Annotated in this window: 48 protein-coding genes; 20 read left to right on the forward strand and 28 right to left on the reverse strand. The window is 64.7% G+C overall.

The genetic code is table 11. From position 1 onward, the window contains the following. Positions 1-3,657 (forward strand): Ig-like domain-containing protein (locus RB623_RS25540; protein ID WP_308059935.1); only part of this gene is annotated, 3,657 nt, incomplete at its 5' end. Positions 3,658-4,935: 1,278 nt separating this feature from the next. Here the strand turns inward: RB623_RS25540 and RB623_RS25545 are convergent. Further along, complete coding sequence (locus RB623_RS25545) at positions 4,936-5,586, reverse strand: TenA family protein (protein WP_308059936.1); 651 nt, start codon at positions 5,584-5,586, stop codon at positions 4,936-4,938. 1 nt (position 5,587) lies between these two features. Then, the gene (locus tag RB623_RS25550) at positions 5,588-6,430 is read right to left on the reverse strand and encodes a BtpA/SgcQ family protein (protein ID WP_308059937.1); all 843 of its coding nucleotides are present in this window, start codon (positions 6,428-6,430) and stop codon (positions 5,588-5,590) included. A gap of 26 nt (positions 6,431-6,456) precedes the next feature. On the opposite strand from RB623_RS25550, the gene RB623_RS25555 reads away from it, so the two are divergent. Beyond that, positions 6,457-7,353, forward strand: coding sequence for a ribokinase (locus RB623_RS25555; RefSeq protein ID WP_308059938.1), 897 nt, complete (start codon positions 6,457-6,459; stop codon positions 7,351-7,353). A 9-nt stretch (positions 7,354-7,362) separates the two neighbouring features. On the opposite strand, the gene RB623_RS25560 is transcribed toward RB623_RS25555, so the two are convergent. The 14 genes from RB623_RS25560 to RB623_RS25625 form a co-directional block, all read right to left on the reverse strand. Then, positions 7,363-8,133: a glutamine amidotransferase gene (locus RB623_RS25560; protein WP_308059939.1), complete on the reverse strand. Its 771-nt coding sequence runs from the start codon at positions 8,131-8,133 to the stop codon at positions 7,363-7,365. Positions 8,134-8,173: 40 nt separating this feature from the next. Continuing rightward, entirely contained in the window at positions 8,174-9,241 is a 1,068-nt protein-coding gene (locus RB623_RS25565) for a phosphotriesterase (RefSeq protein WP_308059940.1), read from the reverse strand. 2 nt (positions 9,242-9,243) lie between these two features. Further along, the gene (locus tag RB623_RS25570) at positions 9,244-10,245 is read right to left on the reverse strand and encodes an ABC transporter permease (protein WP_308059941.1); all 1,002 of its coding nucleotides are present in this window, start codon (positions 10,243-10,245) and stop codon (positions 9,244-9,246) included. Continuing rightward, on the reverse strand, positions 10,242-11,042 hold the full coding sequence (locus RB623_RS25575) for an ATP-binding cassette domain-containing protein (RefSeq protein ID WP_308059942.1): 801 nt from the start codon (positions 11,040-11,042) through the stop codon (positions 10,242-10,244). The genes RB623_RS25570 and RB623_RS25575 overlap by 4 nt, the downstream gene beginning before the upstream one ends. Then, entirely contained in the window at positions 11,042-11,992 is a 951-nt protein-coding gene (locus RB623_RS25580) for a substrate-binding domain-containing protein (RefSeq protein ID WP_308059943.1), read from the reverse strand. The genes RB623_RS25575 and RB623_RS25580 overlap by 1 nt, the downstream gene beginning before the upstream one ends. A gap of 39 nt (positions 11,993-12,031) precedes the next feature. Next, a complete protein-coding gene (locus RB623_RS25585) occupies positions 12,032-13,057 on the reverse strand; it encodes a LacI family DNA-binding transcriptional regulator (protein ID WP_308059944.1) in 1,026 nt (341 codons plus the stop codon). 185 nt (positions 13,058-13,242) lie between these two features. Beyond that, positions 13,243-14,121 (reverse strand): SMP-30/gluconolactonase/LRE family protein, encoded by an 879-nt coding sequence (locus RB623_RS25590; protein WP_308059945.1) that lies wholly within the window; start codon positions 14,119-14,121, stop codon positions 13,243-13,245. 26 nt (positions 14,122-14,147) lie between these two features. Beyond that, positions 14,148-15,020, reverse strand: a complete 873-nt coding sequence (locus RB623_RS25595) for an SMP-30/gluconolactonase/LRE family protein (protein ID WP_308059946.1) — start codon at positions 15,018-15,020, stop codon at positions 14,148-14,150. Between the two features lie 17 nt (positions 15,021-15,037). Continuing rightward, entirely contained in the window at positions 15,038-16,000 is a 963-nt protein-coding gene (locus RB623_RS25600; protein ID WP_308059947.1) for a 3-keto-5-aminohexanoate cleavage protein, read from the reverse strand. Beyond that, positions 15,997-16,944 carry a 3-hydroxyacyl-CoA dehydrogenase gene (locus tag RB623_RS25605; RefSeq protein WP_308059948.1) on the reverse strand — a complete coding sequence of 316 codons (948 nt, stop codon included), beginning with the start codon at positions 16,942-16,944 and terminating at the stop codon, positions 15,997-15,999. The genes RB623_RS25600 and RB623_RS25605 overlap by 4 nt, the downstream gene beginning before the upstream one ends. 9 nt (positions 16,945-16,953) lie before the next feature. After that, on the reverse strand, positions 16,954-17,760 hold the full coding sequence (locus RB623_RS25610) for an SDR family oxidoreductase (protein WP_308059949.1): 807 nt from the start codon (positions 17,758-17,760) through the stop codon (positions 16,954-16,956). 13 nt (positions 17,761-17,773) lie between these two features. After that, positions 17,774-19,849, reverse strand: coding sequence for an ABC transporter permease (locus RB623_RS25615; RefSeq protein ID WP_308059950.1), 2,076 nt, complete (start codon positions 19,847-19,849; stop codon positions 17,774-17,776). Next, complete coding sequence (locus RB623_RS25620) at positions 19,846-21,387, reverse strand: sugar ABC transporter ATP-binding protein (protein ID WP_308059951.1); 1,542 nt, start codon at positions 21,385-21,387, stop codon at positions 19,846-19,848. Before RB623_RS25620 ends, RB623_RS25615 begins: the two co-directional genes overlap by 4 nt. Before the next feature lie 79 nt (positions 21,388-21,466). Further along, positions 21,467-22,597, reverse strand: a complete 1,131-nt coding sequence (locus RB623_RS25625) for a sugar ABC transporter substrate-binding protein (protein WP_308059952.1) — start codon at positions 22,595-22,597, stop codon at positions 21,467-21,469. 189 nt (positions 22,598-22,786) lie between these two features. Between RB623_RS25625 and RB623_RS25630 the strand changes: the two genes are divergently transcribed. After that, positions 22,787-23,464: a GntR family transcriptional regulator gene (locus RB623_RS25630; RefSeq protein WP_308059953.1), complete on the forward strand. Its 678-nt coding sequence runs from the start codon at positions 22,787-22,789 to the stop codon at positions 23,462-23,464. A 32-nt stretch (positions 23,465-23,496) separates the two neighbouring features. Here the strand turns inward: RB623_RS25630 and RB623_RS25635 are convergent, their stop codons facing one another. From RB623_RS25635 to RB623_RS25670, 8 genes are all read right to left on the reverse strand, one after another. Then, positions 23,497-24,237, reverse strand: coding sequence for a glucose 1-dehydrogenase (locus RB623_RS25635; RefSeq protein ID WP_308059954.1), 741 nt, complete (start codon positions 24,235-24,237; stop codon positions 23,497-23,499). 10 nt (positions 24,238-24,247) lie between these two features. After that, positions 24,248-24,967, reverse strand: a complete 720-nt coding sequence (locus RB623_RS25640; protein ID WP_308059955.1) for an NAD(P)H-dependent oxidoreductase — start codon at positions 24,965-24,967, stop codon at positions 24,248-24,250. A 7-nt stretch (positions 24,968-24,974) separates the two neighbouring features. Beyond that, positions 24,975-25,904, reverse strand: a complete 930-nt coding sequence (locus tag RB623_RS25645; RefSeq protein WP_308059956.1) for a 3-keto-5-aminohexanoate cleavage protein — start codon at positions 25,902-25,904, stop codon at positions 24,975-24,977. Between the two features lie 28 nt (positions 25,905-25,932). Continuing rightward, complete coding sequence (locus tag RB623_RS25650) at positions 25,933-26,877, reverse strand: DUF6282 family protein (RefSeq protein ID WP_308059957.1); 945 nt, start codon at positions 26,875-26,877, stop codon at positions 25,933-25,935. 25 nt (positions 26,878-26,902) lie between these two features. Then, positions 26,903-27,691: an aldolase/citrate lyase family protein gene (locus RB623_RS25655; protein ID WP_308059958.1), complete on the reverse strand. Its 789-nt coding sequence runs from the start codon at positions 27,689-27,691 to the stop codon at positions 26,903-26,905. A gap of 25 nt (positions 27,692-27,716) precedes the next feature. Next, positions 27,717-28,997, reverse strand: a complete 1,281-nt coding sequence (locus tag RB623_RS25660; RefSeq protein WP_308059959.1) for a TRAP transporter large permease — start codon at positions 28,995-28,997, stop codon at positions 27,717-27,719. Continuing rightward, entirely contained in the window at positions 28,994-29,557 is a 564-nt protein-coding gene (locus RB623_RS25665) for a TRAP transporter small permease subunit (protein WP_308059960.1), read from the reverse strand. The genes RB623_RS25660 and RB623_RS25665 overlap by 4 nt, the downstream gene beginning before the upstream one ends. A gap of 137 nt (positions 29,558-29,694) precedes the next feature. After that, a complete protein-coding gene (locus tag RB623_RS25670; RefSeq protein WP_308059961.1) occupies positions 29,695-30,693 on the reverse strand; it encodes a TRAP transporter substrate-binding protein in 999 nt (332 codons plus the stop codon). A gap of 195 nt (positions 30,694-30,888) precedes the next feature. Between RB623_RS25670 and RB623_RS25675 the strand changes: the two genes are divergently transcribed. The 4 genes from RB623_RS25675 (at position 30,889) to RB623_RS25690 (ending at position 34,785) form a co-directional block, all read left to right on the forward strand. Continuing rightward, positions 30,889-31,803, forward strand: coding sequence for a hypothetical protein (locus RB623_RS25675; protein WP_308059962.1), 915 nt, complete (start codon positions 30,889-30,891; stop codon positions 31,801-31,803). Between the two features lie 111 nt (positions 31,804-31,914). Next, positions 31,915-32,694 carry an IclR family transcriptional regulator gene (locus RB623_RS25680; protein WP_308059963.1) on the forward strand — a complete coding sequence of 260 codons (780 nt, stop codon included), beginning with the start codon at positions 31,915-31,917 and terminating at the stop codon, positions 32,692-32,694. Positions 32,695-33,003: 309 nt separating this feature from the next. Continuing rightward, the gene (locus tag RB623_RS25685) at positions 33,004-33,645 is read left to right on the forward strand and encodes a ThuA domain-containing protein (protein WP_308059964.1); all 642 of its coding nucleotides are present in this window, start codon (positions 33,004-33,006) and stop codon (positions 33,643-33,645) included. A 93-nt stretch (positions 33,646-33,738) separates the two neighbouring features. Continuing rightward, positions 33,739-34,785: an NAD(P)-dependent alcohol dehydrogenase gene (locus RB623_RS25690; protein ID WP_308059965.1), complete on the forward strand. Its 1,047-nt coding sequence runs from the start codon at positions 33,739-33,741 to the stop codon at positions 34,783-34,785. A 40-nt stretch (positions 34,786-34,825) separates the two neighbouring features. Here the strand turns inward: RB623_RS25690 and RB623_RS25695 are convergent, their stop codons facing one another. After that, positions 34,826-35,212 (reverse strand): hypothetical protein, encoded by a 387-nt coding sequence (locus tag RB623_RS25695; protein ID WP_308059966.1) that lies wholly within the window; start codon positions 35,210-35,212, stop codon positions 34,826-34,828. Positions 35,213-35,351: 139 nt separating this feature from the next. Here RB623_RS25695 and RB623_RS25700 point away from each other — a divergent pair, with 139 nt between their 5' ends. The 4 genes from RB623_RS25700 (at position 35,352) to RB623_RS25715 (ending at position 40,695) form a co-directional block, all read left to right on the forward strand. Further along, on the forward strand, positions 35,352-35,936 hold the full coding sequence (locus RB623_RS25700) for a DUF4956 domain-containing protein (RefSeq protein WP_308059967.1): 585 nt from the start codon (positions 35,352-35,354) through the stop codon (positions 35,934-35,936). A 77-nt stretch (positions 35,937-36,013) separates the two neighbouring features. Further along, on the forward strand, positions 36,014-37,030 hold the full coding sequence (locus RB623_RS25705) for a polyphosphate polymerase domain-containing protein (protein WP_308059968.1): 1,017 nt from the start codon (positions 36,014-36,016) through the stop codon (positions 37,028-37,030). Between the two features lie 329 nt (positions 37,031-37,359). Beyond that, entirely contained in the window at positions 37,360-38,703 is a 1,344-nt protein-coding gene (locus tag RB623_RS25710) for a sigma-54 dependent transcriptional regulator (protein WP_308059969.1), read from the forward strand. A gap of 78 nt (positions 38,704-38,781) precedes the next feature. Next, positions 38,782-40,695: an ATP-binding protein gene (locus RB623_RS25715; RefSeq protein WP_308059970.1), complete on the forward strand. Its 1,914-nt coding sequence runs from the start codon at positions 38,782-38,784 to the stop codon at positions 40,693-40,695. Positions 40,696-40,821: 126 nt separating this feature from the next. On the opposite strand, the gene RB623_RS25720 is transcribed toward RB623_RS25715, so the two are convergent. Continuing rightward, complete coding sequence (locus RB623_RS25720; protein ID WP_308059971.1) at positions 40,822-42,315, reverse strand: FGGY-family carbohydrate kinase; 1,494 nt, start codon at positions 42,313-42,315, stop codon at positions 40,822-40,824. A 94-nt stretch (positions 42,316-42,409) separates the two neighbouring features. Continuing rightward, entirely contained in the window at positions 42,410-43,396 is a 987-nt protein-coding gene (locus tag RB623_RS25725; protein WP_308059972.1) for a sugar-binding transcriptional regulator, read from the reverse strand. A gap of 112 nt (positions 43,397-43,508) precedes the next feature. Here RB623_RS25725 and RB623_RS25730 point away from each other — a divergent pair, with 112 nt between their 5' ends. From RB623_RS25730 to RB623_RS25770, 9 genes are all read left to right on the forward strand, one after another. After that, entirely contained in the window at positions 43,509-44,864 is a 1,356-nt protein-coding gene (locus RB623_RS25730) for an iron-containing alcohol dehydrogenase (RefSeq protein ID WP_308059973.1), read from the forward strand. Positions 44,865-44,868: 4 nt separating this feature from the next. Next, entirely contained in the window at positions 44,869-45,684 is an 816-nt protein-coding gene (locus tag RB623_RS25735) for an HAD-IIB family hydrolase (RefSeq protein ID WP_308059974.1), read from the forward strand. Beyond that, complete coding sequence (gene glpD / locus RB623_RS25740) at positions 45,681-47,219, forward strand: glycerol-3-phosphate dehydrogenase (protein ID WP_308059975.1); 1,539 nt, start codon at positions 45,681-45,683, stop codon at positions 47,217-47,219. Before RB623_RS25735 ends, glpD begins: the two co-directional genes overlap by 4 nt. 100 nt (positions 47,220-47,319) lie before the next feature. Continuing rightward, positions 47,320-48,207: a sugar ABC transporter permease gene (locus RB623_RS25745; RefSeq protein ID WP_308059976.1), complete on the forward strand. Its 888-nt coding sequence runs from the start codon at positions 47,320-47,322 to the stop codon at positions 48,205-48,207. Between the two features lies 1 nt (position 48,208). Then, a complete protein-coding gene (locus tag RB623_RS25750) occupies positions 48,209-49,090 on the forward strand; it encodes a carbohydrate ABC transporter permease (protein WP_308059977.1) in 882 nt (293 codons plus the stop codon). A gap of 89 nt (positions 49,091-49,179) precedes the next feature. Then, positions 49,180-50,679, forward strand: a complete 1,500-nt coding sequence (locus RB623_RS25755) for an extracellular solute-binding protein (protein ID WP_308059978.1) — start codon at positions 49,180-49,182, stop codon at positions 50,677-50,679. Between the two features lie 70 nt (positions 50,680-50,749). Beyond that, a complete protein-coding gene (locus RB623_RS25760) occupies positions 50,750-51,475 on the forward strand; it encodes an SDR family oxidoreductase (protein ID WP_308059979.1) in 726 nt (241 codons plus the stop codon). Between the two features lie 47 nt (positions 51,476-51,522). Next, positions 51,523-52,587 (forward strand): sn-glycerol-3-phosphate ABC transporter ATP-binding protein UgpC, encoded by a 1,065-nt coding sequence (locus tag RB623_RS25765; RefSeq protein WP_308059980.1) that lies wholly within the window; start codon positions 51,523-51,525, stop codon positions 52,585-52,587. 337 nt (positions 52,588-52,924) lie between these two features. Beyond that, positions 52,925-53,968 carry a glycerol-3-phosphate dehydrogenase gene (locus RB623_RS25770; protein WP_308059981.1) on the forward strand — a complete coding sequence of 348 codons (1,044 nt, stop codon included), beginning with the start codon at positions 52,925-52,927 and terminating at the stop codon, positions 53,966-53,968. Between the two features lie 53 nt (positions 53,969-54,021). Here RB623_RS25770 and RB623_RS25775 read toward each other — a convergent pair whose 3' ends face one another. Beyond that, the gene (locus RB623_RS25775; RefSeq protein ID WP_308059982.1) at positions 54,022-55,038 is read right to left on the reverse strand and encodes a phosphotransferase family protein; all 1,017 of its coding nucleotides are present in this window, start codon (positions 55,036-55,038) and stop codon (positions 54,022-54,024) included. Between the last annotated feature and the right edge of the window lie 129 nt (positions 55,039-55,167).

Genomic DNA, 55,167 nt, shown 5'->3' on the forward strand with positions numbered 1-55,167 from the left:
GGCTCGGCCGATCTGACCGGGCTTGCCGACGGCAACGTCACCGTCACCATCTCGGCCACCGACGCCGCCGGCAACAGCGCCAACGGCGCATCCGGCGCAACCGTGCTCGACACCACGGCCGACGAGGGCGGCGACCTCGCCGTCTCGGTCAGCGACAACCTGGTCGGCAACGCCGAGAAGACCAATGTCGCCTACACCGTGGCCGGCCTCGACGCCGGCGCCACGGCGACGATCACCTTCACCTCCAGCGGCGGCGGCGCGCCGGTCGTGCTGACCGGCGTCACCGGCAATGGCTCGGCCGATCTGACCGGGCTTGCCGACGGCAACGTCACCGTCACCATCTCGGCCACCGACGCCGCCGGCAACAGCGCCAACGGCGCATCCGGCGCAACCGTGCTCGACACCACGGCCAGCGCGACTATCACCATAGACCCGGTCACGGCAGACAATACACTCAGCGGAACTGAAGCGGCAGTCATGGTCTCGATCACGGGCACAGTCGGCGGTGACGTGGAGAATGGCGATGCCATCACGTTGACGGTGAACGGCCAGACCTACAACGGGCAGGCTCTCAACGGCGGCTTCAGCATCGACGTGAAGGGAAGCGACCTCGCAAAAGATGCCGACAGCAAGATCGAAGCCAGCGTGTCCGCCACCGACGCGGCAGGGAACACGGCTGTCGGGCAGGACACGCAAACCTACCTGCTCGAGCTCGACGAGGCTCCGGTCATCACGTCCGATGGGGGCGGCGCCACGGCGGCAATCTCGGTGCCCGAGAACGGGACCGCGGTGACGACAGTCGTCGCTACGGATGCCAATGCGGGAACGACCTTGCTCTACTCGCTCTCCGGCGCGGACGCAGGCAAGTTCCAGATCAGCTCGACAGGCGTGCTCAGCTTTGTCACAGCACCGGATTTCGAGTTGCCGGGCGATGCCGGCGCCGACAACGTCTACGATGTCGTGGTGACGGTTTCCGACGGCGCGCTGACGGACAGCCAGGCGATCGCTGTCACCGTCACCAATGTGTCCGGCAACTTCCCCGGCAACGGCGACGACGAGGTGCTGATCGGGACGGATGAAGAGGACACGATCGACGGAGCGGGTGGGAACGACCTGCTAAGAGGAAAGCTAGGCAAGGACATCCTCGACGGCGGAGACGGTTCCGACACGGTCGACTACAGCGACAAGACTGCATCTGTCGTGCTCACGCTTAACGGCAGCACGAATGCGACAGCCTTTGTGGGCGGCGTCGAGGAAGACACGGTCAGGAACATCGAGAACATAATCGGCGGATCCGCCAACGATACCCTGACCGGCGACAGCAAGGCGAACGCGCTCAACGGTGGCAACGGCAGCGACCTGCTGACGGGCGGGGCAGGGGCCGATACGCTGGACGGCGGCGCAGGCAGTGACCGGGCATCCTATCATACGGCGGCAGCGGCGGTGATCGCCAGCCTGGCGAACTCGGCGAGCAATACCGGCGATGCCGCGGGCGACACCTACAGCTCGATCGAAAATATGACGGGTTCGAATTTCAACGACACGCTCACCGGTACGGATGCGACCAACAGCATCATCGGTGGAGGCGGACATGACACCGTCTTCGGACTGGGCGGAAACGACAGCCTGTTCGGCCAGGACGGCAGCGACGTTCTGGTCGGCGGGGCCGGCGCCGATGCATTGAGCGGCGGCGAGGGCAGCGACCGTGCGTCTTACGAAACTGCGACGGCGGCCGTGGTTGCCAGCCTGACGAACGCTGGCGCCAACACGGGCGATGCCGCAGGCGACAGCTACAACTCGATCGAGAACCTGACCGGCTCGGCCTTTGCCGACACCCTGACAGGCAATGCCAGCAAGAACAGCATCATTGGTGGCCTCGGCGACGACAAGGTCTTCGGCTTGGCCGGTGCTGACAACCTGTTCGGCCAGGACGGCAACGACGTCCTGGTCGGCGGGGCCGGCGCGGACGCCTTCAGCGGCGGCACCGGATCGGACACCGCATCTTACGAGGATGCGGCAGCCGCGGTCATCGCAAGTCTGGCCGCTCCGGCGGCAAACACCGGCGACGCGGCGGGCGACACCTACAACTCGATCGAGAACCTGACCGGCTCGGCCTTTGCCGACACGCTCACCGGCAACAACGGGGCGAACGTGCTCAACGGCGGCGACGGCAGCGACCTGCTGACCGGCGGAGCGGGTGCCGATACGCTGGACGGTGGCGCAGGCAGTGGCGACCGGGCATCCTATCATACGGCAGCAGCGGCGGTGATCGCCAGCCTGGCGAACGCGGCGAGCAATACCGGCGATGCGGCGGGCGACACCTACAATTCGGTCGAGAATCTGACCGGTTCGAATTTCAATGACACCCTCACCGGTACGGATGCGACCAACAGCATCATCGGCGGAAGCGGACATGACACCGTCTTCGGACTGGGCGGAAACGACAGCCTGTTCGGCCAGGACGGCAGCGACGTTCTGGTTGGCGGTTCCGGCGCGGATTCCCTGAGCGGCGGCGAGGGAAGCGATCGTGCGTCTTACGACACGGCAGCGGCTGCTGTAGTTGCCAGCCTGACGGCCCCGGCGGCAAATACCGGCGATGCGGCAGGCGACACCTACAATTCGATCGAGAACCTGACCGGTTCGGCCTTTGCCGACACCCTGACAGGCAGTGCCGGCACGAACAGCATCATTGCCGGTCTCGGCGACGACACCGTCTTCGGCCTGGCCGGCGCAGACAACCTGTTCGGCCAGGACGGCAACGACGTCCTGGTCGGCGGAGCCGGCGCCGATGCCCTGAGTGGCGGCAGTGGCAGCGACCGTGCGTCCTATGACACGGCGACGGCTGCGGTAGTTGCCAGCCTGACGAACCCCGGCGTCAATACCGGCGATGCGGCGGGCGACACCTACAACTCGATCGAGAACCTGACCGGTTCGGCTTTTGCCGACACCCTGACAGGCAGTGCCGGCACGAACAGCATCATTGGCGGCCTTGGCGATGACAAGGTGTTTGGCCTTGCAGGTGCCGACAACCTGTTCGGCCAGGACGGTAACGACGTTCTGGTCGGCGGAGCCGGCGCCGATGCCCTCAGCGGCGGTTCCGGATCGGACACCGCCTCTTACGAGGGTGCCATTTCCGCGGTCATCGCAAGTCTGGTCGCTCCGGCGACCAACACCGGGGATGCGGCGGGCGACACCTACAACTCGATCGAGAACCTGACCGGCTCGGCCTTCGCCGACACGCTCACCGGCAACAACGGGGCGAATGTGCTCAACGGCGGCAACGGTGCGGATCTGATCGTCGGAGGGCTCGGGAACGACACGCTGACAGGCGGTGCGGGGAGCGACAACTACTTCTTCAATTCCAAGCTGAATGGCAGCACCAATGTCGACACGGTCACGGACTTCTCCGTCGCGGACGACACGTTCCGGCTGGAGAATACTGGCGTCTTCACCGCACTGACGGTAACCGGCACGCTCGCCGCCACTGCCTTCGTCGTAGGGTCCGCTGCGGCCGATGCGAGCGACCGCATCATCTACAATTCGGCCACGGGAGATATCAGCTACGACAGCGACGGAACGGGCGCCAATGCGGCCATCCTGTTTGCCAAGGTCACGCCGTTGACGGCGCTGACCAACCTGGATTTCTTCGTGGTGTAGCCAATCGGACGCCTATGCTGCTCAATCCGGCAGGATAGGCGTCGCAAAGCGCAACGCGGCGCTGCCACGATAGGGAGCCAGGCCGCACGCGTAGCAAACGTCGATGTCACCGTTTGGCGAATGGGAGCGGCCTCTGCCGCACGCCGACGAAAGTCGTCCAAGGTTCCTTTGGGATGACCTAATACTGCCCCACCTCTATGGGGACTTAACCCCGCTGCTCCAAGGAACAGCGGGGCCAGCCTGAGGATCGACAGACAAGGCAGAATGTCCCCTACCCAGGGCGCGGGGCCGATTTATGAAATCGGTCTCGCGTTCTGATTGTAGCAATCGCAATTGAAAGGTCCATAGGCCGTCCTCGCTCAGGACATACGATACCAGTGGTTCCCGGTTGACGCGTCGTCGATTCCTACCCGCCTCGCTTCGACGCCCGGCTTCGAGTGACGGAGCGGTGCCAAGCTCGGTGCCGTCCTGGCGTGGGATCAGACCTTGAGAGTGGGGCGATCGCTAATGAAGGCCGTGCGAAGAAATCTCGACCCGGCGTCAACGCGGAACGCCCGGAAAGCAATGCCAAACCGCGCTTTTCGGCGGTCAAACGAAGCTGGAAACGCATTCTTTCGGTAAAGCGTCCGCTATACCTTTGAAATTAAAAGATATTCCAGACTTCACTGCGTTGGAAGCGAGCGCGCCGGAACGGCGCTGTTGTTGCCTCTCGGTCTCCGGGGACGGGGCGTGAAGCTGACCTGGTCGAGCCGCCTCCAGCACCACCAATCTTCCGGCCGGTAGTCAAAAAGATCAATCAATGCAAGGAACTCATCTCTGTCTGAGGCCGCCGGTGAACGTCTTGTTTTGGGAAGGGGCGGCCCGAATCGCCTGCATCTGACATGGAACGCCCGCCGCTCTGTTCGGAACGGCGGGCCTTACCAAGCCCGGCGTGCTGGTGGTGGGGATCAGGGCAACGAACACGCCGATTGTGGCGAGCCACGCTGGCACGTCTGGCCCGGAATCAAACTGATTTTCATCAATGGACTCACCTGCCAACTCAACTTTGGACTGGTTTACTGCCGGATTTCAGGCACTGCTCCAGGACAAGCAGGCATAGCTCGTTGCTCGAACTCGACAGAGCCAGGCAACGGCCGCTCGGTCAGGTTTTCAAGGACAGAGGAAAGCTCTCCATGGCCGGCTCGGATCGGGACTTGCCGGTGCAGGCCGCTGTTTCCGGAGGGAACGTCGCGGGGAGGCACGGGGCCAAGCTCGTCCTTATCCGTCGGAACGCAGGTATTACGGATCCCGGTACGGCGCGTCGTGAAACTCGATCTCCAGGCGCTGCGCCCTGCCGAAGATGGCGCTGAGGCGCGCACGCTCGGCCGGATCCAGGTGAGGCCCTGCCGCGTCGAGCTCGGCTTTCAACCAGAGCGCCTGCGCGGCAAAATCCGGATGCGCGTGAAGGTTCACCCATTCCCTCAGAAGCGGATCGCTGATCCGGCGTTCGCTCGCCTGCCGGCACCACGTCCAATACATCCATTCCGCGGCGAACATGGCGGCGACGGTGTCGAGATAGAAGCCGTCGCGCGCCATCTCCAGCATCCCGTCGCGGAAAGCCGCGACCTGCGGAATGTCCGTATCGAAAGCAGACGGATCGATGCCGCGGGCGGAAAATGTCTTTTCGAAATAGGCGATCTGCTGGTTGGCGAGCGCGTCGAGCACGCCGATCAGCCAGCGCTTCTGTTCGATCGTGCCGGCCTTGGCCGCCGCATAGGCGAAAATTGATATGGCCGTATCCACGAAGGCGGCTTCGAAGACCAGATAACGCTCGAACGCTTCTTTCGGCAGGCGGTCTTCCTTGATGTCGTTGACGAAACGATGATTGACCATCGCATCGAGCACATCCGCATTCTCGCGCAGGACCTGTTCGGACAGGGTTTCGCTCATCTCAAAGCTCCACGGCCGGGCGTGCCTGTTCCACAAAGGCCTTCACCCGGTCCGGATCGACGGGATTCCACCAGACGCCGTCCTTCTTCAGCGACGACGCGACGATGACGCCGTTGGTGCGTTTCAGGATTTCAACGATGTTGGACTTGTCGACCCCCGAACCGACCAGAAGCGGCAGATGTGTCGCGGCGCCGATCTGCTCGATCTCCTCCATGGTGGCGGTGTTTCCGGTTCGCTGGCCGGTGGCGATGACGGCATCCGCGTCGAAGAAGGCCAGGTCGCGCGTCAGTTCCTCGATCGTCCGGTCGGCGGTAATTGCATGCGCGCCGTGTTTTACATGGCTGTCGGCGAACACCTTGATGTGTTCGGCCCTCAGCAGCGAGCGGTAACGCATCGCCTCGGCCGCGCGCCCTTCCATGAAACCTTCGTTGGCGACATAGGCATTCGCCCACTGGTTGACGCGGATGAATTTCGCGCCGCCGGCCATGGCGATCGCGAAGGCCGGTATGGGCGCATTGGCGAGCACGTTGATACCCAGCGGCACACCCACGGCCCGCGCGATGCGATCGGTGACCACCGACATGAAGGCTGCGGTCTCATGGCCGATATCCTCCGGTTTCGAGAAGGGAATATCGCCATGGTTCTCGATCATCAGCCCATGCAGGCCGCCTCCGACAAGCGCCTCCGCGTCGCGCATGCATGCGTCGTAGACGGCGTCCATGGCCGCTCCGCGATAGCGCGGGGCACCGGGGAAGGGGGGACAATGGATCATTCCGATCAACGCCTTGTCGCGCCCGAAGATTTCCCTTATGGCGCCTGAATTATTGTCGGATATCGTCTGCATTTGCCTTCTCTCTTCGAAAGTCTGATATGCGTTCTTATGTGATCGGCAACGTCGCCATCGACGAAACCATTGCCGTTTCCTCCATGCCCGAGGCCGGCGCTTCCATTCTCGGCAGCGAGGAGACGCGCGACCTCGGCGGCAAGGGTGCCAACCAGGCCGTCGTCATGGGCCGCTGTGGCGTTCCCACCACGCTTGTCGCCGCTGTCGGCGACGATTTCCGCGCAGGCACGATCCGCGAGCAGCTTGCCGCGGAACCGGTCGATACGAATCTCGTCGCGCTTGCCGGCCGCGCCAGCGATTTTTCCATCATCTTCACAACCCCGGATGGCGAGAACGCTATCGTCACCACGACGGACTCCGCCAATACGCTCTCGCTCGACGACGCGCTCGCCGCCCTTGCCTCCGCCGGGCCGGGCGACCTCGCGGTCCTGCAGGGAAACCTCCGTGAAGAGGTGACCCGCGGCGTTCTTGCCGCGGCGAGAGAGCGAGGCATGGTCACCGCCTTCAATCCTTCGCCGCTTCGGCCATATTTCACCGGCCTTTGGCCGCTCGTCGACATCGCATTCCTCAACAGAGGTGAAGCAGAGCATCTTGCGGGCTCGTCGGGAGCCGAAGCCATCTCCCGCCTGATGGCCGCTGGCGTCGGCCGCGTCGTGCTGACCCTCGGCGGCGACGGCGCTCTGCTCGGCTCGGACAATGGGATCGAGCCGATCGCCGCCGTCGCGGCCCAGGCGATCGATACGACCGGCGCCGGCGACACATTCATGGCCACCGCGCTCGCCTCGGCTGTTCTGCGCGGCGTTCCGCTCGACCGGCGCGCGGTGGGCCACGCATCATCCGCCGCCGCCTTGACCGTCAGCCGTCGCGGGACGCGTTCCGCGTTCCCGACCCGCCAGGAGCTGGAAGACATCCTCGCAAGATGAGCGGCGCGGTCAGCGTGCGTCCGAGAGCCAGCCCAAAATATTCTTCCACAGGCGGCCATAACCTTCCCATTCGCAGAATGCCGGCGACAGCCAGTGCGGACCGATATCCGAGGTCCAGGCGGCGGTGCGGCCCTTGCCGAAGCTGCCGGTGACGAGCAGCGGATGGCCGCCCTGGTCGTCCGGCAGACGCGCGACGACCTCGACGTCGTCGCGCTCGCGCGGCTCGACCTCGTTGACGCCAAGCAGCAACGGCCAGTCGCCGCCGAGGCCGGCAACCGTTGCGTGGTCCGGCTTCACGACCACCGCGGTTGCGCCTTCCGGGATTTCGACGCGGTCGTCGTAAGGCAGGCATTTCACCGGCAGCACGTCTTCCACAGGCGTGCGCCGCCAGCGAGCCTTGCCGTCGATGCCTTGGAAGGAGAAATAGCCGCCGACCATCAGCAGGCTCCCACCTTTCTCGACCCAGGCCTTGATGAGTTTCAGCCGGTTCGGGACAGTCTTCGACTGGAGCCAGACGGCAGGCGGCAGAAGCAGCGAATTCGCGCCGATGTCGGAGAGGATGATGACGTCGTAGGGGTCGAGCCCGGCCATGTCGAACGGGAATTTTTCCACCGCCTCATGCGCGGGCATGTAGGTGAGTTCGTAGGCGCTGCCGTCCAGTGCCTTCACCAGCGGCTCGGCGCCCAGATGGAACGTGACGCTGCCGAACTGGTCGAAGCCTTTGTAGTGGGTGGCCGAGCTGACCCAGCTCTCGCCGACGAGAAGGACTTTTTTGGTCATCGTATTTTCCGTTTCTTATTTCTGTCGTTTGGTCGCCGTTTCAGCTTCCCGCCTCGAAGACCGATCGCGGATTGTCCCGCATGAGGATGCCGAGGCTTGCCTCGTCCACGCCGTGGCGGCGAAGCCGGGGCAGGAAATGGCGCAGGATGTAGCCGTATCCGTTGCCGCCGTACCGCGTCAGCATCATCTTCAGGAAGACGTCGTGTGAGAGCAGGATGCGGTCGCGGTGTCCGCGCTCGATGAGCTTGACGATCGCCCGCGCCGCCTCTTCGTCGCTCGGGCACTGCACCTGCTGATCGGCATAGAAAAAATCCATGCCGATCATGTCATATTCAACGAACGCACCACGCGCGGCGAGCTCGCTCTGGTAGTCGAGATCGTCATGCGACGGATTCATATGGCAGAGGATGGTGTGGCGCAGGTCCGCTCCCTCTGCCTCTGCGATGTCGAGCACCTTGTGGCCGAGCCGGAACCAGCCGGGCAGGTGTACCATCAGCGGCAGGCCGGTGCGCGCCTGCGCGCGGGCGGCACCCCGCAGCGACTTTTCTTCCTCCGCCGTGAAGTCGGAGGAAACGCCGATCTCGCCGATCAGGCCGATCCTGACGTCGGTGCCGTCCACCCCGACGGTGGCCTCCCGAACGATCTCGTCGGCGATCTGGTCGATACTCATGCCGGCCACCTTGGCCGGATGCGAGCCGGCCAGATAGTAACCCGCGCCCATGACGATGTTCAGGCCTGAGGCTTTCGAGATGCGGCGCAATGCTGCCGGGTCGCGTCCGATACCCTGGCAGGTGGGCTCGACCACCGTATGGCCGCCGAGTTTCGCGAACTCCCTGAGTTCGGCGATCGCCAGCGGCTCGTCGTCCAGCGTGATATTGTGCTTGTTGACGAAGGGATCCTGGCGCAGTTCGCCGAGGATCTCGATGCAGACGAAGCTGGTCGCGAGATATTGCCGCTCCGGCGTCTTCGGCGCATGCCACCAGCAGCGGCAGTCGTTCAGTATGTGCTCGTGCATCAGCGTGACGCCGAGCGCGGAAGCCTCGATCGGCCCCGCCACCGTCATCACCTTGCCCGAGCGCACATGGGCTTCCGAAAGATCGCTCGCCATCGTCATCGTTTCTTGCCGCCGAGGCGGAAACTGGTGGTGAAGATGCGGGTGTTGAGCCAGATCGCCACCAGGATGATCGCGCCAGTCACGATCTGCGTGAAGAACGGCGAAATATGCATCAGGATCAGTCCGTTGCCAATGACCGCGATGGTTAGCGTGCCCAGGATCGTTCCCAGGATGCTGCCGCGCCCCCCCATCAGCGACGTGCCGCCCAGAACCACCGCTGCGATCACCTGCAGTTCGAAGCCGACCGCCGCGTTGGAAGAACCGGACCCGAGGCGCGCGGCAATCAGCAGGCCCGAGATGGCACATGCCACGCCTGAGACGAGGTAGACGGACGCAACGATCCACTTCGCCGGCATGCCGACGCGGCGCGCGGCCTCGAGATTCGAGCCGACGGCGACGACCTGTCGCCCATACTTCGTCGAGGCGATCACCACATAGCCGACAATGGCGACCGCGGCGGCGATAAGGGCAGGGACGGGAATGCCGAGAAACTCGCCGCGGCCGAGCGCGAAGAAGCCCGGAACGCCGGTGATCGGGATCGAGTAGCCCTGGGTGAGATAGAGCGCGAAACCGCGCACGATGGACAGTCCCGCCAGCGTGACGATGAAGGCTGGTATGCCCTGATAGGCGACGAACCAGCCCTGGAGAATGCCCATCAGCCCGCCGAAGACGATCATGCCCACCACCACGACCGGCCAGGGATAGCCCATGGCAAGCACGATCGCAGCGACGGCGTTGACGAGCGCCACCTGCGACCCGACCGAAAGGTCGATGCCTCCAGTGATGATGACGAATGTCATCGCAACCGCGACGATGAGGATGGGTGCGGCCTGCCGTATGACGTTGAGGATGTTGCCCGCCGCCAGGAACGTGTCGGTCGTCGCCGCGAAGAATATGAGGCAGCCGAGGAAGAAGGCGGTGATGGAGAGTACCTGCGCATGCTCGCTTATGAAGTCGGCGAGCGGCGAGCCTGCCGCGCGTTCGGTATAGGCGGTCAATGGCGTTCTCCCCCGACGATGAGTTTCACGAGCTCTTCGAGGTTGGTGTTGCCGATGTCGCGTTCGGCGACCTTGGTGCCTTCGTACATGACGGCGATGCGGTCGCAGACGCGGAAGAGATCCTGCAGGCGATGGGTGATCAGAACGACGGACACGCCCTTGGCCTTCACCCGATTGATCAGCGCGAGGACGGCCTCCACTTCCGCGACGGCGAGCGCCGACGTGGGCTCGTCCATGATCAGAACCTTCGGGTTGAAGGAGGCGGCGCGCGCGATCGCGATGGCCTGGCGCTGACCGCCGGACAGTTTCTCGACCTTGGCGGAGAGCCGGGGAATGCGGATCTCCAGCGCGTCGAGCATGGCGCGCCCTTCCCGCAGCATGCGCGAGTGGTCGAGGAACGGCCCTCGCGTCGGCTCGCGTCCGAGAAAAAGATTGCCGACCACGTCGACATGGTCGCAAAGGCTCAGATCCTGGAACACCATCTCGATGTTGCGGGCGCGCGCGTCGGCCGGGCCGGTCAGGCGCACCTCTTCGCCGTCGATGGCGATCGTCCCGTCGTCCGGCAGATAGGTGCCGGAGACGATCTTGGTCAGCGTCGATTTTCCCGCCGCATTGTCGCCCACGAGGCCAAGGCATTCGCCCGGAAAAAGATCGAGGTCGACGCCACGCAGCGCCTGGTGCGAGCCGAAGGTCTTGCGGATGTTGCGCAGCGAGACGCGCGGCACCCGTTGCGAGCCCGGCTGCCGGGAGAGTTTTTCTCCCCCGGCCCCGGCGTTTGGTTGTGTTGCCTCAGGCATCACTTGAAGATCGCCCGGTAAGGTTCGACATTCTCCTTGGTGACGATCGTCACCGGCACCGCGATGTTGGCCTCCACCGATCCGCCCTCGGATAGCGTCTTCAGGGCGTCGACCGCGGCAGCACCCATCGCAGCCGGATCCTGCTGGATGACGGCCGCGACATAACCTGCGTCGATGCCGGCAATCGCCTGAGCGGTCAGGTCCCAGCCGAACAGCTTGACGGAAGATTGCTTGCCCTGGCTTTCCACGGCGGCGATGGCGCCCATCAGCGCGGGTTCTCCGGTCGCGTAGACGGCGGTCATGTCGGGATTGCCGGTTATCAGGTTCTCCGAGGCGGCGAGCGCGTTGTCCTGGATGTTCTGTCCGTCGACCACGCCGGCCTTGTCGATTCCGGCGGCGCCTTCCAGCGATTTTTCGAAACCTTCCTGCCGGACGTTCTGGATGAAGGAGTTCAGCGCGCCGACGACGCCGTACTTTGCCTTGCCACCCATGTTGGCCTTGACGTAGTCGAGGAAGAACGCGCCCATGTCGGCGCCGGCCTTGGCGTTGTCGACGCCGATCTGCGCCTTCTGCGGACCCTGCGGCAGGATGGCGTCGATGGCGACGACCGGGATGCCGGCATCTGCCGCCTGATGTACGGCCGGCATGATGCCGTTGACGTCGATGGCGACGACGGCGATTCCCGCCACCTTCTGCTGGATATAGGTCTCGATCGCGCTGTTCTGCGCCGCCGGGTCGTTGTTGGCATTGAAGATCACCAGCTTGATGCCAGCCGCGTCGGCGGCCTTCTGGGCGCCCTCGTTCATCTGGTTGAAGAACAGCGCCTGCTGGTTGATCTGCACGAGGGCGAAGGTCTTGTCCTGCGCCATCGCCGGACCGAAGGTCAGGCCGGCGAGCGCGGTCGCTGCCAAGGCGGCTGCGACGGTTCTGCGGGTAAAGGTGAATGTCATCGATCTATCCTCTGGTTGGTTGATCCGTTTCCGTTGCGATTATTGTTTCGGCGGCGGCGCAACGGAGCTCCGCACGACGATTTCCACGGGCAGCAGTTCCTCGCCATGCGAGGTTTCGGACTGCTCCCAATCCGTTTCGAGAAGAAGCGCCAGCGCGCGCTCGCCGATGGCGCGCACGGGCTGCCTGATGGCGGTCAGCGGCGGTGCGAAGAGGTGCAGCGGCCCGACGTCGTCGAAGCCGATGATCGAGAGATCCCGCGGGATCGAGACGCCCTGCGCCCGAAGCACTTCGATCAGGCCGATGGCGATCTCGTCCGAACTGGCGAAGATGGCTGTGGCCGGCAAACCCTCATCGAGGAAGCGCCGCGCCGCCTGCCGGCCGAACTCGACGGTGTATTCGCCGCCGTAGCGAAACAGCCGCGCTGCTCCCGCAGTGCCTTCCATCATCGCCTGTTCCAGCCCCTGGAAACGGCGGCGGGTGCTGATCATGCCCTCCACGCCGCCGACATAGAGTACATTTCTGTGGCCGTTCTCGGCCAGGTGCTTGCCGGCCAGGTAGCCGCCCTGCACATTGTCGCAGAAAAGCTTCGGCACGGTCGTGCCCGGCACGTCCTCGTCGACGACCACCACCTTGCCGGTGCGATTGATGAGGTTGGCCAGTTCGCCGTCGTCGGGGTGGTTGGTGACGAAGACCAGCCCGTCGACATGGTTGCGCTCCAGCATGCGGAGATAGGCGACCTCGCGGCCGGAGCGGTTCAGGGTCGCGTAGAGCGACAGCGCCTTGGCCTCGCCATCCGCCTTCTGTTCGACGGCGGCGACGAGGGTGGCGAAGAACGGATTGGCGATATCCGGAACGACGAGGCCGATCGTGTCGGAGCGGCCGCGGCTCAGTCTGCGGGCGTGCGGATTCGGCTCGTATCTGAGATCGGCAATGGCAGTTTCGATGCGCTGGCGTGTCTCCGTGGGGAGTTCGAGCGAGCCGTTGAGGAGGCGGGACACGGTGGTGACAGACACGCCGGCCGCGACGGCGACATCCTTCAGGCTCGTGGCTCGCTCCTTCGACATCTAAGCGTCCGACAATCGCAAGTTGCTCGGTAAAGCGGTTTAGTAAAGCGCTTTACCATTAAGGAGCGAAGCCTCCGCGGAGTCAAGAGGGTTTGCCCGCTGTCGACTATGCAGGTCGCCGCGCGGGGACAGGAAAAGTGATGGTGGTTGACTGGCCGAGCTGCAGGGCAGCGGCAGCGCCAATATCAGCCGGCGAAGCGCGGCTCCGGCACGCCCCGGACGCCGAGCCCAGTGATGGCGAACAGGCTGCCGCGCAGCACACCGTCGTGGGGGAAACGGGGCAGTGGCGGCTTCGCCATGGAGGTGACGTAGAGAATGTCGAGGTTCGGTCCGCCGAACATGACGCTGGTCACCTTCTTCACCGGCATGTCGATGACGCGGTCGACCGTGCCGTCCGGCGCGTAGCGGACCACCTTGCCGTCATAGACCTGCGCGTTCCACAAAAATCCTTCCGCGTCGACCGTCGAGCCGTCGGCGGCGCCGCCCCTGGAGGTGTCGATCTTGGTGAAGGTGCGGCGGTTGGAAACGCTGCCGGTATCCTGGTCGTAGTCGTAGGCCCAGATTTCACCCGACCACGAATCGGCGAAATAGAAGATATTGCCGTCCGGGCTCCAGCACGGGCCGTTGGAGACGATGACGCCAGTTTCCACTTGAGTGACGGTGAAATCCGGATCGAACCGGTAGAGCGCGCCATAGGGGCCGGTTTCCTGGCTGTCCATGGTTCCGGCGAAGAAGCGTCCCCGGCGGTCCACCTTGCCGTCGTTGATCCAGTTGGTCGGACGGTCGGGTTCGATCTCGGCGATGAGCGGGCATTCGCCAGTCCCGAAATCGAGCGCGTGGAAGCCCTTCGCCAGCGAGCAGATGGCGCCCTTGCCGTCCTTGCGGATAGCAATGGAGCCAACGCGCGACGGCACGTCCCAGGCGCGTATCTCGCTGCCTTCAGCCGTGGCGCGGAACACCCTCATGCCTGCGGCGTCGATCCAGTAGAGCCGCTGCTGCTCAACGTCCCACAGCGGACCTTCGCCCAGCGTGGTCTTCACGTCTACGACGACTTCGATCTTCATCAAGAATCCTCCCGAAATGGAAATGCTCAGCCGCGGAAGCGCGGCTCCTCGATGCCGCGCACGCCAAGGCCATGGATGGCGAACAGGAAACCCGCCTCGCGCTCGCGGTGGTATTCGTACTGGTGCGGCCGAGCCATCGACGTGACATAGGCGATGTCGAGGTTCGGTCCGCCGAAAATGAGGCTGGTGGTGGAATTCACCGGCAGGCCGACAATGCGGTCGACGACGCCGTTCGGATCGAAGCGGATCAGCCGGCCCGAATAGACCTCGCAGCTCCAGACAAAACCTTCCGCGTCGACGGTGGCGCCGTCTGGCAGACCGCGCTGCTTGTCGAAGCTGGTGAAGACGCGACGAGAGCGGACGTTGCCGGTCGCCGTGTCGTAGTCATAAGCCCAGATGAGCTTTCTGCCCGTATCGGCGAAATAGAAGGTCTTGCCGTCCGGACTCCAGCACGGTCCGTTGGAGCAGACGATGCCGGTGTCGAGCGTGTGGACGGACAGGTCCGGATCGAGGCGGAACAGTTTCCCCACCGGCTCGCTCTCCTCGAAGTCCATGGAGCCGGCGACGAAGCGGCCCTGCCGGTCGACCTTGCCGTCGTTCATGCGCGGCCGCAGCTCGCCGGGCTGGGTCTCGGCGATGCGCTCGGCCGCGCCGGTCTCGAAGTCGAATGTGTAGAAACCATCGCGCAGCGAGAGGATGGCGCCGCCTTTCTCGCGCAGCGCCATGGAGCCGATCGGCTCCGGCAACATCCAGCTCCGGCGATCTCCGCCCGAGGCGTCACAGCTATGGATCGCCGGCCCGTAGGAATCGATCCAGTAGAGCCGCTGCTCGCGGACGTCCCACAGCGGCCCTTCGCCGAGCTGGTCCGGCCGGTCGCTCAGGATCTCGATGCGCAGCATGATCTCCTCCGGGTCGCTCAGAAGGCGACCTTGTCGCCGCCCTTCAATTCAAGGATGGCGCGCGCCTCGTCCGGCGTGGCGACCTCCAGGCCGAGACCCTCAATGATCTTGCGGGCGAGGTGCACCTGCTCGGCGTTGGATTTGGCCAGCCTGCCCTTGCCGGCCCACAAAGAATCCTCCAGGCCGACTCGGATGTTGCCGCCGAGCGCCGCCGCCTGCGCGGCGATGCGCAACTGGCTGGCGCCGGCCCCCAGCACCGACCAGCGGAAGGCGTCGCCGAACAGCCGGTCGGCGGTGCGCTTCATATGGGCGACGTCTTCCGGGTGCGTGCCGATGCCACCGAGCAGGCCGAACACCGACTGCACGAAGAAGGGCGGCTTCACCAGGCCGCGCTCGGCGAAATGCGCGAGGTTGTAGAGATGGGCGATGTCGTAGCACTCGAACTCGAAGCGCGTGCCGTTGTCGTAGCAGGTCGCAAGGATGTACTCGATGTCCTTGAACGAGTTGCGGAAGACGAGGTCTTTCGTCGCCTCCAGATGCGGCTTCTCCCAGTCGAACAGAAAAGTCTCGTATTTGTCGGCGAGATGGTAGAGGCCGAAATTGATCGAGCCCATGTTGAGCGAGGCGACTTCCGGCTTGAATTTTGCGGCCGGCCGCACGCGCTCTTCCACCTTCATATAGGGGCTGCCGCCGGTGGTGATGTTGATCGCGGCTTTGGTGCCCTGCTTGATGCGCGGCAGGAAGCGCGCAAAAGCCTCGGGCGTCTGGTCGGGCTTGCCGGTTTCGGGGTCGCGGGCATGCAGGTGCAGGATCGCCGCGCCCGCCTCCGCCGCGGCGATCGCCTCGGAGGCGATCTGGTCGGGGGTGATCGGCAGGTAGGGCGACATGGTCGGCGTGTGGATGGCGCCGGTCACCGCGCAGGTGATGATGACCTTGCCTTTTGCCGTCGAGCCGCTCGACTTGCGGGTGGTCTCGTTCATTTTCCAAACTCCTCGTCGGATTTAGTCTTGTGCGCGGCCAGCGCCATCAGCCGGCGGTCGCGCCAGACCTGGCGCTCGACCAGTTTTTCCCTGGGCACCTTGCCGCGCCTGTCGGCCTCGACGGTCTTCATCACCTCGCCGGCCCAGTCGACGCGCCGCAGCATCTGCGGGAAGATGTTGGAGTAGATCGACTGGTAGCGCTCGACATAGTCGCGCACGCCGCCCGGCGCGTTGAGGTCGATGGTCTCGAACGGCCCCATGAACGACCAGCGCAGCGCCAGCCCGTCGCGGATGCCGATGTCGACATCCTCGACGCTCGCATAGCCGTCGGCCACGAGCCGGAACGCCTCTTCGAGAAGCGCGCCCTGCATGCGGTTCATGATGAAGCCGTCGAGTTCGCGCTTCATCACCAGCGGCGCATGGCCGGCGGAAATGAGGAAGGCGCGGGTCTTTTCAATTGTCTCGGGTGAGGTCCACGGCGCCGGCACCACTTCGGCGGCGGGAACCAGATAGGGCGGGTTGATCGGATGCACGACCAGGCAGCGATGGCGGCCGTCGAGATGCTCGGTGAAGGTCGACGGCAGCAGCGCCGAGGTCGAGGACGCGATCACCGCGTCGGGTTCGGCGGCGGCGTCGATACGCGAAAAGATGTCGCGCTTGATGTCGCGGTTTTCCGGCGTGTTCTCCTGGATATGGGTCGCGCCCGCAAGCGCCTCGCCGAGATCGGCGACGACGGCGATGCGGGAAAGCACCTCGTCCGGTGCCTGTCCGCGCAGCAGCTCGTTGGCGGCGAGATCACCGAGCACGCCGGCGATGTAGCCGCGTGCCCCTTCGGTGGCCTCGGGCAGATGGTCCCAGAGCCTGACCTCATGACCGGCGCGGGCGAAACTGATCGCCCACGCCCGCCCGATGAAGCCGCTTCCAACGATGGTTACCTTGGTCATGTCCGATCCTCACAACGTCTCGACATTGCCGTCGACGCCGAGCGACTGGCCGGAAATGTTGAAGCCGGCATCCGACAGCAGGAAGGCGACTGTCGCCGCTACGTCGTAGGGGCTGGTCATGCGCCGCAGCGAGATGTTCTGCAGGTAGCGGCCGGTCATCTCCTCGTGGCTGATGCCGATCTGCTTTGCGCGCGCCGAGATGACGTTCTCGATGCGCGGCCCCTCGATGATGCCGGGCAGGATGGCGTTGACACGGATGCCATGCGGGCCGAGCTCCTTGGCAAGACTCTGGGTGAAGCCGATGACGCCGAACTTCGCCGCCGAATATGGGGTGCGGAAGGCGTAGCCGTGGCGGCCGGCGGCCGACGACATGGAGACGATCGAGCCGCCGCCCGCCGCCTTGAGCAGTGGCACGGCGCGCCGCGCGCACAGGAACTGGCCGGTGAGGCCGATGTCGAGGCAGCGGCGCCAGTCGTCCGGCGAGATCTCGTCGACCCCGCCGGTCGGCCCGGCTATGCCGGCATTGTTGATCAGCGCGTCGAGCTCACCGAACGTCGCTTTCACGGTCTCGAACAGGCGGTCGACGTCGGCCTCGCTGGAGACGTCGGCCTTGACTGCGGCTTCGACCCTGACCTTGTCGCCGACGGAGGCCAGCGCCTCGTCAGACACGTCGCAGACGACCAGCCGCGCGCCGAGCTTCGCCAGCGTGTCGGCGATCGCCAGGCCGATGCCGCCGGCGCCGGCGGTGATCACCACCCGCTGGCCCTTCAGGCCGCTCAGAAAATCCTCGGCCGAGTTCGGCGCATGTGAACTCATGACGTTCCTTCCTTCAATGCTGGCGCCGTTCGCGCAGCGCCATGACGGCACCGAGAACGACCAGACCGTAGAGAATTGCCCGCGTTGCATAAGGCAGCGTCGTGCCGGCGAGCAGCATCTGCAGCGCAGTGAGCAGCAGCACGCCGCCCAGCATGCCGAGATAGTGGCCGCGCCCGCCGGTGATCAGCGCGCCGCCGACAACCACGACCGCGATGGACGGGAGCAGATAGTCGTCGCCCATGCCGAGGCTGGCCTGACCGGAGAAGCCGGTGAGCATGATGCCCACCAGCGCGGCGCAGACGGCGGATAGTACGTAGACGAGGATCAGCGTCTTCTCGACGGCGATGCCGGAAAGCTGCGCGGCGCGGACGCCGTTGCCGATGCCGTAGACGCGGCGGCCGAAGGCGGTGCGGCCGAGCAACATGACGGCGGCGGCGGCGAAGGCGACCAGGAAAAACACCACCGGGGTGATGCCAAGAATCCGGCCGGTCATGAACCAGCGTAGCATCGGCGAGGAGAAGCCGGCCGGCGTGCCCTGCGAGTAGAGCAGGGCGAAACCTTGAAGGATGCCGTTGGTGGCGAGCGTCATGACGATCGGCGAGATGCCGAGATAGGCGATGCCGACCCCGTTGGCGAAGCCGATCGCCACCGCCATCAGCAGCACGGTGGGCAGCGCATAGAGGAGGGCTGCGTCCGAACCGTTGACCATGCCGGCGAGGATGATGCCGGAAATGCCGATGGTCCAGGGCACGGAGAGGTCGAGCCCACCGGTGAGGATCACCGTGCCCTGGCCGAGCGCCAGGATGGCGAGGAAGGAGGACAGGACCAGCAGTGAGTTCCAGTAGCCGGGATTGAAGATGGCGCGCCCCAGCCAGAACTGGGTGACAACGACCACCACCAGCAGGCACAGATAGGCCGGCAGCGCATAGCGCAGCGTCTCGGCGTGGCGGATGTGGAAGGGCGGCCGCACCGCCGCTGCCTTCGTCTCGCGCGCCGGAGCGGCGATGCGCAGCCGCCGGTCGGCGCGGTCGAGCTGCGACGGCAGCATGCCGGCGCGCCAGGCGGCGAAGCGGGCCTTTGCGGCGCGAAGCTGCTGGGCGAGCACCGAGCCATGCGAGATCGAGCCGGCCAGTACGGCGAGGATCAGGATCGCGCCCTCGGCGATGGTCGAATAATAGGCCGAGACGTTCAGCACCAGCAGGATGTTGACGACCATCATCAGGATGTAGGCGCCGAAGACAGTGCCGACGGGCCCGCCCTGGCCGCCGCCGAGCCTTGTGCCGCCAACCACCACCGCCGCGAACATGGAGAGCAGTAGCGGATTGCCGACCAGCGGGTCACCGCTGCCGGTCTGGGCGCTGATGAAGACGCCGGCCACCCCGTAGCAGCCGCCGGCGATGACGTAGACGAGGAATTTGGTCAGTACGACGTTGACGCCGACGGCCGCAGCCGAATCCGCGTCGCTGCCGATCGCATAGAGCGCGGTGCCGAAGCGTGTGCCCTTCAGCCACAGCCACAACAGCAGCACGACGCCGATGACCACCAGCGGCATCGGCAGCCAGCCGGGGATAGCGTCGCCGAGATAGAAGGCGCCGAGATCGGGCGACACGCCGCCGCCGGGCTTGTCCATGACCAGCAGGGTGACGCCCTGCAGGATGAACATGGTCGACAGCGTCACCACGATGGGCTGCATGCGGAGCACGGCGATGAAGAAGCCGTTGAAGGCGCCGACGGCAGCGCCGATGCCGATGCCGGCAAGCGTCCACAGGGCCACGCTGGCAGGCGCCATCGGGTCCATGCTGGAGGCGAGCACCACGTTGACCAGCGAGATGACCGCGCCGGCGGACAAGTCGAAGCCGCCCGACAGGATGACGATGGTCTGGCCGATCGCGGCGATCGCCGAGGTGGCGCCGCCTGACGACAGGAAGGAGATGTCGAAATAGGTGAGCGGCCCGGCGCTGACCCAGTCGACGATGAACAGCAGGATCGCGAAGACGGCCGCCGCGATCAGCGCGCCGCGGTTTTTTGCCAGCGCGCGGCGCAGCCCGAGACTGCCTGAGACGGAGGAGGGCAGGGCGGTCTCCGTCATGCCGCCACCGCTTCCCGGACGGGATCGTGGCCGAGCGCCGGGCGCATGATCGCCGGCTCGGTGATGGCATCGCCCTCGAGCTCCGCCGCGATGCGCCCGTCATAGAGGACCAGCACCCGGTCGGAGAGGTGCACCAGCTCCGGGATTTCCGTCGAATGCAGCAGGATCGAGCCGCCCGCCGCCACGTAGTTGCGCATCATCACGTAAAGCTCGTGCTTGGTGCCGACGTCGATGCCACGCGTCGGATCGAAGAGGAGGAGGATGCGGCTCTGCGCGACCAGCCATTTGGCGATGGCGATCTTCTGCTGGTTGCCGCCGGAAAAGGCGCCCGCCCGCGTCCACAGGGCGCGGCGGTCGACCTCGACGGTGGAGAAGGCAGCTTCGACCGCCTGCGTCTCGGCCGGTCCGTCGATTAGGCCGAAGCGGGTGAAGCGCGACACCACCGGCAGCGTGGCGTTCTGGCGCCCCGACAGCTTCAGGAACAGGCCTTCCGACTTGCGGTCCTCCGGTACCAGACCGATCGCCATGTTCGGTCGCAGCGCTTCGGCGGGCGAGGCGAGCCAGACTTTTCGGCCGTCGACCATGACGCTGCCGCGCTCGATCTCGGCCATGCCGAAGCAGGCGAGGAACAAATCCTGCTGGCCCATGCCCTGCAGGCCGGCCACGCCGAGAATCTCGCCTTTGCGCAGGTCGAAGGAGGCGCCGTCGAGCTTTCGGCCGACCTTGAGGTCGCGCACGCCGAGCACCGGCGGGCCGAAGGCCTGGGTGCTGTCCGGTTTCGGCGGAAAGGTCTGTTCGATCGAGCGGCCGATGATCTTTTCGATCACCTCGGCGTCCGAAATGGCATTCGCCGGCGCCGTCACGATATGGCGGCCGTTGCGCAAGATGGTGAGCGTGTCGCAGAAGGCGCGTACCTCGCGCATGCGGTGGGTGATGAAGACGATGGTCGTGCCCGCCGCCTTCAGCCGGGCGATGATGTCGCCCAGCCAGTCGACGTCGCGGCCCGCAAGCGTTGAGGTAGGCTCGTCGAGCAGCAGGATTCTTGGCTTGCGGTAGACGGCGCGGGCGATCTCGATTTTTTGGCGGACCGACAGTTCGAGCGTGCTCACTTCCGCGTCGAGATCGACGGAAAAGCCGAGGTCCTCGATGTGACGCTGCACGGATTTGCGTGCGGCGGCCCGGCGGACGAGGCCGGTAATACCCATCGGCGCATAGGGCAATAGCATGTTGTCGAGCACCGAGAGGTCGCGCACCAGGGTCATTTCCTGGAAGGCTGTCTGGATGCCGTGGGCATGGGCGGAGCGCGGCGAGGTGAGCGACGCATCCTTGCCGAAAATGCGGACATGCCCGTCGCTCGGCCGCATCAGTCCCGACAGCAGCTTGACCAGCGTCGACTTGCCGGCGCCGTTCTCGCCGAGCAGGGCATGAACGCTGCCCTCGGCGATCGGAAACGACACGCCGTCGAGCGCGACCGTCGGGCCGAACGCCTTGCGGATGCCGTCGATCTCGACCGCCGGAATCTTTTTGTCACTCGTCATTGCATCGGCTGCCGCGATTCGATCGGGTTCGACGAGGCGCGGCCGAACGGCCGCGCCTCGTCATGACTGCCTTGGGGGCTCAGTCTTCGGGTTGGCCGACGAGCGCGGCGTTGAGGCCGATCTCGGGGGTCTGGTCCGAGAAGATCGAGGCGAACCAGCCGGGATTGCTGACCAGCGCCGGCTTGAAGGCGTTGCAGCCCGCCTTCATCTCTTCCCAGGTGCCTTCCTCGCAGAGCTTGATCGTTTCGTTGGTGACGACCGGCAGCGGCAGGATGGTGTTCTTCGGTACATCCTTGCCTTCCAGCGCCGCGACGGCGAGCTTGAGGGCCAGCGCGCCGGAATAGGGCGGCGAAGCGTAGGAGATGCGCGGCGCGCCGAGCGGTGCATAGGGCGAGGCGGCGCCTTCGACCTCGGTGCTTTCCGGCAGCATCTGGATGCGACCGCCATTGGAGCCTTCGCCGGCGCAGGGCAGCAGTTCGCTGGTCTTCTTGCCGGCCTCGAGCTGCATGGAATTGGCGGTGAAGCAGCCAACCTGCGTCCACAAGCCGTCGATGTCGTCCCATGAGCGGGTGCCGAGAATCTTCGACAGCTCGGTGCGCGCCACCGCCTGGCTCCACATGCCGACCGCCTCGGCGACGATCTTGATGTCGGGGTGTTTTGCAAACACCTCCTTCGCCGCCTTGGTGCGCAGGTCGTCCACGGACGTGCCGGGCACGCCGGTGATGGCGACGATCTCGCCCTTGCCACCCAGCTTCTGCACCAGCCACTCAGCCGTCACCCGACCTGCCTCTTCCTGGTCGATATGGACGTTGTAGGCGCAGGGCTCGGTGATCTCGGCGTCGTAGGCGAACACTTTTACGCCCTTGTCGCAGGCGTTCTTGACGACCTGGTTCAGTGCCGTCGGCGAGATCGGGAAGATGACGATCGCTTCGGCGCCGGCCTGCACCATGGCATTGATCTGCTGGATCTGGCGCTGCGCGTTTGGCCCCGCCACCTGGACCTGCAGGTCCACCTTGTCGGCCAGGCTGGGATGCGCCGCCATGGCCTTCACCATGTTGGCCGCCTCGGCCTGCCAGTCATTGCCGATGAAACTCATGCTCAGGAAGATCTTGTGCTTTTCCTGAGCGTCTGCTGCCGAGGCGAGGCAAAGCGCGCTCGCAGCCATTCCGGCCAGCAGCCCGAGCTGCCGGACGCGTGATCCGATACCCATAGAAGTCCTCCACCCTTGTTCCGGATGAATCCGCAGCCTGCTTGCAAGCCGGCTTGCCATCCAACGGCACGAAAGCTAGCATGATTTGATCAAAGATCAATGATAGAAAGCTGGTGACCGCAATTTTCTCGGGCTTGACGTGCCCCCACGGGCTTGCAATGCCGGAGCGGGAGCAGGCGGCAGGGATTCATGGCAGGCGCTGACTTCAAGAGACATGGGTTCGACGTGGCCCCGCTGTCGCGGGACACGCTTCAGGACCGCGTGTTCGACAACATCACCGAGTTGATCCTCGACGGCAGCCTGGTGCCCGGCGAGATGGTGACGGTTCAAAGTCTTGCCGATGCTTTCGGCGTCAGCCCGATGCCCGTCCGCGAGGCGCTGCGCCGACTCACCGCCGCCAACGCGCTCACCGTCGTCTCAGGTCGCTCGATCGGCATTCCGAAGCTCAGCCGGGCGCGTCTCACCGACCTGCGCAATGTGCGCTTCGAGATCGAGGCGATCGCCGCCGCCTGGGCGGCGGAACGCCGTAGCGACGCCGATATCGAGGTTTGCGCAAAACAATTCGACAGGCTGGAAGCGGCAAATGCCGAAGGTAACGTCAAGGCCTATCTGCGCGCCAACTACGCCTTTCACTTCGGCATCTATCGCGCGGCCGGCTCCGACAATTTGCTCAAGATCATCGAGAATCTGTGGCTGCAGATCAGCCCCTACTTCAACATGCTGCACGGTTCCGGCAATTATTCCACCGCCAATACGCACCACAAGGAGATGCTGGAGGCGCTTCGGAAACGGAATACGTCGGCTATCAGCCGGGCCGTGCGGGCCGACATCGACGCAGCCTACCATGTCCTGAACGGACTGTTGTAGAACTTGCCGGTTATAGATGGGGCGGGTCGGCCCTATGTCAGCCCGCCATCGGCGAGGATTGTGCGGCCGGTGATCCAGCGGGCGTCGTCCGAGGCGAGGAAGGCGACGATGCCGGCGATGTCGTCCGGCTGGCCGATACGGCCGAGCGGTGTCATCGTGCGAATCTGCTCGCCGCGTTCGGCGATGATCTTTGTCGTCATGTCCGTCTCGATCACGCCGGGCGCGACCGCGTTGATGGTGATGCCCTGCGGGCCGAGTTCCCGCGCAAAACCATGGACCATCGCCGAGACAGCGGCCTTGGAGGCGGCGTAGACCGTGCTGGTCGGGATCGGGCTGTAGGCGAGCCGCGACGAGACATGGACGATCCGGCCGCCCTCCCGCATCACGGCTGCGACTGCCTTGGTGAGCATGATCGCGCCGAGCACATTGGTGTCGAACATCTGCCGGACAAAGTTCTCGTCTACCGATGCCAGCGGCCGGTAGGGACCGATGCCAGCCGTGTTCACCAGCACGTCCAGGCGGCCGAACCGCGCCACCGTCTGCTCGACCATTTTGGCCGCGTCGCCGTCGCGGCCAATGTCGCCCTGCACGGCGATGGCGCGGCCGCCGGCGGTTTCGATCTCCCGAGCCAAGGCCTCGGCTTCACTCGATGCCGCGCGATAGCCGATGGCCACGGCGGCGCCGTCCGCCGCCAGACGTCGGGCTACGGCCGCACCGATGCCGCGCGACCCGCCGGCTACCAGCGCCACCCGCGCGCCATTGCTTTCGGCCATGCTTCGTCTCCTAGCGTTGCTGTTTCCAGGCGCCGTCGGGCACGAGGTCGAGCGGGGTTTCGATCCGCAGGCCGCGGTCGACCGGCTTCGATGCCGCCGCGAGCACGTGTTTTTCCAGCTCGTCGAGATAGGCCGCGCGGCCTGCGTCGTCGGTGCGCGGCGCCCCGTAGGCGACGAAGGGCGGCTCCAGTTCGTAGCCCATATATTCGAGCCCAAGATGCTGGATCTGCCAGAGAACCTGCCGTTCGAGCTCCCCATAGGGCGCCCCGACGCCGAAGCGGGCCAGCGTGCCGCCCGATGTCATCGACACCATCGCCCGGCGCCCGCGAAACACGCCGGTGTCGAAGCGCAGGCCGTCGGCATAACCGAAGCCGTAGGCGAAGACGCGCTCGCCCCATCCCTTGACGATGGCCGGAGCGCCGCCCCACCAGAGCGGGAACTGCATGACGACGAGATCGGCATCGGCGACACGCTGCTGCTCGCGCGCCACGTCGGGGGCGAAGCTGGCGTGCCGCGACGCATGCGCCTGCTCTGTCTGGTAGTGAAAAACGTCCGGATCGGCGACGCTCAGAAAATCGTGCCGGCCGGCGACCGGGTTAAAACCTTCCCGGTAGAGATCGGAGACGACCACGTTGTGGCCAGCCTCGGTCAAAACCGCGCGCGCGCGTTCGCACATGGCGGCGTTGAAGGAGGCTGGCTCGGGATGGGCGTAGACGATGAGGACGTTCATGCAAGCCTCAGAACCCGACCCTGTCGGCTCCCTTGAGCTGCAGGATTTCCCGCGCCTCGGCCGGGGTGGCGATCGACAGGCCAAGGCCCTCGACGATGCCCCGCACCTTGGCGACCTGCTCCGCGTTGGTTTTCGCGAACTGGCCCGGTCCGATCCATAGCGAATCTTCCAGCCCGACCCTAACATTGCCGCCCATGGCCGCCGCCTGCGCGGCGATGCGCATCTGGTTGGAGCCCGCTCCCAGCACCGACCACGAATACTGGTCGCCGAACAGCCGGTCCGCCGTGCGCTTCATGTGCATCACGTCCTCCGGATGGGGACCGATGCCGCCCAGAATGCCGAAGACGCTCTGGACGAAGAAGGGCGGCTTGACGATGCCGCGATCGACGAAATGCGCCAGCGTGTAGAGATGGCCGATGTCGTAGCATTCGATCTCGAAGCGCGTGCCGTTCTCGGCGCAGGTCGTGAGGATGTGCTCGATGTCGGCGAATGTGTTCTTGAAGATGCGCTCGCGCGAGCCTTCCAGATAGGGCCGCTCCCAGTCGTGCTTGAACTCCTTGAAGCGGCCGAGCATGGGATAGAGACCGAAATTCATCGAGCCCATGTTGAGCGAGGCGACCTCCGGCTTGAAGGCGACGACCGGCTTCATGCGCTCCTCGATCGTCATGGTGGCCGCACCGCCGGTGGTGATGTTGACGACGCAGTCCGAGCGCTGCTTGATCACCTTGAGGAACGGCGCGAACGCCTCCGGCGACTGGTCGGGCAGGCCGGTTTCGGGATTGCGCGCATGCAGGTGGACGATTGCCGCGCCGGCCTCCGCCGCGCCGATCGCCGCGTCGGCGATCTCCTCAGCGGTGACCGGAAGGTGCGGCGACATCGATGGCGTGTGGATCGATCCCGTCACCGCGCAGGTGATGATGACTTTGCGAGTGGCCAATCTCGTTCTCCTTCCCGGATATGCCTTGTCACGCCGCGAGGTTTAGCAGGCCGGCAGCGTTGGTCGAAATGATCTTCCTGATGTCGGCCTTGGGAACCTGATGGTCCAGCAGGTCGGAGACGATCATGCGGTAGCCGTCGACCGGCTTCGGCGCCTGGGTCAGCCCGAGGTCGGAGCCGAGGACGGTGCGGTCGACGCCCGCGACCTCCATCATGTGGACAAGATCCTCGGTCTCGTGCTGCTTGGCGCGGCCGGGAATGAACATGCAGATCGAGTGCTCCATATAGGCGCCGAGCGCCACCAGCCCGCGAATATCCTCGTCCGAGCAGCCGATGATGTAGCTCGGGTGGTTGACCAGCATCTTCTTCACGCCACGCTTTCCCGCTTCTTCGAACAGCAGGAACAGTTCCGAGACGTGCAGATGGCCTCCGGCCAGGATGATGTCGGCCTCGGCGATCAGGTCGCAGATCTGTTTTGTCTCGTCGGTCAGCCTGCCATTGGCGTCGAGCACGGTAAGCGGGATCGGCGGCAGCATGGGCTTCGCCGTCTTGGGGAAGGATTTTGCGGCATAGGCCTGGATGTGGTTCTGCGCCGCGAAAGTCGGAAACCAGACGATCTTGCCGCCCAGCTTGATGCTGTGATCCACCGCATGGGGGTTGATGCCGCCCGAGGCGTTGTTCAGCGCCACGCCCGAATAGAGTTCGATTGGAGCGTCCGGATAGATGTCCTTCAGCACCGCGCAATGCGGCATGCCGACGTAGTAGTGATCCTTGTAGAGCAGCGCCTTGAACTGCGCGTCGAGCGCCATCTTGAAGGCTTCGTGGTGGCCGAGGATGCGCGGCATGGCGGCCGGGCCGGAATGGCAGTGCAGATCGACCGCGCCGACCAGCAGGTCCGCCACCTCGGCGGCGCGCCCGGGCTCCATCGGCGGCATCGGCACGATGAGCGGATAGTTGGTGGTGGTGTCGGCCATCGTTCTTCTCCTTGACTGAACCCGTTCAGGCGCTCTTGGCGCCCACGGATGAAATGTCGGCATAGGCTTTCGACGCGGCCTGCCGCAAAAAACCCTGGTCCGACGCGACGATGAAGGTCGTCGCACCCATCTGGTGGAAGCGGCGCGCGTCGTCCGCATTGGCGACCATCATCGCCACCGGCTTTCCTGCCCGTTTGGCGGCCGCGATGATTTTTTCGCAGACCGCCATGATCTCCGGCGCGTCCATGGCCGGCGCGCCGAGCGCCACGGTCAGGTCGCCGCGGCCGATGAACACGCCGTCGAGCCCGTCCGTCGCCACGATGGCGTCGATCGCGTCCAGCGCTTCCGGGTCCTCGATCATGGCGATGAAGGTGACCGCGCTGTCCTGCGCGTCGACATGCGGCCAGACGCCGACCGCTCCGAACTCGCCGGCGCGCGTGGTGTTGGAAAAGCCGCGCCGGCCGCCGCGAAAACGGCAGACCTGGGCGATGTCCCTCGCCTTCGCCGCCGAACTCACATGCGGCACCAGCACGCCGGTGGCGCCGTCGTCCAGCACCGCCAGGATTTTTGCCGCGCTCGGCTCGGCGACGCGGACGATGCCGGCAGTCTCCGACGCACGCGCGGCCAGCAACGCGCCGTCGATGGCGACGCGGTCCCAGGGCGCGTGCTCCTCGTCGATGACGACGAACTCGAAGCCGACCTTGCCGAGGATCTCGACCGGATGTGTCGCCGGCGTCTTGATGAAGGTGCCCACGAGCGTCTCGCCCGCGATGAAGCGTTTGCGGAAACCCGTCGGGGCAGTTGCGGCAGCCATCGTGTCGTCCGTCCTTTCTGGCGCCTCAGGGCGCCGGGACCATGAAATTGGGGAGCCAGAGCGTCACCGCCGGCACCAGCGCGATGAGGGCAAGCAGGGCGATGCAGATGAAGAACATCGGCACGACCTCCTTGCTGACCGCTCCGAGCGACTGCCCGGAGATGGCGCAGACGACGAACAGGCAGACGCCGACGGGCGGTGTGACCATGCCGATGACGACGTTGAGGGTGACCATCACGCCGAACTGCACCAGGTCCATGTCGATAACATCGGCCACCTTGAGCAGGATCGGCATGGTGACGATCATCACCGAGATCGGTTCCAGGAATTTGCCCAGCACCAGCAGCATGATGTTGATCATCAAAAGGATGACCAGCTTGTTGTCGCTGACGCCGAGCAGCAGTTCGGCGAATTTGGTCGGCACCTGCTCGATGGTGAGCGCGAAGGCGACAATGCTCGCCATGGCCAATATGAACAGCAGGCCCGACGTGGCGATGGCGGTCGAGATCAGCGCCTGCCAGATCTTGTCCCACGACAGTTCGCGATGCAGCAGGCCGACCATAAGCGCATAGGCGACCGCCACGGCCGCGGATTCGGTGACGGTGAAGATGCCGGTCTTGACGCCGCCGACGATGATCACCGGCAGCATCAGCGCGGGTATCGCCGCGACCAGCGAGGAGCCGCGTTCGCTCCACGGCACTTTCGGCATGCGCGGATAGTCGTTGCGCGCCGCCTTCCACCAGGCATAGCCAATTAGCGAGAAGCCGAGGATGAATCCGGGTATGACGCCGGCGATGAACATCTGTCCGATCGAGGCGCCCGATAGCACACCGAACACGATCATGGTGATCGAGGGCGGGATGAGCGGATCGATGACGGAACTTATGGCGACGAGCGCCGCGCCATAGGCGGCGGGGATGCCCTGCCGCGCCATCGCCGGAATCATGAAGCTGCCGATGGCCGAGGCCTGGGCCACCGCGCTGCCGGAGATGCCGGCAAAGAGCGTGCTGGCCAGCACGGTGACCAGCGACAGGCCGCCGCGGAAATGCCCGACCAGCGCATTTGCAAAGCCGATCATGCGCCCGCTCAGACCGCCGGAATTCATGAGGTTTCCGGCCAGAAGGAAGAGCGGAATGGTCAGCAGCACGAACTGGTCGACGCCCTGCAGCATGCGCTGCGGCAGGGCCATGACCAGCGCGCCGTTGCCGGTCAGCCAGAGATAGACCAGCCCGCCGGCGCCAAGCGCGAGGGAGATCGGGATACCGACGATGAGGAAGACGGCAAAGATGCCGAGAAACGCGATCACGTCATGGTCTCCCCATTGGCGGGAGCCTGGATCGGAAGGCCCTGGGCCACGCGCCAGGCGTCGTAGGCGAGGCGCCCGAGGAAGTGGGCAAGCAGGATTGCGCAGCCGAGCGGCACGGCGACATAGATCCAGAAGACCGGGACGTGCAGCTCTTTTCCGGTTAGCGACATCCAGATGAAGTCGATGGCGGGGATCATCTGCGCCGAGAAGCGCAAGGCGTGGCCGAGACCGGCCGAAATGATCAGATAAAGGAAGATGGCGATCGGGATCGCCGTGACGAAGCGGATCGCCATGTAGGTGCGCGGCGAAACACGGGCGCTGAAGAGGTCGAGCACGACCAGTTCGCCACGATAATAGGCATAGCCCACGAACAGGAATGTCTGCCAGATCAGGATGTAGCGGCAGAGTTCCTCGGCCCAGATCAGCGACGAATTGAAGACATAGCGGGCGATCACCTGCACCACCATGACGGCGACGATGACGGCCATCGACGCGCCGGCGAGCACCTGAATGGCGCGCTCGTAGACGCTGAAAAGCCTTATGATACCTGTTCTAGTCATCCGTGTTCCCCTCGTGGGACGATCATGGGCGCAAGGGATGGCGGAGACGCCGGGTCTCGCGCTGCCTACGGCCATGTTCGCTGGGGTTTGGTGGCGGTCCGGCCGCGCCCTGCGACCGGACCGGCGTCGATCCGCGCTCAGGTCAGGCCGCGCGCGGCGGTCACGAACTCCGCGATGAGCGGGTCCTTGGCGCTCCAGGTCTCGACGATCGGCGCCACCTTCTGCTGCATCTCCGCCAGGTTCTCGAGTTCGTGGAAGGTGACGCCCTTGGCCTTGAGTTCGTCGCGGCCGGAGAAATCCTGGTTCCTGGTATATTCCAGCGTCGGCGCGACGGACTGTTTTCCGGCCTCGCGCACGGCCGCCTGAAGCTCCGCCGGCAGGCCGTCGAACACCGCCTTGTTCATGGCGATGACGTTGTGCCAGGGGTAATGGCCGGTCAGCGTGAAATTCTTGCCGACCTCCCAGAGGTTCTCGGACAGCATCGACGAGACGTTGATCTCGACCGCGTCGATCACCTTGGTTTCGAGCGCGCCGTAGACCTCGCCATAGGGCAGGCCCACCGGCGCGGTGCCCACGCCTTCCCAGATCGCCTTGTGCAGCGGCACCGGCAGGATGCGCGTCTTCAATCCGGCGAAATCGGGCACCGACTTCACCACCTTCGTTGCCGACAGGAAGTGCCGCTGGCCGATGTCGGTGGTCTGCAAGCCGACCAGTCCGGCGGGCGCCAGGTCGTCCAGCACCTTCTGGCCGATGTCGCCCGTCGCCAGCTTGGCGAAATGGTCATAGTCGCGAATGAGGAAGGGCAACTGGTAGGCGTCGAGCGCCTGTCGCCCGGTCACCAGCGGGAACAGCACGCCCGAGCAGCCGCAGAGTTCGTTCGTCCCGGCCATTGCGGATTCGAGATTCTGCTTGTCCTCGCCGAGCTGGCGGTTCGGAAAGATGGTGATGTCGATCGCGCCGGGGGCAAGCGCTTCCAGCGCCTTCTTGAACTCGACGGCGGCGATATGGCCTGGGTGGATTTCGTTGGCGGCATGGGCGAGCCGCATCGGAATCGGCGCGGCGCGCGAAATGTTGGGCATTGCAAGTGTGGCAGCCATCGCGCCTGTCGACACGATGAGTTGGCGGCGGGTCAGCATGAACGTTTCCTCCGTTTCGTTATGCAGAACACTGTTGCGCTGAATAGTTCCATTGATCCATTGGCTCTGTCAAGCGGGCATGAAATCTTTTGCGAGAACCCGCATTTTCCGTGTGATCTTGACAAAGGTCCCATAAGTGGATTTCTAATCGTGTAGTATATGTTCTGCATAACAGAACGATCTTGGGAGAGAACGATGTACGATTCAAGCGACCCTCGCTCGCGCCTGGCTGCCGCGGCCTCGTCGCCGGCAACCGCCGCGCCGACCGATTTCGCGGCGGCCGATTACGGTCTGTTTTACGATGCGAAGCCGCAGGTCGTGGCGGACGGCGCCCGGACCTGGCTGACGCGGGGGCAGAATTTTCTGGTCGGCCATAGCCAGGTCGATGCGGGAGGGTCGTTGTCGCGGCAAAGCCAGCCGGACGAATATGTGCTGCTGCTCCCGGACCGCGAGACGCCGGCCATCGTGGAGGCCAATGGCGAGCGGCTGGAGGTCGACGGATTCTCGCTGGTGATCCTGCCGCCAGGCGACAGCCGCATCACGTTGCCGAAAGGCGGCCGCGCCACCCGCATCTTCTCCACCCGTTCGGACGATCTCAACGCACTCTGTTCGAATGCCGTGTCCTACGCCGAGTCCCATCCGAACGTGACGCTGCTCGAACCGTGGCCGGATCCGGTTGGCGGTTTCCGCACCCGCGTCTACAGCCTCGACGTTCCGCCGACACCCGGGCGATTCGGCCGCATCTTCCGCTGCACCACGATGATGGTGAACTATCTCGACCCGCAGCATGGCCCGCGCGACATCACAAAACTCTCGCCGCATCATCACGACGATTTCGAGCAGGGCTCGCTGGCGCTGGACGGAGCCTTCACCCACCATCTGCGCTGGCCGTGGACGACGAACCTCAATGCCTGGCGGGAGGACGAGCACGCCTTGGTGCGGTCGCCGTCGCTGACGGTCATCCCGCCGCCGGCGATCCATACCTCGCGCGGCATGGAGGCGGGCCTCAACCAGCTTGTCGACATCTTTTCCCCGCCGCGCGTCGATTTCTCAAAACAAGGCTGGGTGCTGAATGCCGACGAGTATCCGATGCCGGCTTCAGCCGGCTAAGATCATGGCTTCCCGCGCGGCACGTTTGCGCAATCCGCGAAAGGCGGTATGCCGTCAGGGCCGACCGAGATGCCGGCGCGGGGAAAAACACCTTCCTATGGTGGTCAGGCAATGAGCGAAGCACCCAAAGGCGGTTCGATCCAGGCCGTCGAGTTCGCGCTCGAAATTCTTGAATATGTCGCCCGCTGCCAGACGTCCGTGGGCGTGTCGGAAATGGCGCGCGCCTTCGGCACGACGAAGAGCCGTATCCACCGCCACCTCCAGACGCTGGTTGCCGCGGGCTATCTGATCCGCAACGGTGACACCGAGCGCTACTCCATCAGCGCGCGGCTGATGGCGCTCGGCCAGGCGGTAAGCGAGAGTTTCGAGGTGGCGACCGCGGCGCGCGACATAGCACGCGAGTTGCGCGACCAAACCGGCCATGCGGTGGCGATCAGCCAGCCCGAGCGGGAAGGCAACCGCATCCTCTTGATCGTGCCGAGCCGTTCCAACATCGAGATCCATGTCAAGCCGGGATCGATCCTGCATTTCCATTCGAGCGCCCAGGGAAAAATCTCGCTGGCGTTCGGCGACCGGCTGCTTCTGCCGCGCATACTCTCCGAAAAACTGGAGATGCGCACGCCCTACACGATCACCGATCCGGAACGCCTGCGTACTGAAGTCGAGGCGGTGCGCCGGCAGCGCTGGGCGACGGCCGCCAACGAGGCAATGGTCGGGCTGAATTCGCTGGCGGCGCCGATCTTCGATGCGCTGGGCGGTTATGTCGGGTCGATCGCATTGACCGATTCGGTGCAGTTCATCGCCGAAACCCCGACGACGGATCAGGTCCGCAACCTGTTGGCGGCCGCGGACAAGGTGTCCGCCAATCTGGGTTTTCGGCCAAGGAAATAGTCAACTCCGAGCGCTCGCTCCACGCCCGGACTTTGGCAAAGGTCTCGCAATCGGGCTCGGGCGTCGGCGCGTGAGCGGAAGGTTTCTGGCGCCGTCTCGGCAAATTGTGCCCGAGCCCGCCAGTGCGTGCTGGTGAGGCCAGCCACAACATGCGGTCGCCCACATCCTGTCGGCGATCGGTAAGAAATTGCGGTCCGCGCGCCATAGGGACGCTGATCGACCCCGGATCTGTTCTGGCGGTGTGATCCTTGTGTATGCTGACAATATAGCGATCCCAGCCATTGGGTGGTTGCTCAACTGGAGTTTGTCATGCGCAAGGCATTGATCGTCTGGGGCGGATGGGATGGCCACGAGCCCGAAAAGTGCGCCGACATTTTCAGGGGCTGGCTCACCGAGGACGGTTTTTCGGTCGAACTGGCGAACACGACCGTGGCGTTCGCCGATCCATCACTGCATGAGCTCAGCCTCATCGTCCCGATCTTCACCATGTCGAAGATTGCCAGGGAGGAAGCAGCCAATCTGGTGGCGGCGGTCGAGGGCGGCGTCGGCCTGGCCGGGCATCATGGCGGGATGGGCGACGCGTTTCGCGAGTGCGTCGAGTACCAGTTCATGGTGGGCGGCCAATGGGTGGCGCACCCCGGAAACATCATCGACTACCATGTCAACGTGACGAGGCCGGACGATCCGATCATGGCGGGTCTGTCCAGCTTTCCGTATCGGTCGGAGCAGTATTACATGCATGTCGACCCCTCCAACGAGGTGCTGGCGACGACCACTTTTTCGGGCGACCACGCCTGGTGGATCGACGGCGCAAAAATGCCGGTCGTCTGGAAGCGCCGCCATGGAAAGGGCAGGGTGTTCTATTCGTCGCTCGGTCACCAGGCTTCGGAGTTCGCAATTCCCGAAATGGGCGCCATCCTGCGTCGGGGCATGAATTGGGCGGCGCGTTGAGGCCCCCGCGTAGGCTGAGGAAAAGCTTGCATTTCAGCTCGAAGACGGAGAACAGAGGGCTTGCCGCGTCATGATTTGGGAAGGATCGGAATAATGGCAAAAGTCCGCGCACTCGTCCTCGAACGCCAGCACGAACTGTCGATGCGCGACATCGATCTGCCGCAGGATGTCAGGCCCGGCGAGGTCAAGATCAAGATTCACACGGTCGGGGTGTGCGGCTCGGACGTGCACTACTACACACATGGCCGCATCGGCCCCTTCGTCGTCAACGCGCCGATGGTACTTGGCCACGAGGCTGCCGGAACCGTCGTCGAGGTCGGCGAAGGCGTCACCCATCTGAAGGTCGGCGACCGCGTCTGCATGGAGCCCGGCATTCCCGATCCGAACTCGCGGGCGAGCCGGCTCGGCCTCTACAATATCGACCCCGCCGTGACGTTCTGGGCAACGCCGCCGATCCACGGCGTGCTGACGCCCTATGTCGTGCATCCGGCCAACTACACGTTCAAGCTGCCCGACAATGTGAGTTTTGCCGAGGGCGCGATGGTCGAGCCTTTCGCCGTCGGCATGCAGGCCGCCACCAAGGCGAAGATCGTGCCGGGCGACACCGCCGTCGTACTGGGCGCCGGGCCGATCGGCACCATGGTCGCCATCGCAGCGCTTGCCGGCGGCTGCGCCCGCGCCATCGTCGCCGACCTCGCCCAGCCAAAACTTGACATCGCCGCCGGCTATCAGGGCGTGATCCCCGTCAACAACCGCGAGAAGAATCTCGCCGAAGAGGTCAAGCGCCTGACCGACGGATGGGGCGCCGACATCGTGTTCGAATGCTCCGGCTCGCCCAAAGCCTGGGAGAGCCTGCTCGACCTGCCGCGGCCGGGCGGTGTCGTGGTGGCGGTCGGGCTTCCGGTGGCGCCGATCCCGTTCGACGTCTCGACTGCCTCGACCAGGGAAATCCGCATCGAGACGGTGTTCCGCTATGCCCACCAGTACGACCGCGCCATCGCGCTGATGGCTTCGGGTCGGGTGGATTTGAAGCCGCTGATTTCGGCCACCTTCCCCTTCGAGGAGTCGATCGTGGCATTCGACCGCGCCGTCGAAGCGCGGCCGGCCGACGTGAAGCTGCAGATCAGCTTGGCCGAATAGTTTTGCGCTGGCGGGTTGCAGCGGTCGCTCTCGCCGGCGGTCACTCTAGAGCATTTCCGGGTAAATCCGGGTCGCTCTGCCGGAGGGCATTTGGCCCAAGGTCGAGGGTTTCGGCGAAGGTCGTATCGGTGATACGGCCGAGCCGGAACCCGAAGGATTTGGGCCAAATGCACCCGGCCCGAAGGGTTTCCCGCTGGCGGGCGCCCGCTGCGTCGAGCCGCTCGGCCGTGGCGCCACCACGACCTTCGCGCCTCTCCTGGCGGATCGCCTCGCCATCGGAGAAACAGAGCTGACCCGGATTTGCCCGGAAATGCTCTAGATTCCGGTGGGTTTGATGTGGCCCCTTGGGCGCCCAGTACAGTATCTGGAAAATGATCAATCCAGATTCTGGATTCTGCTCTCCCCAATAACGAGGCGTCGCGGCCAAGCGGCTGGTTCACCACCGCGATGGCGGGTTAAGTTGTTGTTATACCTTAATTATTCCGACTGTCGCTAAAATTTCCGCTATTGGCGCGCGTCTTGCGTTGGCATTTGCAAGATCCCTCATGCCTTTGCGGAGAGCATAATTGGCGCTGCCCCTCCTGCCTATCCCGCCATTCGAACTGATGCTGCGGTTCAGCATCGACATCGTCGCCGTGCTTTTGCTGGTCTTTGGCATGTATTACCGCCGTCGGTACGACAAGGAACTGGCGACGACGGCGGTGATGTTCAACGTCGCGACGTTTTCGGTCCTTATCATCCTGTCCTCGGTCGAATTCGGCGTTGCCGCCGGCTTTGGTCTCTTTGCGATCCTTGCGCTGTTTCGGCTGCGGTCGGAGCAGTTCGACAAAGTCGAAATAAGCTATTTCTTCGCATCCATCGCCATCGCGCTGGTCTGCTCGGTAACCGGTACGACGCTTTGGCTCGTTGGCGCCGTGGTGGTGTTTCTGCTGCTCAGCGCCTTCATTCTCGATCATCCGCGCTTCCTGCATGCCATCAGTGGCGTCAAGATCGTGCTCGACGAGATCGACCATCGCGCTCTTACCGACGAACCGGCGATGCGCGCGGACCTCGGCAAACGTCTCGGCGTCGAGGTGATCTACTATGAAATCAAGGCGTTCGACTATGTCAACGAAACGGCATTGATCAACGTCTTCTTCCGCAACAAGTGACGTTCCGGCCGCGACGTGGCGTGCTGCCGCGTCGGGGCGCCCGTGTGTCCGCGACATCCCGTACCGGAGTCCATGCCATGTTCACCAAGGAAAGCAGTTACCCGATAGGCGACAGTATCATGCGCGCCGGCCATCAATCGCCCGTACTACTGACGGCAGAGTCAGGCGGCGAGGCTGCGACGGCGGTCAAAATCGCCACTGGCCAACCGAATATGCAGCCCTTGTTCAGCCTCCAGGCGCCGCACAGCACGGTTCCTCGCTGGCTGATCGAACCATTTCATCCGGTCAGCCTCGAGCAACTCGATGCAAAGGCCGACATGCTGGACCGGCGTGACAATAAATATGTGGTGCGCGCGGATGTGCTCCACCAGGCGACCAGCGAGTTGGTTCAGCAGTTCGATATTCTGGAGATCGATGGCAAGCGGGATTTTACCTACGACACCTGTTACTTCGACGACGCGGAGCGCTCCGCCTATTTCGATCACCACAAGGGGCGGCGTATTCGCTGCAAGGTCCGGATGCGCAAATATGTCGATGCGGGTCTGTGCTTTGTCGAAGTCAAGCTCAAGCATATGCGCGGGATGACGATCAAGGAGCGGCTTCAGCGCCCGGTGGAGATGTACGGGATAATGGACGACAAGGCGCGTCGGTTCGTCGAATCCAGCTATCGTGACCTTTACCGTCGCGAATTCGATCGGGAGCTTCGGCCGGCGCTTGAAATGCGTTATCAACGCGTGACGCTCGTGGCCAAGCACGGCGGTGAGCGTGTGACGATCGACACCGGAATTGTGTTCGCGGGCAAGTCGGGTTCGCAGATGATCGACGGCCGTTTGATCCTGGTGGAAGTCAAATCGGGCAACGCCAACGGCATCGCCGACAAGATCCTGCGACGGTTGCACCAGCATCCGACCAACACCTGCTCAAAATATTGCGTGGCGATGGCGGCCTTGAACGAAGTTTCCAAGACCAACAAGTTCCTGGTCGCGCTACGCAGACTCGGCGTCGTTCCGACGTCGGGCGGCGCATGGTTGGCGAAGCCGTCGCGACCGGTCGTGGGCGCGATGTCCGAACATCGGCAACTGGAGGCCTGTTGAAATGAAAGCGCTCGGACGCTTTGGCTCGGCATCGCTCGCTATGTGCCTCGGCCTGATAGGCCTGCTGTGGCCGCGCATGTCGAGGAGCCCGAGAATCAAGCCCACGGCACAGATCGACCTCGACCATGGATCCTATGACGCCGACAGCCGATCCTTCAACGCAATGTCACAGCCGGCCTCACCCTAAGACTGGATCGAACATCTGCGTATCACGATGAATTATATCGATGTGCGTAGCGAGCGCCGGAGAAGAGCGTACGATCCGAACCTGTTGCTAATGCGGGTGCAGTTCGCCCTATAGGAACAACGGAAGTCCGCGGAGGCACGCCTTGTCAAGCAAGCGTATTCTGATCGTCGATGATGAGGACAGCATCCGTTTTGGAGTGCACGCCTATCTTGAATCGCAGGGGTACCGCGTATTCGAAGCTGATAGCTGCCAGAAAGCCAAGGAGTTGTTTCAGGCGTCGACGCCGGATGCCGCCGTCATCGACTACCGGCTGCACGACGGCACGGCGCTCGACCTGTTGCGCGCGTTCAAGCAGATCGATCCCAGCGTCCCCCTGATTGTCTTGACGGCCCATGGCACGATCGAGCTGGCGGTTGAAGCCGTCAAGGAAGGCGCCGAGCAATTCCTGACCAAGCCCATCGAACTCCCCGCGCTGCACACGATCCTGAAACGCTTGTTCGCCAATCAACGGCTTCAGCGTCAGCAACACGCCGTCGCCACGCGCGAAAGCCGAGAACGTGTCGATCCGTTTGCCGGCCAGAGCGCGGCGATCGGGAGACTTGCGGATCAGGCGGCCAAGATAAGCGGTACATCGAGCCCGGTCCTCATTCTGGGGGAGACGGGCAGCGGCAAGAGCCAGCTTGCAAAATGGCTGCACCGCAACGGTCCGCGCGCCGAAGAGCCGTTCGTCGATCTCAACTGCGCCGGATTGTCCCATGATTTTCTCGAAGCCGAGTTGTTCGGGCACGAAAAGGGCGCCTTCACCGGCGCCGTGGCCGCCAAGTCCGGATTGCTGGAAGTCGCCGACGGCGGAACCGTGTTCCTCGATGAGATCGGCGATATGGACATACGTGTGCAATCCAAATTGCTGAAGGCACTCGAAGAAAAGCGGTTTCGCCGTCTGGGCGCGGTGCGCGAGCGCGCGATCGACGTTGCGCTCATCGCGGCTACCCACAGGGATCTGGCCGAGGAAGTCAGGAAAGGCGCCTTTCGCAGCGATCTCTATTTTCGGATCAGTGCGATCCCGCTCCTGGTTCCTTCCCTGCGCGACCGCATGGAAGATATTCCCTTGCTCGCCGGCACATTGTTGGCCCAGCTTCCGCCCAGCCGGGGCCGCCAGTTGGAACTATCCGACGAAGCGATAAGAACCTTGTGCGGTTATGCGTGGCCGGGGAACATACGCGAACTGCGCAACGTCCTCGAACGTGCGGCCTTGCTGTGCGAACATGACCGGATCACGCCGCGCGATCTGCGTTTCAACCTCATATTGAGCGAAAACTCGACCAGCCACGATACCAGCCTCACCCTTGAGGAGGTCGAACGGCGACATATCGAACGCGTCCTGGCGGAAGAGGGGGGCAAGGTGGCGCAGGCGGCGCTGCGCCTTGCCGTTCCACGCAGCACATTGTACCTGAAAATCAAGAGCTACGGCATCAAGACATCGTAGGGGGCTGTCACTGACCACCACCCCGCAGTCTGGACCTAGGTGTCGGCGTCCTGCAGCGGTATCGGACGCAGAGACGACATGTTCAAGATCAAGATTTACGCCAGCATCATCGTTATCGTCGTCCTTGGCTTGCTGGTGTTGCTGCATGTCTACCGCAACCTTGGCAGCGTCGCTGGCTATCTGGCAACGCTCGACAATGTCAGTGTTCCCTTCAGCATCGCTGCGCTGGAGATGGAGAAGAACGCCGGCGAATATGCGGACGGCGTACTGCGATATGTTCGGGAGCCGGTCTCCGAGATCAGAGCCGAGATTGGGCGGGATGAAAAGGACTTCATCGAACGTTACGCCATCTACATGCGGCTCGCGACCAGTGATCGGGCGGGCGGAATGGGACGCGACGTTCGTGCGCAGCAGAAAAAGCTCGCCGCCGCCGGCGTAGAGTTGATGGACGAGCGCGACCGGCTCGACTCGATATTCGAGAAGACGACCGTCCTGCTTGAGGAAATCGATACCCTGATCGACGCGCAGGATCGCGCCGCGAATCGCGATCAAGGGTCCGACAGAAACGACAGGTTGTTGGCCCTGACGAATATCGAGGCCGAAACCGCTGAAATCGGGTTCTGGCTGACCCTGTTCAAATATCGGCCGGCCCGTCCGGAACGCCAGTACCTGCTGAAAAAGGTCGGTGAACAGCATGATGCCCTGGCCCAATATCGGGAGCTGATCTCGGCGGCGCCGGACAGTCAGCTCCACGAAGCATTGCGCGAACGGCATCTGGATGTCCTGGCCAATGTCAGGACGCTGATTGCGGGGGAGACGCGGATCAGCGCGGATGCGCGGCGGTTCGCGCAACTCGCCGAACACATAGACCATATTTTCGACGACCAGATTCAGCCGATGCTGACGAGCAATCTGTCGGAACCTCAGGAGCATGCGGATACCGCCGTCGAGCATGTGCAGGCAACGCTAGGATATCTTATCCCCGCCTACTTCCTCGTGGCGCTGTCCGTCGGAATATGGCTCGTCCTTGCCACCAATCGGCCACTGAAGAGACTGGCAGCCGGCACCGAGGCGATTGGGGCGGGCGATCTCGAGCATCGCATCGACATTCGCGGCCACGACGAATTCGGCAAGCTTGCCGAACAATTCAATCTCATGACCGAGCGGTTGCAGGAGACCACAGTTTCACGCGATCTGCTCGAAGCAAGCGAACGGGAATTGCAGCAGACGGTGGGAAACCTGCGCCAGGAAATCGTCGAACGCAAGCAAGCCGAGCGGGAGCGGGAGGCGTTGCAGGCGAAACTGAGGCGCAGCGAAACATTGGCGACCATGGGGCAGTTGGTAGCGGGCGTCGCGCATGAGGTGCGCAATCCCCTCTTCGGCATTTCCTCCACCCTTGATGCGATCGAGGCGAATGCCAAACTAGGCCAGATCAGTCCGCGCTTCAGCGGCGTTTTGCGTCGCGAGGTGAACCGGCTGAACAAGCTGATGTCCGCGCTGCTCGAATATGGGCGCACATCGCCGGAAGATCGCACGATCGAACCGCTGGCCAAGGGCCTTGTAGAGGCCCTCCACTCCTGCCGGGCAGCCGCCGACGCCGCCAATGTGGCGCTGGCGAACCGGGTGTCGGAAGACGCTCTGGTGGTGATGAATTATGACCGCCTGCTGCAAGTGCACGTCAATCTGATCGAAAATGCGGTGCAACATGCACCGAAGGGATCGGAGGTGATCGTCTCCACGCGGGCGACGACCGATGAGGGCGGAAACCGATGGATCGAATATTGCGTTGCCGATTCAGGCCCCGGACTTTCGGTCGAGGATTTGCCGCACCTGTTCGATCCATTTTTCACCCGGCGGCGCGGAGGCACCGGGCTCGGGCTGGCCATCGTTCGGCGTATCGTCGATGAGCATCATGGCATCATCGAACCCCGGGACAACCCGAAGGGCGGCACTGTCATGGCCGTGCGCCTGCCGGTGGCATCCAAAGGCTGAGCCGCACGCTTGGGAATCCCACGGATTCCATCTCTGTGCGCTCCAACACCCATTTTTGGATTCGAGCCCGAAGGGCCGGAGTGGGGTAGTCGGAGGACGACAGCCAGCGATTGGAGCCGTTGGGTATCAGGTGGAGCCTGCCAGTCTCATGCCCTCATAGACTTTTGCCTGCCTTGCCGACAGCGCCTGCCAGTCGGCAAATGCCGCCGGAGAGGGGTCTATCTGCTCGGCAACTCGCGTCATCTCGCGGGTAGCGACGGCGAAGTCGGCGTGCCAGCCGGCGCCGATCGCAGCGCACATGCCGGCGCCCAGCGCCGAGGCCTCGTTCGACAGGCTGCGGATCACCGGCAACCCGGTGGAGTCGGCGACCATGTGCAGCCAAAGCGGGCTGCCGGCGCCGCCGCCGATGACCAGCACGCGATCGACCTTCGCGTTCTGGCACCGCATCTGGTCGAGGGCGCGGGTGAATTCCAGCGTGATTGCCTCCAGCGAGGCGCGATAGAGATGGCCCATGCCCGTCTCCGGTCCCATGCCGGTGAAGGTGGCGCGCGCATTCTCGTCCCAGTGCGGGTCCATGCAGCCCATCAGGTAGGTGCACACCATGACCCCACCAGAGCCGACCGGCAGTTTTCGCGCCTGCGCCTCTAGCCGCTCGAATATTTTCGCGTCCTCATGGCCGCCGGCAAAATTGTCCAGCATCCAGTTGACGAAATAGGCGCCGGCGCGCTGGCAGCTTTCGAGGAGATAGCCGTCGCCGGTGGGCGAGACCAGCGTGCGCCAGTAGCGGCTGAGCTCCGGCGTGGCCGACCACAGGCCGCCCACCACCGCGGTGCCGAGATTGAGATAGGCGACGCCCGGGCTGGTGGCCCCCACGGCAAGGCCGGCGCTGTGTCCGTCGCCGCCGCCGGCAAACACCGGCGTTCCCGCCCGCAATCCCGTCGCCGCCGCGGCCGACGGCGTGATCTCACCGATCAGGGCGCTTGGGCGATGCAGCGTCGGCAGTTTCGACAGCGGGATGCCGAGGTGGTCGAGCAGTTCGCCGGACCATTTTTTGCTGCCGATGTCGAAGATGCCGAACGGGTCGGCGCTGGTCCAGCTTGCCGCCGCCTCTCCGGTCAGCTTCTGGGTGAGGAAATCGTGAACGCTCAGGATCTGCGCGGCGCGGTCGAGCAGTTCCGGCTGATGCTCTCTGAAGTGGCGCAGCCGGTAGAGGCAGGGGATGACGTCCACCGGCTTGCCGGAAATGGCATGCAGCCGCTCGCCGCCGAACTCGGCCGCGAGCACCTTCGTCATCGCCCGGGCGCGGCTGTCGAGCCATAGCGTCGCTGGGGCGAGCGGTTTTCGGTCGGCGTCGAGAAGCACCATGGTCTCGCGCTGGTTGGAAATGGCGATGCCGTCGATGCGCTCCGGATTGACTTGGCGGGTGACGGCGGTCAGCGCGGTGATCGCCGCCGTCCACCAGTCCTCGGCATTCTGCTCGGCAAGATGCGGCTCGGGCGTGCTGATAGCGTGCGGCGCGCGGCCCTCGGCGCGCGGCGTGCCATCAGGCGTCCAGGCGATCGCCTTGACCGACTGGGTCGATGAATCGATGCCCACGACATAGCGCTCGTGCGGCTGCATGCAATTCTCCTCCTCGCAGCTTCGTTCCTCGCGCGCCGTCGCGGCGGCGCTCCCTGGACGCCGGTGGCTCCCCGGGCGGCGCGGTCCGTGTTCCTCAAACGGACAACAGAGCTTCTCCCGTCGCCATGTCCGTCACGAAATGGGTGGCGTAGCCTGCTTCCAGCGTGGCGGTGATGGCGGCGGTCTTGGTCGATCCGCCGGCCACGCAGATGCGGCTTTTCACCTGCTTCAACTCGTCCAGCGTGATGCCGACCATGCGGTCGTCATGGTCGCCGCCGATCGGCCTGCCATGCGTGTCGATGAAGCGGCCGATGATGACCGCGACGGCTCCCTGCTCGACATAGGTATCGATCTCCGCCTTCGAGGCAATGCCGGAGACACGCACCGTGCTGCGGGCGCCGATATCGCCGACGCCAAACAGGATGCGGTCGGTCGAGTGGATCAGCTCGAACTGCTTCTTCAGCACGGGCTCGGCGAGCAGCATGGCCTTCAATTCGCGCGTCGACAGCACTGCCGGCGCCAGCAGGTTGACGCAGCGCGCATGGATACGGTTCGACAGCAGCGACGTGCATAGCTCGGCCGAAAACTCGGGCTCACCGGTCGAACTGCCCGACACCTGCACAACCGTCACGTTCCTGACGGGTCGCGGCAGCGATATCTGGTTGGCCACCGCCAGCACGGTGCGGCCCCAGGCGACGCCGACCGTGTCGCCGTCCTCGATCTGCTCGGCCAGCACGCGTGCGCCCGCATCGCCCAGCCTGTCGACCAGGCTCTGCTCCTCGCCGCTGGGGATGACGAAGGCGCCGTCCAGGCCGAATTTGTCCATGAGGGCGCGGGCGACCGCCGTGCGGCCGAAGGCCTGCGGGCTGATCCGGATGGAGACGATCTCGCGTTCGCGCGCCTCCTGGAGCAGGTTGACGATGGTGGCGCGCGACACGTTGAGCTGCTTGGCGATCTCGCTCTGCGTCAACTGATCGGCATAATAGAGCCACGTCGCCCACATGACCGCATCGTCGAACTCCGTCGGCAGTTTCGCCTCGGAACTCCCCCCGGTTTTTGCTGCCGCCGCGCCGTTCGCCATGACCTATCTGATCATCCCGGTAACATTTGTCAACGACCTCTGGCTTGTGTCTTGACATCTGTCATTGCCTGTTGTCACTTGTCCGCAAGAACGGAAAAGACTGATTGCGGGCATGGAAACGGCAAGGAAAAAAAGCGCTGAGAGCGATGCTCCGATCGGCGGCTGGACGGCGCTGATCGACGACGTGCTCGCCGGCCGCTGGGTCAGCCCGGATTCCGGCAAGGCGGCGTCGGTTCCCTACGACAGCATCGTCATCGAGGAGACCCTGGACGGGGCGGAAGCCGATCTCGTCGCGGGGCTCAAGCTCGGCGAAAAATTCACCGTCGTCGCCGACGCCGACACGTTCGACGCCATGGGCGCTCGGGTCGCCAGGGCGCTGACGAAGCTCGGCCCGGTCGATACCGTCATCCTCGACCGTCCGCACGCCGACGTGGCCGATATCGATCTGCTTGCCGGGAGGTTGGCGGGCAGCGAGGTGGTTGTCGCCGTCGGGTCCGGCACCATCAACGACCTCTGCAAATTCGTCACCGCCAAGCAGGGCCGCCGCTACTGCGTGTTCGGCACCGCCGGCTCGATGAACGGCTACACCTCGACAACCGCCTCGATCACGCTGGAGAGCGGGCTGAAGGTGTCGCTGCCGTCGCAGGCGCCGGCCGGTTTCTTCGTCGATCTGGGCGTATCGGCCGCCGCGCCGAAACATCTCGCCGCTGCCGGCTTCGCCGATTGCCTGGTGCGCTCGGTCGCGCAGGTGGACTGGTGGCTGTCGCACCGGCTGCTCGGCTCGCTCTATGCTACCGCGCCCTACGCTCTCCAGGACGAGGACGAGAAGGCGCTGAACGCCCGCGCCGGCTTGCTGCCCAAGGGCGACATCGCCGCTCACGGCTACCTCTACCGCGTGCTGACCCTGTGCGGGCTCGGCGTGTCGATGACCGGCATGTCGCATCACGGATCGATGGGCGAGCACCAGATCTCCCACTACATCGACTGCTTCGCCGGCGACCGGCACCCCGGCACGCTGCATGGCCAGCAGGTCGGCGTCGGCGTGCTCACCATGGGGCGGCTGCAGCGCCAGATGCTGTCGAGCAACAAGGCGCCGGTGATCAGGCCGACAAAAATCGACTGCGACGGCATGGCCCGCCGCATGGGCGCCGAGGTGGCCGGACAGTGCTGGGCCGAGATCCAGCCGAAAATCTTCGACGAGAAGGACGCGGACGAATTCAACGCCAGGCTCGAAGCCCTGTGGCCTGAACTGCGGCGCGAATTGCAAGCATTCGTCATCCCGGTCGACGAGATGAGCCGGCTGCTGGCCGCCGCCGAAGGCCCGATGACGGCCGCCGATCTCGGCCTGCCCGTCGATTTCTACCGCGAGGCGGTTCTGCATTGCCGCGAGATGCGCAACCGCTATTCCTTCCTCGACCTTGCCGCCGATGCCGGCATCCTCGAGGATTTTGTCGCCGCGGAGACGTGAGCGGATGCGCCCGGTCGCCGACATGCCGATCGAGACAGCCGCCCACGTCACGGTGCTGTTCGCCGACATCGACGACACGCTGACCCATGAGGGCCGGCTGCCGGCCTGCGCCTATGAAGCTCTTGAAGCGTTGACCAAAGCCGGCATCGCGGTCGCGCCGATCACCGGCCGGCCGGCCGGCTGGTGCGACATGATCGCCCGCATGTGGCCGGTCGCCGGCGTGGTCGGCGAGAACGGCGCCTTCTACTTCTCCTATGACGAGGCGGCGCGGAAGATGCGGCGCTCCTTCGCCATCGACGCGGAGACCCGCGCGAAAGATCGCGAGCGGCTGAAGGCGATGCGCGAGCGCATCCTGCGCGAGGTGCCGGGCGCGGCGGTCTCGGCCGACCAGCTCTACCGCGAGGCCGATCTCGCCATCGACTTCTGCGAGGACGTGCCGGCGCTGCCCAAGGCCGACGTGATCCGCGTCCGCGAGATATTCGAGGAGGAGGGGGCCGTCGCAAAGATCTCCTCCATCCATGTCAACGGCTGGTTCGGGCAATACGACAAGCTGACGATGTCGCGGCGCTTCGCCGCCGACATTTTGGGCATCGACATCGACCCGGAGCGCGACCGCATCGTCTTCGTCGGCGACAGCCCTAACGACGCGCCGATGTTCGGATTCTTCCCCAATGCCTGCGGCGTGGCCAACGTGCTGAAATTCCGCGGCGAGATGGAGGCCGAGCCCGCCTATGTGACGAAACGCGAGGGCGGCTTCGGCTTCGTCGAGGTGGCCGACCGGCTGCTTTCGGCGCGCGCGGCGAGGGCGGGTGCCGCATGACGGGCGTCTACGACCTTGCCATCATCGGCGGCGGCATCAACGGATGCGGTATCGCGCGCGACGCGGCGGGGCGTGGGCTCAGCGTGCTTCTGTGCGAGCAGGGCGATCTCGGCTCGGGAACGTCGTCAGCCTCGACAAAACTGATCCATGGCGGGCTGCGTTATCTCGAGCATTATGATTTCAAGCTGGTGCGCCATGCGTTGACCGAGCGCGAGCGGCTGTGGGCGATCGCGCCGCACATCATCTGGCCGCTGCGCTTCGTGCTCCCGCATCGCAAGGGCCTGCGGCCGGCCTGGCTGCTCCGGCTCGGCCTGTTCATCTACGACCATCTCGGCGGCCGCAAGCTGCTGCCTGCGACCCGTACGCTGCGGCTGGCGAGCGACCCGCTCGGCGCGCCGCTGCACGACGTCTCGTCCGTCGGCTTCGAATATTCGGACTGCTGGGTACAGGACAACCGGCTGGTCGTGCTCAACGCCCGCGACGCCGAATCCAAGGGCGCCGACATCCGCACGCGCACCCGCTGCACCGCCGCCAGGCGCGAGCGCGGGCTGTGGCGGCTGACCCTGCAGGACGCCGACGGCGGCCCGGCCTACACCATCCAAGCGCGCGCCGTCGTCAACGCCGCCGGCCCGTGGGCCGAACGCGTGCTGTCCTCGGTCGCGCAGGTGAGGGCACCGGGCGCGCTGCGGCTGGTGCAGGGCTCGCACATCGTGGTGAAGCGGCTCTACGAGCACGATCGCTGCTACATCTTCCAGAACCCCGACGGACGCATCTTCTTTGCCATCCCCTACGAGGAGGATTTTACCCTTATTGGCACCACCGACCGCGATTTTGCCGGCGAGCCGGGTGCGGTGCAGGCCTCCGAGGAAGAGATCGCCTATCTGTGCGACGCGGCGTCCTCCTATTTCCGCAAGGCCGTGACGCCGGACAATGTCGTTTGGAGCTATTCCGGGGTGCGCGCCCTGTTCGACGACGGCGAGGCCAACGCGCAGAAGACGACGCGCGATTACGTGCTGGCGCTCGATGCCGGCAAGGACGAAGCGCCGCTGCTGTCGGTGTTCGGCGGCAAGATCACCACCTATCGCTGCCTTGCCGAGGACGCGCTGGAAAAGCTGGCTGCTGTCTTCCCCGACTGGCGGGCGCATGCCGGCTGGACGGCGACGAAACCGCTGCCCGGCGGCGATTTCCCGGTCGGCGGCGCCGAGACCCTCGCCCGCCATCTCAGGCAAGACTATCCTTTCCTCGACGGGGGGGCTGCGCGGCGGCTGGTGCGCCATTACGGCACCGAGGCGCGCGCCATCCTAGGCAAGGCGAAAAGCGCTGCTGATCTGGGCCGCGATTTCGGCGGCTCGCTTAGCGAGGCGGAAGTGCGTTTCCTGGTGGCCCACGAATACGTCGTGAGCGCCGAGGACATCGTCTGGCGGCGCACCAAGTCGGGCCTGCGCATGACTGCCGGAGAGATCGTGGCGCTCGACGCATGGCTGGACGATTTCAGGAGGCAGATGGCGGCATCGTTGCTGAAGCAGGCGGGCTGAGACGCTGAGTGAACCGGGCGGCCAGCCGCCCGGAGAAAAGATGGGATGCCGGACGGACCCGAAGGAGCGGACCGCACGGCTATGGAGGAGTAGGCATGGGATGAGCGTCGCACAGGTCAAGCGCATCTCGATTTCGGATTCGCCGATACCCTGGCTGCTGCCGCTGGTCAGCCTGCTGGTGGTCTTCACCATCTATCCGCTGATCTACAACATCTGGCTCTCCTTCCACGAATTCGTGCCGCGCAAGCGGGCACTGCAGTTTGTCGGCGTCGACAACTGGGTGCAGCTCTGGAACGACGCGCGCTTCTGGAGCTCGCTCGGCGTCACCTTCGCCTATTTTGTCATCGCGCTGGCGTTCGAGCTGGCGCTCGGCATGGCGATCGCGCTGCTGCTCGACGCCGAGCTGCCGGGCTTCGGGGCACTGCGGGCGTTCCTGTCGCTGACCTTGGTGATCCCGCCGGCCATCGCCGGCATGATGTTCCTCTTGATGGAGGACCCGCAGTTCGGGGCGCTGACCTACATCCTTAATTCGCTCGGGCTGCTCGACAAGTCGATACCCATCCTCGCGACGTCATCCACCGCGCTCGCCGGCGTGCTTCTGGCCGAGATATGGCAATGGACGCCGTTCATGGTGCTGATCTTCCTCGCCGGCCTGCGCTCGTTGCCGACCGAACCCTACGAGGCGGCGATGATCGACGGCGCCTCGTCGTTCCAGATGTTCCGCCGGCTGACCCTGCCGATGATGTCGCGCGTGATCGCGGTGGCGGTGCTGATACGCGGCATCGACCTGTTCCGCGTCTTCGACTACGTCTTCGTCATGACCTCGGGCGGGCCGGGCACTGCCACCTACAGCCTCAGTCTCTATGCCTGGCAGCAGACCTTCAGCTTCATCAAATGGGGTTATGGCGCGACGCTCAGCCTTGTCAGCCTGGTGATCATCATGGTGCTCGCCAACATCTTCATCAAAGTCTTCAAGGTGAGGTGGTGACATGCATATGAGCGCCGGACAGCGGACGCTGCGCACCATCGCCGGATGGCTGGTGGTCGGCCTGTTCTTCTTCCCGATCTATTTCTGGACCTCGGTCGCCTTCCGCGACGCCAAGGACATCTTCTCCTGGCCGCCGAAATTCTTCGAGTTCCCGCCGACGGTGCGCAATTTCGAGCAGGTGTTCGGCATCTCGCTGGGCTTCGGCTTCGGCAACCAGGACGTAGTGACGCCGGGCGGCGGCAACTTCTACATGGCGCCGCGCCTGTGGGACTCGATCGTCATTGCCTCGATGTCGACGGTGCTGGCGGTCGTGGTGGCGACGCTCGCCGCCTATTCGCTGTCGCGCATGGATTTCCGCGGCCGCCACCACTTCGTCAACTGGGTGCTGTCGACGCGCATGATGCCGCCGGTGGCGGTGGCCGTGCCGATGTTCTTCATCTTCAAGCAGTTCAACCTGCTCGACACCTATACCGGCATCATCCTGGTGCACGGGCTGATGAACCTGCCGCTGGCGGTGCTGCTTTTGAAGAGCTTCTTCGACGACATCCCGGCCGAGATCGACGAGAGCGCGCTGCTCGACGGCGCCTCGCGCTGGACCATCTTCCGGCGCATCGTGCTGCCGATGGCCAAGGGCGGCATCGCCGCCACCGCGGTGCTGTGCTTCATCTTTTCGTGGACCGAGTTCCTGTTCGTGCTGACGCTGACCCAGACCAGCATCAAGACGGTGCCGGTGGTGTCGTCCACCTTCGTCACCTCGATCGGAACGGCCTGGGGCAACATGGCGGCCCTCGGCGCAGCCGCGATCGTACCCGCCTTCATCGTCATCATGCTGGTGCAGCGCCATCTGGTGCGCGGCCTCACCATGGGGTCGCTGAAACAATAGTCCAGCGGACGGAGGAGAGACCGTTCCGCAGGCAGAGTTGACAAACCCGGGAGGCGAGGTCGCCGCCCGAAAAATGGAGGAGAAGAAGGATGAAAGACAAGGACAGAAAACTCTATCTGTCGTCGCTCACGGACAAGCTCGTCCGTGGCGAGATGGGGCGCCGCGACTTCCTGCGGCTCTCCGGCGCGCTCGGCTTGGGCGCCGGTGCGCTCGGCATGGGCCTCGGGCCCCGGCCGTATCTCGGCGTCTCCAGCGCGCAGGCGCAGGAAGCTGTGCAGCCTTCGGCCGACGTGATCGCCTGGCTGAAGGAAGTCGGCAAGCCGTTCGCCGGCACCACGCTGAAGCTGGCGACGGAATCGACGCCGCCGTCCAACGCCATCAACTCGCAGCTCAAGAAATATTTCGAGGAAGCGACCGGCATCAAGGTCGAGATCGAGGTGCTGCCGCTGGAGCAGGTGCTGCAGAAGCTGACCCTCGACGTCGCTTCCTCGCTGGGCACCTACGACCTCTACTACATCGACCAGAGCTGGGCGGCGAGCTTCAGCCAGGACGTGTTCGACCCGCGCGAGCAAATTTCGGCCAAGCCGGACCTCGCCATGCCGAACTACAACATCGACGACTTCCTGCCGGCGCTGGTCGATGGCATCGCAATGTACGAGGACCGCATGGTCGGCGTGCCCTACGACATCCCGATCTTCATCATGATCTACCGCAAGGACGTCTACGAGGAGCTAGGCCTCAAGGCGCCGACCACCTTCGAGGAGCTCTACAACAATTCGAAGGCGATCACCGACAAGAAGGGCCCGAACCTCTTTGGCTATGCCGGCCAGATGAAGTCCGGCCACTATGCGCTGGAGTGCGAATGGACCTCGATGCTGTGGGGCCATGGCGGTTCGATCTTCCGCACCGACGGCACCTTCTCAGGCAATGACGAACAGGGCATCGCGGCGCTCGACTACTACACCAAGCTGAAGGCGACCATGCCTCCGGGCGTCGACGGCTGGACCTGGGACGGCCAGGGCCAGGCGGTGGCGCAGGGGGTTGCGGCGTCGATGCTGTCTTGGGGCGAGTTCTTTCCCTATTTCGACGACCCGACGCAGACAAAAGTGTCGGGCCTGTGCGAGGCGGTCATCCCGCCGCAGCCGATCGCGCTGCGCACCGTCAAGGACACCGGCTACGGCGAAATCCCCGGCGTCGGCCACCAGGGCGGCTCGTCGCTGGCGGTGTCGAAATACTCCAAGAGCCCGGACGCCGCCTGGCTGTTCATGCAGTGGGCGACCTGCGCCGACACGCAGGCCCTCATCACCGTGCTCGGCGGCGGCACCGGGCCGACCCGCGCCAGCGTCTATGACGACCCGCGCGTCAAGGCCAATGCCCGCGTCGGCGCCGGCACCACGCGCCACCTGCCGGTGGTGCGCGAGACCATCGCCAAATACATGGGCTCCGAGCCGGACCTGCCGGAATGGGCGCAGCTCTCCAGCGACACGATCCCGGTCAGCCTCGGCAAATATTTCGCCGGCGGCTACGGCTCGTCCAAGGAAGCGATGGACGACATCGCCGCGCAGGTAGGCGAGGTGCTCAAGGGATAACTCCCAGGACGGCGGCCGTGGCAGAGCGCCACGGCCGCCGGCCGCCAACAGTTTTCGGGGAGGGTAAGGAATGGCAAAGAAACCACTGATTGCGATCACCGGTGCAAGCTCGGGCATAGGCGAGGCGGCAGCGCGCGCCTTCTCGGCGGCGGGTCATCCGGTTCTGCTGATGGCGCGCCGGCTCGACCGGTTGAATGCACTAGGCTTGCCCAACGCCGTCGTCCGCCAGGTCGACGTGCGCGACCGCGCCGCGATCGCCGCCGCCGTGGCGGACGCGGAAGCCGAGCACGGTCCGGTCGACATGATGTTCGCGAATGCCGGCATCGCCCGGCTGGGCGACATCGGCCGCCAGCCGCCAGAAGACTGGGACGAGATGATCGACATCAACACCAAGGGCGTCATGAACACCGTGCATGCCGTGATGTCGGGCATGATGGCCCGCCGGCAGGGCACGCTGGTGATGATGAGTTCGATCGCCGGCCGGAAAACCTATCCCGACCACACCGTCTACTGCGGCACGAAGTTCTTCGTCCATGCTGTCTCCGAAAGCCTGCGCGAATATCTTGCGCCGCACGACGTGCGCGTCATCGTGGTGTCGCCCGGCATCATCGACACCGAGGTGCTGGACGGGGTTCGCGACGAGAAGACGCTTGCCAACTACAAGGCCAACAAGCAGGCGATCGGCGGCGGCATCTCGGCCGATGTCGTGGCAAAGCTGATCCTCGACGCCTACGAGTTGCCGCAGCGGGCGATCGTCCAGGAAATCGTGATCACGCCGACCAGGCAGAAATATTGACGCGTCGGCCGACAGGCCGGCGACAGACGACGGGTGGAGCGCTTTTCATGGCGACAGTGGAATACAAAGGCATCGGAAAGTCCTTCGGCGCGGTCAATATCCTGCGCGATGTGTCGTTCCGCATCGAGGACCGCCAGTTCGTCGTGCTGCTCGGGCCGTCGGGCTGCGGCAAGACGACCCTGCTGCGCATGACCGCAGGCCTGGAGAGCGTCAGCGAGGGCGACCTGATGATCAACGGCAAGCGGGTCAACGACATGCACCCGCGCGACCGCGACATCGCCATGGTGTTCCAGAACTATGCGCTCTATCCGACCATGAAGGTCTACGAGAACATCTCCTTCAGCCTCGAAGTCGCGAAGATGCCGGCCGCCGAGATCAAGCAGCGGGTGGAGCGCGCCGCCGAGATTCTGAACCTGACGCCCTATCTGCAGCGCTATCCGAAACAGCTTTCCGGCGGCCAGCGGCAGCGCGTGGCGATGGGCCGCGCCATGGTGCGCGAGCCCTCGGTATTCCTGTTCGACGAGCCGCTAAGCAATCTCGACGCAAAACTCCGCGCGCATATGCGTACCGAGATCCGGCAGCTCCACAACCGGCTGAAGACCACGACCATCTATGTCACCCACGACCAGGTCGAGGCGATGACCATGGCCGACGTCATCGTCGTCATGCGGGCCGGCAAGATCGAGCAGATCGGCTCGCCGGACGACGTCTACGACCGGCCGGCCAGCAAATACGTGGCTGATTTCATCGGCGCTTCGGCCATCAACTTTTTGCCCGGCACGGTCGCGACAGGGGCGGGCGTGCCGGCCGTCGACACGGCGAGCGGCCGCATCGTGCTGGAGGAAAGCTCTGCCGTGAAGCCGGGCCAGCGCGTCGTGCTCGGCCTGCGCCCGACCGACGTCGTCGTCGCGCCGGACGGCGCGATCGGCGCACGCGCCGTGCTCCTGGAGCGTCTCGGCCATGATGCGCAATTGTTCTGCGAAGGCCCCGACGGCCGTTTTGTCGCCGTCGTCGACAAGGCGCTGCGTTTCGAGGAGGGCAGCGAGGTCCGCTTCGCCATCCCGCCCTCCAAGGTGCATGTCTTCGACGCCGAGACGGAGGCGCGTATCTGAGGCCGGCGTTGGGACTGGTGAAGAGCGTTTTCATGTCGCACTCCGGCCAGCACCCCTCATCCGACCTCGCTTCGCGAGGCCACCTTCTCCCGCAAGGGGAGAAGGTGGAGCGTTGCATTTGTGCATCCGCAAATCTCCAACGACGGTGATTGGCGGAGAGGCCGGCGCGAAACTCCACCTTCTCCCCTTGTGGGAGAAGGTGGCCTCGCGAAGCGAGGTCGGATGAGGGGTGCTGGACGGAGTGCGACACCCCGGCGTCATGGGGATCGAGAATGAGCGCCTGTCGTGTCAAGCCGGGCGTGCAGTTTGCAAGTTTGAAAAATCGTGGGAGCCGCCAATGGCAACGATCCTGATCCTTGGCGCCGGCGTGATGGGCAGTGCATTGTCGGTGCCCGGCGCCGACAACGGCCACGACGTGCTGCTCGCCGGCACGCCGCTCGACGACGAGGCGGTTAGACGTATGAAGAAACCCGGCGGCGTGCATCCGAAGCTGGACCACCCGTTGCCCGACCGCGTCACGCCGCTTGCCGGGGACGAGCTGACCGCCGCCCATGTCGAGGCGGCCGATATCATCGTGGTCGGCGTCAGCAGCCCCGGCATCCCCTGGGCGGTCGGCCGCCTCAACGCCCTGACGACCCGCGAGCGGCCGGTCGCCTTCGTCACCAAGGGGCTCGACAGGGCAGGGGCCTCGCTGTCCACGTTGGCCGAATCCCTGCCGATGCAACTGCCCGGGATGAAAACCTTCCTCGGCATCGGCGGCCCCTGCATCGCCCGCGAGCTTGCCAACCGCAACCCGACGGCCAGTGTCTATGCCTCGGCCGACGGCCAGTCCGCGGCAAAGGCTTTCGCCGTCTTGATGGCGACCGACTATTATCGCCTGTCGACCACCGATGATGTCACCGGCGTGGAAGCCTGCGCGGCGCTGAAGAATTTCTTCGCCATCGGGGTGGCCGCCATGCAGACGCGCTACCCCGACGCGGCGCGCGCCGACGGACAATCGAAGAACCCGACGGCCGCCGCCTTCACGCAGGCGGCGCTCGAAATGGCGCGGCTGTGCGAGCGTTTCGGCGGGCGGCGCGACACCGCCTTCGACCTCGCCGGCATCGGCGACCTGCATGTGACCGTCGGGGGAGGGCGCAACAGCAAGCTCGGCCATGGCCTCGGCCTCGGCCGCACCGTTTCCGATATGATGACGAAGGAATTGGCGGGCGAGACGGTCGAGGGCATCGACACGGCCCGCATGCTGTCCGCCTGGCTGGAGCCGGCACCCGGCCTCGACCCGCTCGAGCGGACACGCTTTCCGCTGGCCATGGCGATCATGGATGCCGTCTTGCAAGACAAGCCGTTTGTGTTCGACTTCCAGAACCTGACCGTGTCCTGATGCCACTCGGCATGTGAAAGTCGCAATGCCGCGTCCGTTGCGGGCGCGTGCCGTCAGGCCGTTTCCATCGCCTCGACCCCGCGCCCCGCCAGCACGGTGGCCAGCCTGCCGACAGTGGCCGCGTTGGTGGCGGCCGCATTGCCCGTGCGGGCGCGCGCGGCGATGCCTTCGAAGATGACGGCGTTCCGAAACAGCGCGAAGGCCATGTGGAAGGGTAGCAGCGGACCGGCCCGCGGGTTCGCCGTCTGATAGGCGGCGCGGAACGCTGCTTCGTCCGGCAGGCCGGCTCCGTCGACGTCCAGCCCTTGCAGGCCGCCATATTCGTCCGGCGTCATCCGCCAGGTGAAGGCACAGCAATGGGCGAGATCGGCCAACGGCTCGCCGAGCGTCGCCAGTTCCCAGTCGAGGACGGCGACAACGCGCGGCTCGCTTGGATGGAACATAAGGTTGCCGATGCGATAGTCGCCATGGGCGATCGTCGGGCGATCGCTTTCGGGCGGGATGTTGGCCGCCAGCCACGCGGCCAGCCGCTGCACGTCGCCGTTCGGCTCCACCGCCGACAGCTCCCACTGGCGGTGCCAGCGGGCGATCTGCCGTGCAAAATAGCCGCCGGGGCGGCCAAAATCCGATAGTCCGGCGGCGGCCACGTCGACCGCATGCAGGCGGGCTAGCGTTTCGGCGGCGGCTTCGTACATGGCGCGCTTGTGGGCGGGTTCGACGCCCGGCAACGTGCAATCGTGAAAGACGCGGCCCTCGACATGTTCCATGACATAGAACGCAGTGCCGATCACGTCGGGCTCCATGTGCAGCAGAAGCATTTCGGGGACGGGCACGCCGGTGCCGGCCAGCGCCTTCTGGACGCGGAATTCGCGGTCCACCGCATGCGCCGAAGGCAGGAGTTCGCCGGACGGGCGCTTACGCAGCACCAGCCGGCGGTCGGCGAATTCGAGCAGGAAGGTCGGGTTCGACTGGCCGCCGGCGATGGGCCGCACGGCGAGCGGGCCTTGCAGGCCGGCGATGCGGCTTTTCAGAAAATGTTCGACCGGGGCGGGATCGAGGGCAGGGGACATTGGCCGTCGCTAGAGCGTTTCTTGCTCAGATTGAATCATTCTGTTTGCCGTTTGGCGAGGCGATCCACAAGGAAGGCCGCGCAGATCGGGCTGGTTGCCCGGGCAAGCGGCCTGACGAAGTGGGCGCCC

This window comes from Mesorhizobium sp. LHD-90 (genome assembly GCF_030929505.1).
Lineage (GTDB): Bacteria > Pseudomonadota > Alphaproteobacteria > Rhizobiales > Rhizobiaceae > Kumtagia.

Bases quoted from the DNA above. Each gene is read 5' to 3' on its own strand.
- RB623_RS25545 (WP_308059936.1), bottom strand. From the start codon at position 5,586: ATGAGCGAAACCCTGTCCGAACAGGTCCTGCGCGAGAATGCGGATGTG.
- RB623_RS25550 (WP_308059937.1), bottom strand. From the start codon at position 6,430: ATGCAGACGATATCCGACAATAATTCAGGCGCCATAAGGGAAATCTTC.
- RB623_RS25555 (WP_308059938.1), top strand. From the start codon at position 6,457: ATGCGTTCTTATGTGATCGGCAACGTCGCCATCGACGAAACCATTGCC.
- RB623_RS25560 (WP_308059939.1), bottom strand. From the start codon at position 8,133: ATGACCAAAAAAGTCCTTCTCGTCGGCGAGAGCTGGGTCAGCTCGGCC.
- RB623_RS25565 (WP_308059940.1), bottom strand. From the start codon at position 9,241: ATGGCGAGCGATCTTTCGGAAGCCCATGTGCGCTCGGGCAAGGTGATG.
- RB623_RS25575 (WP_308059942.1), bottom strand. From the start codon at position 11,042: ATGCCTGAGGCAACACAACCAAACGCCGGGGCCGGGGGAGAAAAACTC.
- RB623_RS25580 (WP_308059943.1), bottom strand. From the start codon at position 11,992: ATGACATTCACCTTTACCCGCAGAACCGTCGCAGCCGCCTTGGCAGCG.
- RB623_RS25585 (WP_308059944.1), bottom strand. From the start codon at position 13,057: ATGTCGAAGGAGCGAGCCACGAGCCTGAAGGATGTCGCCGTCGCGGCC.
- RB623_RS25590 (WP_308059945.1), bottom strand. From the start codon at position 14,121: ATGAAGATCGAAGTCGTCGTAGACGTGAAGACCACGCTGGGCGAAGGT.
- RB623_RS25595 (WP_308059946.1), bottom strand. From the start codon at position 15,020: ATGCTGCGCATCGAGATCCTGAGCGACCGGCCGGACCAGCTCGGCGAA.
- RB623_RS25600 (WP_308059947.1), bottom strand. From the start codon at position 16,000: ATGAACGAGACCACCCGCAAGTCGAGCGGCTCGACGGCAAAAGGCAAG.
- RB623_RS25605 (WP_308059948.1), bottom strand. From the start codon at position 16,944: ATGACCAAGGTAACCATCGTTGGAAGCGGCTTCATCGGGCGGGCGTGG.
- RB623_RS25610 (WP_308059949.1), bottom strand. From the start codon at position 17,760: ATGAGTTCACATGCGCCGAACTCGGCCGAGGATTTTCTGAGCGGCCTG.
- RB623_RS25615 (WP_308059950.1), bottom strand. From the start codon at position 19,849: ATGACGGAGACCGCCCTGCCCTCCTCCGTCTCAGGCAGTCTCGGGCTG.
- RB623_RS25620 (WP_308059951.1), bottom strand. From the start codon at position 21,387: ATGACGAGTGACAAAAAGATTCCGGCGGTCGAGATCGACGGCATCCGC.
- RB623_RS25625 (WP_308059952.1), bottom strand. From the start codon at position 22,597: ATGGGTATCGGATCACGCGTCCGGCAGCTCGGGCTGCTGGCCGGAATG.
- RB623_RS25630 (WP_308059953.1), top strand. From the start codon at position 22,787: ATGGCAGGCGCTGACTTCAAGAGACATGGGTTCGACGTGGCCCCGCTG.
- RB623_RS25635 (WP_308059954.1), bottom strand. From the start codon at position 24,237: ATGGCCGAAAGCAATGGCGCGCGGGTGGCGCTGGTAGCCGGCGGGTCG.
- RB623_RS25640 (WP_308059955.1), bottom strand. From the start codon at position 24,967: ATGAACGTCCTCATCGTCTACGCCCATCCCGAGCCAGCCTCCTTCAAC.
- RB623_RS25650 (WP_308059957.1), bottom strand. From the start codon at position 26,877: ATGGCCGACACCACCACCAACTATCCGCTCATCGTGCCGATGCCGCCG.
- RB623_RS25655 (WP_308059958.1), bottom strand. From the start codon at position 27,691: ATGGCTGCCGCAACTGCCCCGACGGGTTTCCGCAAACGCTTCATCGCG.
- RB623_RS25665 (WP_308059960.1), bottom strand. From the start codon at position 29,557: ATGACTAGAACAGGTATCATAAGGCTTTTCAGCGTCTACGAGCGCGCC.
- RB623_RS25670 (WP_308059961.1), bottom strand. From the start codon at position 30,693: ATGCTGACCCGCCGCCAACTCATCGTGTCGACAGGCGCGATGGCTGCC.
- RB623_RS25675 (WP_308059962.1), top strand. From the start codon at position 30,889: ATGTACGATTCAAGCGACCCTCGCTCGCGCCTGGCTGCCGCGGCCTCG.
- RB623_RS25680 (WP_308059963.1), top strand. From the start codon at position 31,915: ATGAGCGAAGCACCCAAAGGCGGTTCGATCCAGGCCGTCGAGTTCGCG.
- RB623_RS25685 (WP_308059964.1), top strand. From the start codon at position 33,004: ATGCGCAAGGCATTGATCGTCTGGGGCGGATGGGATGGCCACGAGCCC.
- RB623_RS25690 (WP_308059965.1), top strand. From the start codon at position 33,739: ATGGCAAAAGTCCGCGCACTCGTCCTCGAACGCCAGCACGAACTGTCG.
- RB623_RS25705 (WP_308059968.1), top strand. From the start codon at position 36,014: ATGTTCACCAAGGAAAGCAGTTACCCGATAGGCGACAGTATCATGCGC.
- RB623_RS25715 (WP_308059970.1), top strand. From the start codon at position 38,782: ATGTTCAAGATCAAGATTTACGCCAGCATCATCGTTATCGTCGTCCTT.
- RB623_RS25720 (WP_308059971.1), bottom strand. From the start codon at position 42,315: ATGCAGCCGCACGAGCGCTATGTCGTGGGCATCGATTCATCGACCCAG.
- RB623_RS25725 (WP_308059972.1), bottom strand. From the start codon at position 43,396: ATGGCGAACGGCGCGGCGGCAGCAAAAACCGGGGGGAGTTCCGAGGCG.
- RB623_RS25730 (WP_308059973.1), top strand. From the start codon at position 43,509: ATGGAAACGGCAAGGAAAAAAAGCGCTGAGAGCGATGCTCCGATCGGC.
- RB623_RS25735 (WP_308059974.1), top strand. From the start codon at position 44,869: ATGCGCCCGGTCGCCGACATGCCGATCGAGACAGCCGCCCACGTCACG.
- glpD (WP_308059975.1), top strand. From the start codon at position 45,681: ATGACGGGCGTCTACGACCTTGCCATCATCGGCGGCGGCATCAACGGA.
- RB623_RS25745 (WP_308059976.1), top strand. From the start codon at position 47,320: ATGAGCGTCGCACAGGTCAAGCGCATCTCGATTTCGGATTCGCCGATA.
- RB623_RS25750 (WP_308059977.1), top strand. From the start codon at position 48,209: ATGCATATGAGCGCCGGACAGCGGACGCTGCGCACCATCGCCGGATGG.
- RB623_RS25755 (WP_308059978.1), top strand. From the start codon at position 49,180: ATGAAAGACAAGGACAGAAAACTCTATCTGTCGTCGCTCACGGACAAG.
- RB623_RS25760 (WP_308059979.1), top strand. From the start codon at position 50,750: ATGGCAAAGAAACCACTGATTGCGATCACCGGTGCAAGCTCGGGCATA.
- RB623_RS25765 (WP_308059980.1), top strand. From the start codon at position 51,523: ATGGCGACAGTGGAATACAAAGGCATCGGAAAGTCCTTCGGCGCGGTC.
- RB623_RS25770 (WP_308059981.1), top strand. From the start codon at position 52,925: ATGGCAACGATCCTGATCCTTGGCGCCGGCGTGATGGGCAGTGCATTG.
- RB623_RS25775 (WP_308059982.1), bottom strand. From the start codon at position 55,038: ATGTCCCCTGCCCTCGATCCCGCCCCGGTCGAACATTTTCTGAAAAGC.